Genomic DNA, 54089 nt, shown 5'->3' with positions numbered 1-54089 from the left:
GGAGGCCACCCCGCCAGTTTGGATCAGCCCGGCGGTTTGGGTCGACCAACCGAGTTGGGTCCACCCCCAATCAGTGTAGGGGCGGGCTGGCCCGCGAAGCCGGCAGTTCAGGCAATCACGATCACTCGTCGTCAGCAGTCCCGTTGGCCCGCCAGTAGGCTGCAGCCTTTAGCGCGTCTTCCGGCACCCCTTTCTCCAGCAAAAACGCCTTGGCCTGGCGAGTCAGGGCTTTTTCCAGCGCTACCCAGGCATACAGCCGGCCTTGCGGCAAGCTCAGGTTCCGCACCAGCTCCAACAAGTCTTCCCCTTGGCGACGTACCCAGATCACTTCCACCTGCGCCTTGCTTGGCAGCGGCTGGCGCTCATGCTCGTCTTCGATCTGGATCACTGCCAGCACCTGGCGGCCCGCCGGCAACTCCTCCAGCCGACGGCCAATGGCCGGGATGGCAGTTTCATCTCCGATCAGCAGGTAGCTGTCGAAAATATCCGGCACCACCAGCGAGGCCCGTGGCCCTGCGATGTCCAGGGTTTGCCCGGGCGCGGCTTGCGCGGCCCAGGTAGAGGCAGGGCCGTCGCCGTGCAGCACGAAGTCGATGTCCAGCTCATGTGCCACCAGGTCGATGCGCCGTGGTGTGTACTCGCGCATGGTGGGCCGCGCGCCACCGTCCTTGCCCAGATTACGGGCCTCGATGGCCTGTTGTTGCTCCGGCGTTTCGGCGAACAGCAGCTTGATATGGTCGTCGCTGCCCATGCTGGTAAAGCCTTGCAGCTCGGCACCCCCCAGGGTGATGCGGCGCATGCGCGGGGTCAGCTCGGTGACCCGCAGCACCTGCAGACGGCGCTGGCGGATCTCGTGGTTTACGCGGTGAATGGTGTCACTCATGGGGCGTCTCCCTGAAAGGTTCGGTGGGCCCGGAGGCGATGGCCTTGGCGGTATGGTTGAGCAGGTCACGGACCCGTTCGATTTCTTCCACTGTCCAGCGGCCGCTGTGCATGTGCAGTGCATGGCGCAGGTTGCCGACCGCTTCATGAATCTCTGGCGGGCGGTCGTGGCCGCGCAGGGCGCGTTTGCTGACCTCGATGCGCATGCGCACGCCATCCAGGGCTACTGCCTGATCCGCCAAGGCGCTGCGGCCGGCATCGGTGATGGCGTAGAGGCGTTTGCTGCCTTGTACCTGGCCGCTGATCAGTTCGGCCTCTTCGAGGAAGTTCAGCGTGGGGTAGATCACTCCAGGGCTTGGGCTGTAGCTGCCGTCGAACAGATTTTCGATCTGGCGGATCAGGTCGTAACCGTGGCCGGGCTGCTCGGCCAGCAAGTCCAGCATCAGCAGCTTGAGGTCACCCGGGGCGAAGACACGCGGGCCGCGCTCGCCACGGGCGGGGCGCCGCTCGAAGGGATCATGAGGGGGATGTTCGCGCATAAGGATAGGGCTCCGTCGTTTGCGATATATCTTAAGATATTACTCAAGATATATCTAAAGACAAGCCCTTCAATGCTGATGATTATCATCTACTGCGTCGATGTGTTCCCTGTCGGTGGTGGTGTGTGCAGGGCAACCTGTGGCGGCTTGCACTCATTCGGATTGCCAGGCTGCAGGTATGGCATGAGGATCGGTGCCATGCCCTTGAGCACCTGCACTGGCAGCGCCGAAGTAAATTTGAATGCTTCTGCCGTGCGACCCGGCACGAAGGCGGTCAGCGTGCCGAAATGGTTGTCGCCGAGGAAGAACACGAAGGTGGCGGTGCGGTTTAGCGAGCGCGAGCCGATCAGCCGGCCGCCGGCGCCAAAGCTCTCGATTCGGTTGTCGCCGGTACCGGTCTTGCCGCCCATCACCAGTGGGGTGCCGTCCTGCAGCTTGAAGCTGCCGGAAATACGCCGCGCGGTACCTGCATCGACCACTTGCGACATGGCGCCTTTGAGTGCACGCGCCACTTCGACTGGCAGAATTCGCACGCCCCGGTCCGGGTCTGTGATCAACTTGGTCTCGTAGGGTGTGTTGGCTGCGAAGTGCAGGGTGTCGATGCGCAGGGTCGGCAGGCGAACACCGTCGTTCTGGATGATCCCGACCAGTTCGGAGAGGGCAGCGGGGCGGTCGCCGGAGCTGCCGATGGCGGTGGCCAATGAGGGCACCAGGTGGTCGAATGGATAGCCCACGCGTTTCCAGCGTTGGTGGATGTCGAGGAAGGCTTCGATTTCGACCATGGTGCGGATGCGGCTGTCACGGGCGCCCTGGTAGCGGCTCTTGAACAGCCAGCCGTATACCTCCTGGCGTTCGAAACGACTGGCGTTGATCATCTCGGTCAGTGTCGAGCTTGGGTTCTTCAGCAGGTAGCCAAGCAGCCACAGGTCCAGCGGGTGGACCTTGGCGATGTAACCCTGATCAGGCAGGTCGTACTTGCCGGGGCCGTAAGCTGCGTACATCTCTGACAGACGGCCATCGGTCAGTTTGCCCAGCACGGCCTTGTCGCCCTTGAGGTGGGCACGCACGAAGGCGTTGAAGGTTTCCTGGCCTGCCTCGGGGAACAGGTAGCGGTGTACCGCCGCCAACCGCTGCGGGGTCACGCGCATGCTGTCGAGGAAGGTGTCCAGGCGTTGTTGCGAGGTTTTACGCTGGTACTTCTTCCAGAAGCGCATCAGGTAGTTGGTGCCTTCCTTGTCGGCAAAGCGCGCAAGGTACTCCTGGCGGCGCGGGTCGGTATCGTCCTTGAGCAGCGGCACGCGGTTGTACGGCTGCTGGTAAGTCACGTAGCGCACCAGGTCGCGCATCAGGCGGATGAACGGCAGGTTGATCGACTCGCGCAGTGCATCCTTGAGTGTCGGGTTGCGGTTGTTGTCTTCCTTGCGGAAGTTGTTGAACACATGCATCCCGCCACCGGTGAAAAACGCTTCGCCGGTGTTGGCCGAGTACTTGCGCTCGAGCGCGGCGTCGAGCATGGCGTCAAGGCTCTGGTTCTTGCTGTTCTGCGCCAGCCATTCCAGCGACCATTGCGTGATGCGGTCGAGTTCAGCCACTTCGACCTTCTTCAGCTCGGCGGCAGGTTTGCCGGCGTATTTGTCGTGCAGCTCGGCGATAATTTCAAGGTAGGTGGTCAGTACCCGCAGCTTGGCGGTTGAGCCCAGCTCCAGCTTGCTGCCTTCGTTGATGTCGAAGGGCTGGTTGGTGCTGTCGGTCTGCACCCGGACCCGCGAGCCATCGGCGGTGCGTTCGAACAAGGTGAAGCTGTAGCTCACCTGGTCGGTGGTCTTGGCAGTGAGCAGTCGCTCGCCGATCAGGCCGATCTGTGCGGCAAACTCCGGGTCGGCAAGGTTTTTCAGGTACTGGCTGATCTGCAACTGCAGGTCGGCCTGCAAGGTACTGGTGGCTGACAGGTCGAGGCGGTCGAGGTCGTACAGCGGGCGATTGAGCATGGCCGACAGGCGGTTGCGTGCCAGGCTGATGCCCTTGTTGGTAATGATCGGTACGATGGTCGGCTGCGCGACCCAGTCGCGGTACACCGCCTTGCTGGCCAGCGCGGCATCGGCCAGTGGCTGATCGATGACCTTGTTGGCGGCGAGCACGCGGATGTGCGCGTCGGTCAGTTCGGCCAGCTCGACCCGGCCCTTGGACAAGTAGTGTGAGGGGCGGCGTTGGGCAATCATCAGCGACAGCACCTGGCGCAGGGCCAGGCCGCGTGCGGCCATGCTCTCGGGGTCGGTGGCGGTGGCGTTCAGGGCCTGGTTGACCTGGTCGAAGTCGGCGCCGTACCACACCCGCAGGCCCTCGGCCATGCCATGTACCTCACCATGCCCAGGCACAGCCGACAGCGGTACGCTGTTGAGGTAGTCACGCACGATGCGCTGGCGTGCCTCGGTGGTGTCGGGGCCGCCCTGGTAGGCACGCACGCTGGCAGAAATCATCTGCCGGATTTTCTCTGCGCCCGACACCGTCAGGCCGTCGGGTGAGTGGCGATATTTCTCCAGCTGCGTGGCCAGGGTGCTGCCGCCGGCAGACTGGCCGGGCAGGGCCAGGTACTTGGCGACCTGGCTGTAGGCGGCCTTGGCAAAGCGTGGCCAGTCCACTGCCGGGTTGTTACGTGGGTCCTGGGTATCCAGCAGGTCGCGGTTTTCGATGAACAGCAAGCTGTTGACCATCACGGGAGGGATCGCTGCAAAGTCCGGGTACAGGTGCTGGGGGTAGTTGTACTGGTACAGCGTGTCGCCGCGGCAGTCGGTGATCGACAGGCCGGCCTGGATTTTCTCGATATAGGGCGCGAACAGCCCATGATCGACGTAGTTCATCAATGCGGGTGAGAACTTCACCTGTTCGCTGATGAGGTAGTCGCGCTTGAGCAGGCGTGGCAGGAATTCACCCAGGGCGCTATAGCCCAGGCGTTTGTCGAACGGCCCATCACCGGGGTAGATGATGGCATCGCTGGGACCGGGTTGCAGTGAATAGGTCAGTGTACCGGCCAGTTTGCTGAACTCGCGCGATTGCAGTTCGGAGGTACGGAATTCGTCATACGCGGCAACACCTATGGCGACCAGTGCCACCAGCAGGATGAGGATGATCAGCCGCCACCATAGCCGACGCTGACGGGGGGACTTGGGTTGTGGCGTCTCGGCCGGAGGTATCTCGGGTGCTTCCGTTCTGCTTGGTTCCGATTGCCACAGTGCGCCCATAGTCTTCTATCCGGCCAAGTATTTTCGTCTTGCTTGTCTGAAGCTTAGACGTTGAGTGGATAGGGTGAAAAATTTGTAAGAAGAAGGAAAGTGGTGAGGGGCTATGCGGCTTTGGTGTGGGTTCCTTCAACGGACGATGTTGCTATGGTGCCTTGGCGATTTTTGGGGCGTGTAGCCGCCCCAGAGTTCTAGCCAAATTTCTGCATATATACAGTGAAAACTCCTACAACGGTCTTCCTATACTGCTCGCCCCCTTCGCCTTGCCGGGCGCTCTACTCCGGCACACGGGCCGGTCCACAAGGCCAGCCTGGCAAGCCAATGCCACGCCTATCGGCTTGGTCGCGGCGGCACGAAGGTCAAATCCAATAACAAAATGAGGTTGTATTGCTATGCCAGTCGGCAACCACTCTGCCCACGGCCAGGCCACAGAAGGCGGCCCGCTCAAGCGTGAACTGGGCGAACGGCACATCCGCCTGATGGCGCTGGGCGCCTGTATCGGTGTCGGTCTTTTCCTCGGTTCGGCCAAGGCGATCGAAATGGCCGGTCCGGCCATCATGTTGTCCTACATCATCGGCGGCCTGGCCATCCTGGTGATCATGCGCGCCCTTGGTGAAATGGCCGTGCACAACCCCGTCGCCGGCTCGTTCAGCCGTTATGCCCAGGATTATCTCGGCCCATTGGCGGGCTTCCTGACCGGCTGGAACTACTGGTTCCTGTGGCTGGTGACCTGTGTTGCCGAAATCACGGCAGTGGCCATCTACATGGGCATCTGGTTCCCCGACGTTCCGCGCTGGATCTGGGCCCTGGCGGCGCTGGGCAGCATGGGCGCGGTCAACCTGGTGGCGGTGAAGGCTTTTGGTGAGTTCGAGTTCTGGTTCGCGCTGATCAAGATCGTCACCATCATCGCCATGGTGCTTGGCGGCATCGGCATCATTGCCTTCGGCTTTGGCAATGACGGTGTGGCAGTGGGGATCTCCAACCTGTGGAGCAACGGCGGCTTCATGCCCAATGGCGTGACCGGCGTGCTGATGTCGCTGCAGATGGTGATGTTCGCCTATCTGGGTGTGGAAATGATCGGCCTCACCGCCGGTGAAGCACGCAACCCGCAAAAGACCATTCCCCAGGCCATCGGCTCGGTGTTCTGGCGCATCCTGCTGTTCTACGTCGGCGCGTTGTTCGTGATCCTGTCGATTTACCCGTGGAACGAAATCGGCAGCCAGGGCAGCCCGTTCGTCATGACCTTCGAGCGCCTCGGCATCAAGACCGCTGCCGGCATCATCAATTTCGTGGTCATCACGGCGGCGCTTTCGTCGTGCAACGGCGGCATCTTCAGCACCGGGCGCATGCTCTATAGCCTGGCGCAGAACGGCCAGGCGCCGGCGGCCTTTGCCCGCACCTCGAAGAACGGCGTGCCACGCAATGCGCTGCTGCTGTCGATCGGCGCGTTGCTGCTGGGCGTGCTGGCCAACTACCTGGTGCCAGAAAAGGTCTTCGTCTGGGTGACCTCGATCGCCACCTTCGGTGCGATCTGGACCTGGGTGATGATCTTGCTGGCACAGCTGAAGTTCCGTGCCGGCCTTACCACGGCCGAGCGCAAGGCACTGAAGTACCGCATGTGGCTGTGGCCGCTGAGCTCGTATCTGGCACTGGCCTTCCTGGTGCTGGTGGTCGGGCTGATGGCGTACTTCGAGGATACGCGTGTGGCCCTGTACATCGGCCCGGCGTTCCTGGTGTTGCTGACAGTGCTGTATTACACGTTCCGCCTGGCGCCGAAAGACGCACAAGGTGTGACGAGTACCGCCTCCTGACCTGACGTGGGGCCGCTTTGCGGCCCCAGCGTTCTCTCAGGCCGCCACTTCGCTGTGCGGCTCGAAACTGTCCGCCCGGGCCAGTTGCCACATCCGCGAATAGAACTGCCCGTTCACCTCGCCGGTCAGCAGCTCACCTGGCTTCAAAAACACATGCATCTGCGAGAACAGCTTGATCTCGGTGGCTGAAATGCGCCGCACCAGGTGCTTGGCCTCCAGTTGTGCCGGATGCTCCAGGCCGGCCGCCGCCAGCATTTCTGCCAAGGCACGCAACGTGTTGTGATGGAAGTTCAGCACCCGCTGGGCTTTGTCGGGCACCACCAGCGCACGCTGGCGTAGTGGATCTTGCGTGGCCACACCGGTCGGGCACTTGTTGGTATGGCAGCTTTGCGACTGGATGCAGCCGATGGCGAACATGAAGCCCCGTGCCGAGTTGGCCCAGTCGGCGCCAATGGCCAGCACGCTGGCGATGTCGAAGGCGCTGACAATCTTGCCGCTGGCGCCCAGCTTGATCTTGTCGCGCAGGTTCAGGCCGACCAGGGTGTTGTGCACGAACAGCAGGCCTTCACGCAGTGGCACGCCGATATGGTCGGTGAACTCCACGGGCGCTGCGCCGGTGCCGCCTTCCTTGCCATCGACGACGATGAAGTCGGGCAGGATGCCGGTTTCCAGCATGGCCTTGGCGATGCCCATGAATTCCCACGGGTGGCCCAGGCAGAACTTGAACCCCACTGGCTTGCCGCCGGACAGTTCACGCAACTGGGCGATGAACTGCATCATTTCGATCGGTGTCGAGAAGGCGCTGTGGCGCGACGGTGAGATGCAATCCTCGCCCATCAGCACGCCACGGGTTTCGGCAATTTCCTGGGTGACCTTGTGTTTGGGCAGTATGCCGCCATGGCCAGGCTTGGCACCCTGGCTCATCTTGATCTCGATCATGCGCACCTGAGGGCTGCGCGCCTGGGCGGCGAAACGTTCGGGATCGAAGCGCCCATCTGGCGTGCGGCACCCGAAGTAGCCGCTGCCCAGTTCCCACACCAGGTCACCACCGTGCTCGCGATGGTAGGGGCTGATGCTGCCCTCGCCGGTGTCATGGTGGAAATTGCCCAGTTTGGCGCCCTGGTTGAGCGCACGGATGGCATTGGCGCTGAGTGAGCCGAAACTCATGGCCGAAATGTTGAAGATCGACGCGGAGTAAGGCTGGCTGCACTGCGGCCCACCGACGATGACGCGGAAGCTGGCCGGGTCGGCCAGCGGTGCCGGGCGCATGGAGTGGCCGATGAACTCGAAACCGGATTCATATACGTCGATCAGGGTGCCGAAAGGTTTGTCCGAGGCTTCGTTCTTCGCCCGGGCATACACCAGCGAGCGCTGGGCGCGGGAGAAGGGCAGGGCATCGCTGTCGGACTCCAGCAGGTATTGGCGGATTTCCGGGCGAATGGCCTCGACCAGATAGCGGATGTTGCCAAGAACCGGGTAGTTGCGGCGGACGGCGTGGCGCTGCTGCAGCAGGTCGAACAGGCCGACCAGGCTGAGAATGCCTGTGGTCAGGGTGAACGGCCACAACCATTCGTGGCGGCTGAAGGGGAGGCTCGCCAGGGTGAACAGCACACAGGCGGCGAAGAAGGCATAACGACTGAGAAGTGACAGGCTCATACAGGGTCCTTGCGATGGCGCGGTCAGGCTCAGGGCCTGGGGGCAAACCCCGACCATAGCCAAGTTGCCGGGCACTGCAAAATAAAATTGGGGTAGCGAAAATCATTCTCGACCCAAGCCAAATTGCCTGGTCCCAACGCAGATCGGTGGTGGACACACATTGATGATTGGGCGCAGGCCGTCGTAGGCGCGGGTTTACCCGCGAAAGGGCCGGGCCTGCTGGCCAATTTCCACCCGCCGGTCAGCGTTGCTGCCGGTACCGTATTCGCGGGTAAACCCGCTCCTACACCAGATCAGGGGGAGACACACATTGATGATTGGGCGTAGGCCGTCGTAGGCGCGGGTTTACCCGCGAAAGGGCCGGGCCTGCTGGCCAATTTCCACCCGCCGGTCAGCGTTGCTGCCGGTACCGTATTCGCGGGTAAACCCGCTCCTACACCAGATCAGGGTTGGACACACAGTGGTGATTGGGCGCAGGCCGTCGTGTAGGAGCGGGTTTACCCGCGAAAGGGCCGGGCCTGCTGGCCAATTTCCACCCGCCGGTCAGCGTTGCTGCCGGTACCGTATTCGCGGGTAAACCCGCTCCTACAGGGGGGCGCGCAGCAGTTTTTGCCGCCAGCTTTCCTGCTCCTGTGCGGACGCCTCGACCAGATACGCGTAACGCCCGGCCATCCGCACCGCCACCGGTATCCCGTCGCGATACAGAATCCGGTTGCCAATCACTGCCGGCACTTTCGCCCCAGGCAGCAACGAGCCGATCAGGTTCAGCGGGTCACCGGCGCTCACCACCTGCAGCGTTCCGTCCGGTTCACGTCGTCTCACTTGCCGCAGCAATACTACCGCCTCAGGCAAGGCGAACTGTTCACCGGCCAGCCCGGCAATGAAGCGCCCGCCCCGGATCTCGCCACGCGCTTCCAATCGGTGATAGCAGCGCAGCAGCTCACGCCAGGGCGGCAGTACATCACTCTCGCGCGCCAACAGCCGCCAGCAGATCACGCCATAGCGGCGCAGCAGCGTGCGGGCAATGTGCTCCAGGCGCTGGTCGTGATCCGGGGGGGCATCGCTGCGGCGCAGCAGGGCCCAACGTCCGGCATGCGCCATGCTGCTGGAAAGCGGCGGGTGGCCTCGGCGGCTGTTACGTGAGCTGCGCTTGGTTGCAGGCGTGATCAGGCTGCGCAAGCCAGTGAAACTGTCCGCCCCGGCCAGGCCCGAGCCCACCAGCTCCTGCAGTGCAGTTTCCAGTTCACTGGGCAGCAGGTGTGCCTCATGTGCCAGTTCATCGAAGAACAGCGCACCCTGGGTTTTCAGCGCTTCGTGCACACGTTGCGCACGTAGGCCAAGAGCGTCGACAGCAGGTGCGGGCGCCAGGCTGCGCCACGTGTTCAACTGGTCCCGCGGCAGCAACACCAGTGGGGTACTGGTCAACGTGCTGCTCGCCACTGTTGCCGCCAGCCGGCTCCAGGCAAACTGGCCGCTTCGGCAGGCTTCGTCGAGCCAGTGCGGACTGTAGTCTTTGATACGCGCCGGCAGCAGCTCCGCCTCCCAGGCCGCTGCGGCGCTGGGGAACCCTTGTAACTGGCCCAGCACTTCGGCCACCGCCTGCGGACCACGCAGGCGCTCGTCAGGCGCCAGGTGCTGCCAATCGAACAGAAAGCGCATGAAGTCTTGCAGGCTGACCGGTTCGATCTCGCGGCGCAGGCGTTTGACCGTGTAGCGGTGGATGCGCGCCAGCAAGTGGCGTTCGCACCATTGCAGGTCAGTGGCACCTGGGCTGAAATGCCCGCGCAGCACATAGCCTTCGGCTTCCAGGCGGGCCAGCGCCTGTTCGATATCGGTTATCGGTTTGCCCAATGGCGCAGCGATTTGCGCCAGGGTCTGTGGGCCATGGCCGCTCAGGCGGGCGCGCAGCAGTTCGCTCAGTGCGTTGTCGGGCTCGATGGGCTGGTCGAAGCCAGCGAGCCGTTCGAGCGCTGGCTCCCTGTGCGCTGTGGGGTACAGTGCCAGCAGCAGGTTCAGGCGTTCGCGGGCCAACCAGAGCTTGTCATCGGGCAGGCGCAAGGCACGCCCGGCCTTGGCCAGTTGCCTTAGCAGCACATCCCAGCAGGGGTTGGCATCTACCTCGACCTGACCGATGGCCCCCAGGCTCATCAATGCTTCGTGCATTTCGTCGGGATTGGCCGGCTGTGGCCAGGCCTCGGCCGCTACGGCAGCAATGGCATCAGCGTCCAGCGCGCCCAGGTCGTCGCTACTGTGCACGTCGTTCCAGCGCCGGTTGAGTACCGCCTGGGTACGTCGTTCTTCCAGTGGCGCATCGTCCAGAAAGGCATAAGGCCGGGCATTGAGAATCGCTGAAGCCAGCGGCGAGGGGGCGGGCAAATCCCTGCACAGCAAGCGCACTGCACCGCTTTCCATGCGCCGCAGCAGGGCCAGCCAGCCTTCGCTGTCCATTGCCTCGTGCAGGCAATCGTCAAGGGTTTGCTCGACCAGCGGATGGTCGGGAATCTGCCGCTCGCCGACGATGTTTTCCAGGCAGGCGATCTGGTCGGGGAACACGGCGGCAACCAGGTCCTCACTCTTCATGCGCTGGATTTGTGGCGCCACCTTGCGTCCGCCCACAAAGCGCGGCAGTGCCATGGCCACGCCTGCATTCCAGCGCCAGCGCACGCCAAACAGCGGTGCATCGAGCAGGGCCTGGATGAGAATCGGCTCGGCGCTGCGGCTGTTCAGGTAACGCCACACTTCGTCCAGCTCGAAACTGTGGCTGGTCGACAGTGACAGCACGATGGCGTCCTCGCTGGCGGCAGCCTGCAGTTCGAAGTTGAAGGTGCGGCAGAAGCGCTTGCGCAGGGCCAGGCCCCAGGCGCGGTTGATGCGGCTACCGTAGGGTGAATGAATGATCAGTTGGGTCCCGCCGGACTCATCGAAAAAACGTTCCATCACCAGCGTATCCTGCGAGGGCAGGGCGCCAAGCACTTCACGGGTGCGGGCCAGGTAGTCGAGCAACTGGCCCGCACAAGCTTCGTCCAGTTCGAAGGTCGCCTGCAACCAGGCCAGTACCTCCACCGTGTCGCCGTCTGCCTGCGCCAGTTGCTGGTCGATTCGCGCCTGCAGCCGGGCCACGGCGGCAGACAGCTCGTCACTGCGCCCCGGCGCTTCACCCAGCCAGAACGGAATGGTCGGTGGCAGGCCATGAGCATCCTCTACCCGCACCCGGCCCGGCTCGACGCGCAGAATGCGATAGGAGGCGTTGCCCAGCTGGAAAATATCGCCCGCAATGCTTTCCACGGCAAAGTCTTCATTGACGCTGCCGATGTTCAGCGCCTGCGGTTCCAGCAACACGGCGTAGTCGGCGTTGTCGGGGATGGTGCCGCCGCTGGTCAGCGCGGTCAGTTGGCTGCCACGTCGGCCACGCAGCGTGCCGCTCACTGCGTCACGGTGCAAGTAGGCACTGCGCACACCCTGGCGGCCGTTGTAGCCCTCGGCGAGCATGCGCAGCAGGGCCTGGTAATGGTGCTGGTCAAGCTCGGCGTAAGGTGTGGCCTGGCGCAGGCAATCCAGCAGATCCTGTTCGTGCCAGGCCTGGTTGCTGGCTTCTGCGACGATCTGCTGGGCCAGCACATCCAGCGGTGCCCGGGGGATGTGCAGTGCGTCCAGTTCGCCCCGTCGAACGCAGTCAAGCAAGGCAACGCATTCGATCAGGTCATCGCGTGAGGTGGGGAACAGGCGCCCCTTCGGCACACCATCGACCTGGTGTCCAGCGCGGCCAACCCGTTGCAGGAAGCCGGCAATCGAGCCCGGCGAGGCGATCTGGCAGACCAGGTCGATATCGCCGATATCAATGCCAAGCTCCAGCGATGCGGTCGCGACCAGCACCTGGAGCTGGCCGCTCTTGAGCCGCTGCTCCGCATCCAGGCGCAGCGCTTTGGACAGGCTGCCATGGTGTGCGGCAACTGCCTCCTTGCCCAGCCGGTCGCTGAGGTGGCGGGTGATACGTTCGGCCAGGCGCCGGGTATTGACGAATACCAGCGTGGTGCGGTGTTCACGGGCAAGGGTGGCCAAGCGGTCATACACCAGGCCCCAGACATCAGTGGCCATCACCGCCCCCAACGGTACCGGCGGCACTTCGATGGCCAGGTCACGCTTGCGGGCATGGCCGATATCGACAATGGCGCAGGGGCGCCCGTTACCCACCAGGAACTGTGCCACCCGTTCGACCGGGCGTTGTGTAGCGGACAGGCCGATCCGCCGCAGTGGCTTTTTGCACAAGGCTTGCAGGCGTTCCAAGGTCAGTGCCAGATGGGCGCCACGCTTGTTACCGGCCAAGGCATGGATTTCGTCGACGATTACCGTGTGCACATGGGCCAGGCCTTCACGGCCAGACGCCGAGCCCATCAGCACGTAAAGCGATTCGGGGGTCGTCACCAGAATGTGCGGGGCCAGCTTGCGCATGGCGGCGCGTTCCTTCTGCGGAGTATCGCCGGTGCGTACCGCCGTGGTGATGCGTGGGGCGTTCAGGCCTTGCTCTGCAATGGCTTGGCTGATGCCTTCGAGCGGGGCCTGCAGGTTCAGACGAATGTCATTGGACAGGGCCTTCAGAGGTGAAACGTAGATCACCAGTGTCTGTGCGGGCAGTTCGCCCTGGTGCTTCATGCCTTCACGCAGCAGCTCATCTAGCACGGCCAGAAAAGCGCTCAGGGTCTTGCCTGAGCCGGTCGGCGCGGCCAGCAGCATGGATTGCCCGGCGTGGATCAACGGCCAGGCCTGTGCCTGGGCATCGGTGACCGTGGCGAAGCGGCGGCGGAACCAGGTGCTGACGGCAGGGTGGAACAGCTCGAGCACCGGGTGGTGTTTGGCGGGCAGGTTCATGTGTTGTTTATGGAGGGTGTGCAACAGGTTGGCAAGGGGCCGCTCGTCTGCCAGGCCGACACAGGAATGACCGGCCTTGTCAGGCCAATGACCCCATGGGATCCTCGCGGGTCATTTTATTCAGCGAGCCCACTTCATGCCCAACATCATCCGCATCGCCGCCGCCCTGCTGATCGACCCTCAGGGCCGCACGCTGCTGGTGCGCAAGCGTGGCACCGAGGCTTTCATGCAGCCAGGCGGCAAGATCGATGCCGGTGAAACGCCGGTACAGGCGCTGGTGCGCGAGTTGCAGGAGGAACTGGGCCTGCGCATCGACCCGGCTCAGGCCATGCACCTGGGCCAGTTCAGTGCCCCCGCCGCCAACGAACCAGGCTTCGAAGTGCAAGCTGAACTGTTCCGTGTCGATAGCGCCGCTGCCGTGGTGCCGGCCGCAGAGATCGAGGAGGTGGTCTGGCTGGCTGCAGATCAGGCGCCCGTCATGCCACTGGCTCCCCTGACCCGCGACTTGATCCTGCCGCTGTATCGCCAGGCGCTCAACGCACCGCGCTGACACCGTCGAGGGTGGCGAACGAGGTGTCCTTGGCCGTCAGCAAAAAGTCGCGCATGTACGGGGCATCGAGCATGTCGGTGCGTACGGCGGCATAAAGCGTGGCAAACAGGCCTTTCTCGCCCAGGCGTTTGCCCTTCACATAGCCGCGCGAGCTGTACTCGTGCAGCGCCCAATGCGGCATGCCGCATACGCCACGGCCGCTGGCCACCAGCTGCATCATCATCACCGTCAGCTCCGAGGTACGCACGGCGGCTGGCTCGATATCGGCCGGCTCCAGGAAGCGCGTGAAGATGTCCAGGCGATCGCGCTCCACCGGGTAGGTGATCAGCGTCTGGTCGAGCAAGTCTTGCGGCACGATGTAAGGCTTGCTGGCCAGCGGGTGCTGGTTGGCCACTGCCAGCATCGCCTCGTAGGTGAACAGCGGCACATAAGTGATGCCTGCCAGGTCCACCGGGTCGGAGGTCACCACCAGGTCAAGGTCGCCGCGGGCCAGGGCCGGTAGCGGGGCGAAGGCAAAGCCCGAGGCCAGGTCCAGTTCCACTTCCGGCCAGGCATCACGGAACTGGTCGATGGTCGGCATCAGCCACTGGAAGCAGCTGTGGCATTCGATAGCCATGTGCAGGCGTCCGGCAGTGCCTCCGGCCAGGCGTGCGATGTCACGTTCGGCACTGCGCAGCAACGGCAGGGTGGCATCAGCCAGTTGCAGCAGACGCAGCCCGGCGCTGGTGAAGCGGATCGGCTTGGTCTTGCGCACGAAAATCGGGAGGCCCAGGCGCTCTTCAAGCTCCTTGAACTGGTGCGACAACGCCGACTGGGTCAGGTGCAGGCGTTCGGCGGCCTCCACCAAGCTGTCGGCTTCGCGCAGGGCATGAAGGGTTTTCAGGTGACGGATCTCCAGCACAGATGACTCCGGGGTGTGGAATTGAAGAAACAGGGAATGAATTGAGTTTCTCTCATGATGCGGCATCTGTCGACTGGGCGATCGTCGCACCGCCTGGCGGGAGTCATGAAACTGTCACCGAACTGTGGCAGCGCGCCCGAACAGAATTCATCAGACTCGCGCTCTACTGGGGATCTGCATTCTGGTGTTTCTTTCATGCGGGCTTTTTGGCTTTTTCTTTTCTTCCTGTTCAGCGTTCCGGCGAGTTTCGCCGAACAGCGCTGTGACGCCCAGGTGCCGGTGCAGCGTGCCGAACTCGGTGCCGTCAGCCTGGTGTACCAGAGCGTCGGTGCGCCACGCGACCCGGCCTTGCTGCTGGTCATGGGCTTGGGCGGGCAGCTGATTCATTGGCCAGATGATGTGGTCGAGGCATTGTGCCGCCAAGGTTTTCGGGTGATCCGCTATGACAACCGCGATGTCGGCCTGTCACGCTGGAACCAGGTACCACCGCACGCCTACCTGACGCTCGAACTGTTGCGTTACAAGCTGGGCCTGCCCGTGTCGGCGCCCTATACGCTGACTGATATGGCCGATGACGGCTTGCGCCTGATGGACGCGTTGGGCGTGCGCCAGTTTCATGTATTGGGGGTGAGCATGGGCGGCATGATTGCCCAGCACCTGGCGGCGATGGCGCCTGAGCGTGTGCGCAGCCTGACGCTGGTCATGTCCAGTTCAGGGGCGGCGGGGCTGCCGGCGCCGGCCCCGGCGTTGGTGCAGTTGCTGGCCCGGCGCAGCGCGCCGAACCGTGAAGTGGCAATCGAGCAGCAGGCCGACCTGCTGGCGGCCTTGGGCAGCCCTGAGGTACGGGACGACCGCGAGGTGTTGCTGCACCAGGCGGCGCAGGCCTACGACCGGGCGTTCAACCCTGACGGGGCCAAGCGCCAGATCATGGCGATACTGGCCGAGCCGAGCCGCGTCGAGTTGCTCAACCAGTTGCGAGTGCCGACCCTGGTGGTACACGGCACGGCTGATCCGTTATTGCCGGTGATGCATGGCGTGCACCTGGCGGCGCATATCCAGGGCAGCCAGTTACGCTTGATCCCGGGGTTGGCGCACCGTTTTCAGGAGCCGTTCAAGGCGCCGTTACTGGGGGCGGTGTTGCCTTATTTGCAGGCGCACAGGCAAGCGGTCACGCACATCGCAGGGCTCTGAATCTGCGCTGGCTGCTTTCGATCAGTGCATCCGCACCCACACAGTCACCAGCACGGTCGCGGCGATCAGCCAGGCCAGCGTGGCCAGCGCCATCGATGCCTCGAGGCGCAAGCGGTCGACCAGTACATACAGGGTTGCCAGGTACACGAAATACGGAATGATCGACCACATGCCAAACAGGATGGTGGTCTTCAGGTCGGCAATGCTGCGCCCCTTGCCGACGATGTAGTGGGCAATCAGGGCGAAGGTGGGGAACAGCGGCACCAGCCCTGCGATGTAGTAGTTGCGCGTTTTCGACAGCACCGCCAGCAACAGCACCACGCCTGCGCCCAGGGCCGCTTTGAATACCAGGTCCACGTTGTTTTCCCGTTTGGGTTCAAGTCAGCCGAGGCCGTATTTTTTCACTTTGTCGAACAGCGTGGTCTTGGCCATGCCCAGCTCCTGGCTGGCCTGGCTCAGGTTGCCGCCCGTGCGTTGCAGGGCATCAGTGAGCAGGTTGCGTTCGAATGCTTCCACCGCCTCGGCAAAAAGCAGGCCTTGGTTGGCACCTCCGCTGGGGCCTTTCTTGAAGGCTGGCAGGCCGAGTGCATAGCGTTCGGCCACGTTGCGCAACTCGCGCACGTTACCCGGCCAGTCATGGGCCATCAGGCGCGACAGGGTCTGGCTGTCCAGTGTCGGTGTTTCGCGGTCGAAGCGCAGGGCCGACTGCTGCAGGAAATGTTCGAACAACTGCAGGATGTCTTCACGTCGCTCACGCAGCGGCGGCAGCTCCAGGGTGACCACGTTCAACCGGTAATACAGGTCGCTGCGGAACTGGCCGCTCTGGCCCAAGGCATCGAGGTCGGCCTTTGTCGCGGCGATCACCCGGCAATCCACCGGGATGCTCTGGTTCGAGCCCAATCGTTCCAAGGTGCGCTCTTGCAGCACGCGCAGCAGCTTGATCTGCAGGTTGATCGGCATGCTCTCCACTTCATCGAGGAACAGCGTGCCGCCATTGGCGTGTTCGATCTTGCCGATGCGGCGTTTGCCGGCTCCGGTGAAGGCGTTGGCCTCGTGGCCGAATATCTCGCTTTCAAACAGGTTTTCCGGCAGGCCGCCACAGTTCAGTGCCACGAACGGGTGGCTCTGGCGACGGCTGAAGTCGTGCAGGCAGCGCGCGACCAGCTCTTTGCCGGTGCCGGTTTCACCTTCGATCAGCACGTTGGCTGAGGTGTCGGCGACGTTGGCGATCAGTTCGCGCAAGTGCTCCATGGCCGGTGAGCGACCAATGATGCGTCCCTCCAGGCTGCTCTGCTCGGCCAGCTGGCGGCGCAGGGCCACCACTTCGCGTGACAGCCCGCGCTGTTCCAACGCGCGGCGCACCACATCGACCAGGCGCTCGGGGGAGAACGGTTTTTCCATGAAGTCGTAGGCGCCGTTACGCATGGCGCCAACGGCCATGTCGATATCGCCATGGCCAGTGATCAGCACCACCGGCAGGCTGCGGTCACGGGCCTTGAGGCGATTGAGCAGCTCCAGGCCATCAATACCCGGCAGGCGGATATCGCTGACGACAATGCCGGCGAAATCGTCGCCGATGCGTTCCAGTGCCTGTTCGGCGCTGCCCACGCCCTCGCAGGCGATATCCTCCAGGGCCAGCGCCTGCTGGCAGCCGAGCAGCACATGCGGGTCGTCTTCGACAATCAGGACGGTAAGAGGCGCTTGGTTCATGGATGCTCTGCCGATTCGCTAGGGGGGGAAACCAGGGGCAAGGCCAGGACGAAGGCTGTGCCGCCGGTGGCGGGATGCTCGACGTTGAGGCTTCCCTTGGCGGCGGCGGCAAGGGAAGCCGACAAGGTCAGGCCCAGGCCCAGGCCATGCTCGCCCGGTTTGGTGGTAAAGAAGGGTTCGAACAGGTGCTTGCGCGCTTCGGCGTCAATGCCGTGGCCGTTGTCGCGTACCTGCAAACGGTACTTGTCGCCCTGCAACTCGCCTTCCAGCCACAGCTCAGGCTGCGGTTGCGCGGCCATCGCGTCAAGGGCGTTGCCGATCAGGTTGACCAGAATCTGCTCCAGGCGGGTCTGGTCGATGGCCAGTTGCTGGTCCTCGAACTGATGGTGCAATTGCAAGTGACAGGCACTGACGCGGTTGGCCAACACCTGCAGGGTGGCCTCTACCGCCTTGGCCAGTGAAGCTTGGCCGCTGTCATCGCCGCGCCGGGCGAACGAGCGCAGGCTGGCGGTGATGCGGCCCATGCGGTCGATCAGGTCATTCATGGTGCGCAGGTTGGTGCTGGCGGTTTCCAGCGCCCCGCGCTCAAGGAAGCGCACCGTATTGCCAGACAAGGTGCGCAGCGCAGCCAAGGGTTGGTTCAGCTCGTGGGCAATGCTGGTAGACATTTGCCCGATGGCGGCCAGCTTACCTGCCTGCACCAGCTCATCCTGGGCGTGACGCAAGGTCTGCTCGGCATGCCGGCGCTCGCGAATCTGGCCCTTGAGGCGTTCGTTGCTGGCGCGCAGGTCGGCGGTGCGTTCGGCAATCCGCCGCTCCAGCTGGCTGTTGGCCTCTTCAAGGGCTTCACGGGCCGCCAGGCGTGTGGCGATCACTTTGCGCCGCTCGTTCCAGGCAATGCCGAGGATCGCCAGCAAGGCAAAGGCCACGCCCACCAGAATGCCCTGCACCATGGATTCGCGACGCAGGTCCTGCAGTGGGGTCAGCAGGGTGAAATGCCAGGGCGTGTCGACCAGGCGCCTGGTTTGCGCCAGGTAGGCCACTTCGTGCGGTTTGCCATGAGCGGTTTCGGTGTTGGCCGGGAAGGTCAGCTTCTCCACACCATCGGCCAGGGTTTCCCGGGCCAGAGGCTGCAATTCGTTCAGCGGCCACCAGTAGTACTGCAGGCTTCGCGCCAGGCGCTCCTTGATTTGCGGGGTCAGCGGGCGCACCGACTTAAGACGCCGGGCCGGGTCGCTGGAGAGAATGATGATGCCATTCTCGTCGCTGACGAACGCCTCCAGGCGGGCACGCTGCCAGCGCTCCTCGAGGGTGTCCAGGCGCACCTTGATCACCGCAACGCCTATGATCTTGCCGTGCTCCTCAAGGCCATGGGCCAGGTAATAGCCAGCCTCGCCAGTGGTACTGCCGATGCCGTAGAAACGCCCGGGCTCGCCGCGCACGGCAGTCTGGAAGTAGGCGCGGAACGACAGGTCTTCGCCCAGGAACGAGTCGGCATCGCGCCAGTTGCTGGTGGCCTGTACCCGGCCATTGGTGTCGAGGACGAAGATGGCCCGACTGCGACTGCGACGGTTCAGGCCTTCAAGGTATTCGTTGACCGTCTGGCGTGAAGCGCCGTCCGGGTCGGTGAGCAGGTGCGAGACGCTGTCTTCCAGCTCCAGCAGGCTCGGCAAGTAGGTGTACTTGCTGATTTCGCTTTCGACCGTGCGTGCGTGCAGCTCCAGCTGGCGTTCGCCGTTTTCGCTGAGGGCGCGGATACCATTGCTCTCGCTGAACAGGTAGCCAGCCATTCCCAGGCCGACCATCAGCAGGATGATCAGTGGTGGTAACAGCAATTGACGGATCAGGCGGGAATTCACGGCAGGCTTGGCAGGGCGAAGTAGCGAGGGATCGCATTTCATCACAGTGGCCTTGTTACGACCAGCTTCCGCTGCCTGGTGGGGCCGTGGCAGCGGAAGCTGTGGCCGGGTCAGTGCTGCAGGATCTTGCTGAGGAAGTGCTGGGTGCGCTGGTCGCGGGCGCTCTGGTCACCGAAGAACGCTTCCTTGGTGCAGTCTTCGATGATACTGCCCTTGTCCATGAAAATGACCCGGTTGGCGACTTTGCGGGCAAAGCCCATCTCGTGGGTTACGCACATCATGGTCATGCCTTCTTGGGCCAGTTGAACCATCACGTCCAGTACCTCGCTGACCATTTCCGGGTCCAGTGCCGAGGTGGGTTCGTCGAACAGCATGACGATCGGGTCCATCGCCAGGGCGCGGGCGATGGCCACGCGCTGCTGCTGGCCACCGGAGAGCTGGCCGGGGTGTTTCTTGGCATGGGCACTGAGGCCTACACGCTCTAGCAGCGCCAGGCCCTTCTTGGTGGCCTCCGCCTCGCTGCGGCCCAGCACCTTGCGCTGGGCAATGGTCAGGTTCTCGGTGATGGTCAGGTGCGGGAACAGCTCGAAGTGCTGGAACACCATGCCCACGCGCGAGCGCAGCTTGGGCAGGTTGGTCTTCGGGTCGGCAATCGAAGTGCCATCGACCACGATGTCGCCCTTCTGGAACGGCTCCAGCGCGTTGACGCACTTGATCAGGGTGGACTTGCCCGAGCCCGACGGGCCACAAACCACCACCACCTCACCTTTCTTGACCTCGGTGCTGCAGTCGGTCAGTACCTGGAAGTCGCCGTACCACTTGTTGACGTTCTTGATGGAAATCATACGGTGATCCTTTTTTGCAGGCGCTTGACCAGCCACGAAGCGGAGAAGCTGATGAGGAAGTAGACGACGCCGGCGAAGATCAGGAACTCATGGGAGCGTCCGATGATGTCGCCGTTGGAGCGTGCCGAGTTGAGGAAGTCGACCAGGCCCACGGTGTATACCAGCGAGGTGTCCTGGAACAGGATGATGCTCTGCTGCAGCAGCAGCGGGGTCATCTTGCGGAAGGCCTGGGGCAGGATGATCAGGCGCATGGTCTGTGCGTAGTTCATGCCCAGCGCTTGTGCGGCGCCCATCTGGCCCTTGGAGATCGACTGCACACCAGCGCGGACGATTTCGCAGAAATACGCGGCCTCGAACATCATGAAGGCGACCACGCAGGAGGTGAAGGCACCCACCGGGGTATCTTCGCCGGTGATCCAGCGCAGCACGAACGGCACCGCCAGGTAGAACCAGGTGATCACCAGCAGCAGCGGGATCGAGCGGAAGTAGTTGACGTAGGCACCGGCCAGGTTCGACAACAGTTTGCTCGACGACAGGCGCATCAGGGCCAGGATGGTGCCCAGCACGATACCGCCGATGACGCCCATGACCATCAGTTTGAGGGTCATGACCATGCCCTCCCAGAGGGCAGGCAGGGCAGGGATGATTTCGCTGAAATCCATTTCCATTTACTTGCCCCCCACGGAAATCAGGCCAGGCACGGCGACTTTCTTCTCGATCATGCGCATGAGCAGCATCAGGCCCATGTTCAGGGTGAAGTAGATCAGCGTGGCCAGGGTGAACGCCTCGAACAGGTTGGCGGAAAACTCTGCGGTCTGTTTGGTCTGCGCCAGCAGCTCCATCAGGCCGATCAGCGACGCCACCGAGGAGTTCTTGAACACGTTGAGGAACTCTGAGGTGAGCGGCGGAATGATGATCCGGTAGGCCTGCGGCAGCAGCACATTGTTGTAGATCTGCGGGAGGCTGAAGCCCATGGCGCGGGCGGCAGCTTCCTGGCCTTTGGGCAGCGCCTGGATACCGGTACGCACTTGCTCACAGACGCGTGCGGCGGTGAACAGGCCCAGGCAGACGACCACGCTGATCAGCGCCGAAGTGGTCGGGTTGAGGTCCTGCTTGAACCATTCCTGCAAGCCTTCTGGCAGAAGGTCCGGTACCAGGAAGTACCAGATGAACAGTTGCACCAGCAGTGGCACGTTGCGGAACAGTTCCACGTAGGCGGTGGCGATACCCGATACCAGGCGGTTCGGTACGGTGCGCATGACACCGAGGACTGACCCCAGCAGCAGCGCGATGATCCAGGCGGTGATGGCGATGGCGATGGTCCAGCCCAGGCCGGTGATGTACCAGTCCAGATAGGTTTCGCTGCCCACGCCGGTGGACTTGAAGAACACGCCCCAGTCCCAGTTGTAATTCATCGGGATTTCCCCTCAGACGGTTGTTTCACGGGCACCTTCGAGCATCCGGGGGCGCAAGGCGCCCTCGGATGAAAGGTTAGACACTAATGAGTGGCCTGCAGAATTGATTCGTGCTTGTGAGCACCAGGCCACTATTTGCTGAGGATCAGGACTTCTTCTCGTCCGCAGCCTTGTCGGTCGGCTCGGCGATCAGTTTTTTCAGCTCGTCGCTCATCGGGAACTGGAGGTTCAGGCCCTTTGGTGGAATCGGCTGCTGGAACCACTTGTCGTAGCTTTTGTTGACTTCGCCCGACTTGAAGTAGGCCACGATGGCGTCGTCGACCGCTTTCTTGAACGCAGCGTCTTCCTTGCGCACCATGCAGCCGTAGATTTCGTACGACTGTGGCGTACCGGTGATGACCCAGTCGGATGGCTTGCGCGCCTTGGCCATTTCACCGGCGAGCAGGGCGTCGTCCATCATGAAGGCCACGGCGCGGCCGCTTTCGAGCATGTTGAAGGCTTCACCGTGGTCCTTGGCGGAAATCACGTTCATCTTCATCTGCTTGTCGGCGTTCATCGCCTTGAGGATGCGCTCGGAGGTGGTACCAGCGGTGGTCACCACGTTCTTGCCGGCCAGGTCCGGGAAGTCTTTGTATGCAGGCTGACCGTCCTTGACCTTGGTCAACAGGCGGGTACCGACTTCGAAGATGCCGACCGAGAAGCCGACTTGCTGCTGGCGCTCGACGTTGTTGGTGGTGGAGCCGCACTCCAGGTCGACGGTGCCGTTCTGCACCAGCGGAATACGGGTTTGCGAGGTGACCAGGTTGTAACGGACCTTGATGTCCGTGCCCAGTTGCTTTTTCAGCGCGTCGACGACGGCCAGCTGGATGTCATGCGAGTAACCGACGGGCTCGGGTTTGCCGGCCAGGTAGGAAAATGGAATGGAGGAGTCGCGGTGCCCCAGTGTGATGGTGCCCGATTCCTTGATCTTCTTCAGGGTGCCGGTGAGCTCCTCGGCCATGGCCGGCGAAGCGATGACTGCAGCCGCGATGGCTGCGCCCAGCAATTGACGAACGATACGCATCAAATTTTCCTCGACGTGTTTGTTTTTTTTATGGAGCCGTTGGCGGACTCTTCGTTCAACGAATACAGCAAGAAGCGGGTGCATTCGGCTACCAAGTGTAGAGCATGACTCGTGCCAAGCCCTGCTGTCGACCTTAAACCGCTTGTATTGCTCGCGCTTGACAGTCTCGACATCTCTCCGGGGTTCGCTAGGCCGAATAAATGGCGTTTGCTCGTTCGGTTATCCGAACGCATGGGTCGCCGCACATCCAGATATCGCGTGTGGTAACTATGCAGTGCGCGGCAAGGGCGCAGACGTAGTGTGCTCTGCTCTTTGCCTGGAGAGCTCCACAGATGTCACCGCACCGGCCCCCGAACGATTCCATCGATAGCCTGATTGCCCAAAACTTGCCTGGATGGCTAGTCGACCACGCGCAACCGGAAAGGCTCGATGCGTTACGTAACGCCCTGCGGCGGCAGGCGAACTGCAATGCGCGGCTTGGCCCGATCCTCCAGGCCATCCCTTCTTTGCAGGCCTACGCAGCAGCGTTGCTCAAAACGAAACTGCGCAAGAGCGGCTTCAGCAACCCGGACGTGACGGGCTGGAGGGTACGGGTCTCGCAGCGGCTGTTGCTGCCCAGCGCTTCGCCTGTGCTGCTGCGGCCCACCTATGTTCGCCGCTCCAGGCGGTCATTGCTGGAGGCGGCGCTGCATAACTATCATCGCAGGGAGACACGCCCCGGGCTCACGCTCAAAGGTGAACTGGTCGATGGCAACGGTAACCGCCTGCCGATGAGCTTCCACGCGTTTGCCTCCGCATGTCGCGAGGTCGACGCAGGGGGCAAGTACCAGGCGTTGCTCACGCACCATCTACAGCCTGAAGATGGCCCGGAGGATGAGCCGGGCCAGGCCGTTTCCCGCTTGCACGGGCTGTTCGAGGCGAGTTTCAAGGCCCATTTCGAGGTGGCGATGCGGGTCGCTGCGTTGAAACAGGACATTGACGAGCGCACGTATTTTTTTCTGTTGCCACTTATTGCCGAAAAACCGGTGGTGCCTGCGCTGGTGGGCACTGTGGTGCCCCGGCAGTTGTACCTGCTGGGCCGCCCGGTTCAGGGCGTGCTGACGCTGGAAGTGCGTCCCTGCGCTGATGGCGCAGTGGAGTCGGTGGTGCTCTGGATACCCGATGACCCTCATCAGCCCGTCTCCCGTCATGCCAGCTGGGATGCACTCGACAACTACCTTGGAAAGCGCTTCCTTGCGCCGGCCTATCGGCGCTTTTTCGCGCGCTTCATTACCGAGCGTGAGCGCATCAATTTCTATCGGGTATTGAACGAACGGGTTGCGCAGGCATCGGCAGCCGGGGTGGAACTCGACGCCCGTTCTGCACCGATCACTGACGCACCGTTCGTACACCTGCGTCGGCAACACCTTGCCAAGATCAGGGATGACGCCAAGGTGCTCGCTGTGCCCACTGATGTCGAAGATGACGAAGACCGCGAAGCGCGCATGCAGGGCTACAAAGAGCTGGGTTTGAATGTGCTGAACGTGGCGGGGGCGTTCGTGCCTGTGCTTGGCGAAGTGCTGCTAGTGGCAAACGCGGTTCAGATTGCTGACGAAGTGTATGAAGGGTATGAAGATTGGCGCATGGGTGACCGCGAAGGGGCGTTGAACCACCTGTTCAACGTTGCCGAAAACGTCGTGGTCGGCGGGATGATCGCAGCCGGCAGCCAAGTGGCCGTGCGTGCCCTTGAGCGTCTGGCCTTCGTGGATGACTTGGCACCGGTGTGCACCTCCGCAGGCAAGGTCAGGCTCATGGCCACGGATCTGCCCGGTTACGATGCCCAACCATTGCGTGGTGCTGGCGCACAGGAATGGTTATGGCACCTCGATGAGGGGCGTTATCGGGTGATGGAGGATCCGCAGGATGGTCGCTCCAGGATCCTGCACCCTGGTCGCCCCAGGGCCTACCGGCCAGCGATAGAGCAGAATGGCGCCGGTGGCTGGCGCCATGAACTCGAAACTCCACAGTACTGGGAAGGGCGGGCCAACCTGGTGCGCCGCCTGAGTACGCCCCTGGCAGAGCTACCGGAACCGACATGCGACTACCTGCTCCAGGTGACAGGGCTGAGTGAAGCGCAGATTCGCCGTTTACACGTTGAGCACATGGGCGCACCTGCACGGTTGCTCGATGCCCTGGAGCTTTATCAGGCACATGAATTACACCCGGACTTCAGCGCGCCGCGACTGGCGCAGTACGTTGCTGATCGGCAAGTGCAGCCCAATGGCATCGAGCGGATATTGCGGCGCACTTTCCCCGGCCTGTCGGCTCGCTGTACTCGTGAGCTGCTTCAGCAATGCAGCGGTGCGCAGCTCGATACACTCAGCACCGCGCAGCGGATCCCTTTGGCAGTGGCCGAGCGTGCACGATGGTTGCTGCGCGAAAGCCGTCTGGACAGGGCCTGTGCCGGTTTGCGCCTGCCGCGTTGCGTCAATCCGGACACCGAACGCCTGGCTTTGGGCTTGCTCGAGCGTCAGCTGAAATGGCCGGACACCCTGCGCATCGAACTGCGCGAAGGTAGCCCGAGTGGCCGGTATCTGGCCGGTATCGGCGCAGAGTCTGCGCAGGATGTACGGTGTATCGTGCGCCGCGGCGACGGCTACCGCTACGCCGGTCAAGGCACATCCGGCCCCTACCTGGCGGCACTGTTGGCTGCGCTGGATGAGACGCAGACAGCCGATCTCGGCGATGCCGCTGTCAGTCCAGGCGCCCTTGGCTCGTTGCTGATCGAGGCGGCTGCCGGTGATCGCACCCAAGCGGCTGAGCTCTGCGGCATGCCGCGTCTGGGTGTTGGCCTGCGACCCCCGACCCGTTTCGGAGATGGGCGTATCGGGTATGCCTTGAGTGGGCGAGGCGAGAGCAGTCGGCGTGCCATAGGGCGTGGTATTCACCAAGTGTTTCCGACGATGACAGACGGGGAGCTACAAGCCTATCTGCTTGCCCTCATGGAGCGGCGAGTAGGGTTGTGGGAGCACTACAGCCAGCTCACGGGGCAGTTGACACGCCTGCGTCAGAGCCTGCGTCAGTGGCGCAGGGATGCCAGTAACCCACTGGACGCGCTGCGCCGCCGTCGGGTCGCTACTGCCATACGGCGAAGCTGGCGGCGCAAGATAACCGACGAGGCCGGGGACTACGCGCTGATCATCAGCGGAGAGCGTATCGGGAGTCTGCCCGAATTACCGGAGGGGGTTAGCTTTGATCATGTACGACGGCTGATCCTCAGTGACCTGCGCCTTGGTGAAATCAATGGAGACTTCCTTCGACGTTTTCCCAACCTGATTGAGCTCGACCTGTCCGGCAATCGCCTGACTGCGATCCCTCACGGCATTGAACATTTGCCCCGCCTGCGGCAGCTAAACCTGCGTCGCAACAGCGTGATAATGGATGAGGCCGGTGAATTGCGTCTTGCCGGGATGAGCGCGCTGCGGTACCTCGACCTCAGCCACAACCCGCTGGGAAGGGCGCCGGTACTGACGCGCCTGGGCAATTTGCGTGAAGTCAACTTGCGCTCTGCTGGCCTTGAGGCGTTGCCTGAGCGGATTTCATTTCGTGCCCACATAGACTTGCGAAACAACAACATTCGCACGCTGCGCCGAGAGTTGCAGCAGCTGCGCCTGCAGGTGCACCAGTTGTCCTTGCACGATAATCCACTTGGCGAAGCTGACGCATTACTGCTCGATGAGGCACGAGGTGTAACCCCAGGGCAGTGGGGGTCAGCGTCCGCACGCCATCGCGCCATTGACAGTGACCTGTTCAATACCTGGGCCAACAGCACAGCCGACGCTGAACGTGATCGCCAGCAGGCCATATGGACGGCGCTGCTTGAGGAACCGCACTCAGATGGAATGTTCCGCTTTCTGGCAGACTTCGTCCACGGCGAGGACTTTGAACAGCACCCTGGGCATTACCGCAGCCGAATCTGGCGGATTCTGGAAACGTGTGAGCAGCACGAGCAGTTGCGTCATCAATTGTTTCTTGAGGCATCTGGCCGGCGCAGTTGTGAGGACCGCCTGCTGCTGTTGCTGGAGCAGATGGAAATTGGGGTTTTGGTACTGCGTGCCGTCGAAGATGCTCATGGCAGCCGGATGGAAGCTCGTTTGCTGAGCCTGGCGCGTGGTTTGTTTCGCCTGGACGAGGTCGACCGCCACGCGACGTTGCACGTGCAACGCATGCATGCCGAGCACGCCCCACATATCGATGAAATCGAGACAAGGCTTTTTTACCGACAGCGGCTTGCGCGTCCGTTGGGCTTGCCGATCGAGCTCGACGAAATGCACTACCCAAGTTTTGCAAACGTAACCACCAGCGACCTGCTGCGGGTCCAGGACGCGGTTCTGCAAAATGAGTCGACGGATGCCCTGATTGCCTCGTTGGCACAGCGGCCTTTCTGGGAGCAATACGCGCGCGAGTTTCATGCGCAGCGATTTGAAGACCTGGTACAGCCACTGCACCAGCGCATGGAGGCCCTACAGGTTCAGGTAGATGAGCAAGTGATCAACGAAAGCGAGTTTCTGCAACGCTGTGAAGCACTGAAGGCTGATTTCGATCGCAGCGAGCGGGCATTGCTGGCGCGGTTGGCGCGTGAAGCCTACGAGCGCTGGGCGAATACGCCCCCTTGACGGATCAAGAGGGCTTCACCGTCGGTATCAGGCTGCGCGGCTATTCGCGCGCACCTTGCGGGCTTGCTGCAGATACGCCTCCAGTGCCATCTGCTCCTGTGCGGTCAACGACAGGCCCAGCTTGGTGCGACGCCAGATAATGTCAGCGGTTTGCTCTGCCCATTCCTCTTCCAGCAGGTAGTCCACCTCGCGGGTGAACAGCCCGGCCCCGATAGCCTGCCCGAGGTCTTCGGGGCCGTGAACGCCATCGAGCAGTCGCCACACACGGCTGCCATAGGTGAGCACCCAGCGTTTGGCCAGGTCTACAGGCAACCAGCCGCACCGTGCCAGTACGGCATCGATCAGCGCCTGTACCGTTGTCATGCCCTCTGCGCCCGGCAGTGGCGCACTGGCGGTCCAGGGGCCGCGCATCTGGGTGAAGAAGGGCTTGAGTTCAGCCATGGCCGATTCGGCCAGCTTGCGGTAGGTGGTGAGCTTGCCACCGAACACCGACAGCAGCGGTGCCTGGCCAGCTTCTGCCGAAAGGGCGAGTGTGTAGTCCCGGGTCACCGCCGAAGGGTTGTCCGACTCGTCGTTGCACAGCGGCCGAACGCCGGAGTAGGTATGCAGGATGTCGGCTTGGCTCAGTTGGTGGTTGAAGTGCTCGTTGACGACCTTCAACAGGTAATGTGTTTCCTGCTCGGTAATGGCGACCGCGGCAGGGTCGCCGCTGTATTCCCGGTCAGTGGTGCCGATCAGGGTAAACCGGTCCAGGTAAGGGATGCAGAAGACGATGCGCTGGTCTTCATTCTGCAGAATATAGGCATGTTCACCTTCATACAGGCGCGGCACGATAATGTGGCTGCCCTGGATCAGGCGGATGCCGTAAGGCGCATCGAGCTTGAGGTCGTCCTTGATGAAGCTGGCCACCCACGGGCCGGCGGCGTTGACCAGCGCGCGGGTATGGATCGTCTGGAGGCTGCCGTCGGCGTGCTGCAGTTCTACCTGCCACAAGCCCTCTACACGTTCGGCGCGCAAGCAGCGGGTGCGGGTGTGGATGTGTGCGCCCAGCTCACGGGCCGCCATGGCGTTGAGTACTACCAGGCGGGCGTCATCGACAGCGCAGTCGGCGTATTCGAAGCCGCGGGTGATTGCCGGCTTCAGCGGGTAGCCCGGGCCGAAGCGCAGGCTACGCGAGGCGCCCAGGCGCTTGCGCTTGCCCAGGTGGTCGTAGAGGAACAGGCCGGCGCGGATCATCCATGCAGGGCGCAGGTGCGGGCGGTGCGGAAGCACGAAGCGCATAGGTTTGACGATGTGCGGGGCCTTGGCCAGCAGCACTTCGCGTTCAGCCAAGGCCTCGCGTACGAGGCGAAACTCGTAGTGCTCCAGGTAGCGCAGGCCACCGTGAATCAGTTTGCTGCTGGCTGACGACGTGTGTTGGGCCAGGTCGTCTTTTTCGCAAAGGAAGACCTTCAAGCCGCGACCAGCGGCGTCGGCAGCGATGCCCACGCCATTGATGCCACCGCCGATCACGACAAGGTCATAGCAGTCGGCTGTTGGGGGCTGGGACGAAACTGGCTGGGACACGGGCAAGGCCTCCTGGGGCTGTTCACATCGAATATGAACATTGATGTTCGTTTGCGAAAATATTAGCGCAACAGAAAGCCGGTCGCCAGTCAGTCGCTATAGAAAAAACTGATCAAATGACAACGAAGTGAACATTTCCGAAAATTTAGGGGGTGACTTTGGTTCTTGGGGAGGCGCTGTCTCAGGCATAACTGGCCCGAAACCGATGCAGGCGCGAGCCACGCTCGCGATGCGCCGCGCGGGCCGCACTTGATCTCACGGCCGCCACACATCTGGCGGCATGCACCCACCAGCCCTCAAACCACCTCAAGCCTGATCTTGTTCTGGTTCAACAATTGGGTAAGGGTCGGGGTTGGTGTCTGGTCGGTCACCAGGCAGTCGACCAGGTCGATCGAGCCCAGACGCACCATGGCATTGCGCCCGAACTTGCTGGAATCGGCCGCGAGGATCACTTGCCGGGCATTGGCGATGATGGCTTGCGACACCCGCACTTCCTGATAGTCGAAATCGAGCAGGCTGCCATCCTCGTCGATACCGCTGATGCCCACCAGGGCGAAGTCGACCTTGAACTGGTTGATGAAATCGACACTGGCCTGGCCGACTACACCACCATCACGGCGTACCGTGCCACCCGCCACCAGCACTTCGAAATCGTCCTTGGCGGCCAGGATCGCCGCCACGTGCAAGTTGTTGGTGATGACTTTCAGGTGGTTGTGGTTGAGCAGCGCCCGTGCGATCGATTCGGTGGTGGTGCCGATGTTGATGAACAGCGACGCATGGTCGGGAATCTGCCGGGCTACGGCGTCGGCAATGCGCTGCTTTTCGTCGCGCATCTGATCGGCACGCATGGCGTAGGCGGTGTTCTCGATGCTCGAATCGTAAGCTGCGCCGCCGTGATAACGACGCAGCAGGTTGAGCTCGGCAAGCTGGTTGATGTCGCGTCGGATGGTCTGGGGAGTGACAACGAACAGCTGCGCCATTTCCTCGATACTGACATAGCCGCGTTCGCGTACCAGTTCGAGGATTTGTTGTTGGCGAGGGGGCAGATTCATGGGCGGTCCTTTGGGGCTGCCGGACAAATTCTGCAATGATGCCGTAGGAAGGGGATGACGGCCAGTGGACGATTGGGGCCGCATGGCGGCCCCAACAGCTATCATGCCTCGTGATCTTCCCAGTCACGGGTACGCTCGACCGCCTTCTTCCAGCCGGCATACAGCTTTTCTTTCTGCGTTTCGTCCAACTGCGGGCTGAACTCACGCTCGATGATCGCCTTGTCGCGCAGCTCGTCCAGGCCACTCCAGAAGCCACAGGCCAGGCCTGCCAGATAGGCGGCGCCCAGCGCCGTGGTTTCGCGCATCTGCGGCCGCTCGACGCAGGTGCCGAGGATGTCGGCCTGGAACTGCATGAGGAAGTTGTTGGCCACTGCACCACCGTCCACGCGCAGCTCGGACAAGCGCTGGCCACAGTCCTGCTGCATGGCGTCGAGGACATCGCGGGTCTGGTAGGCGATGGACTCCAGTGCGGCGCGAATGATGTGGTCCACCTTTACACCACGTGTCAGGCCGAACAACGCACCGCGGGCATACGGGTCCCAGTACGGGGCACCCAGGCCGGTAAAGGCGGGCACCAGGTACACGCCGTTGCTGTCCTTGACCTTGCTGGCGAAATACTCGGTATCCAGGGCGTCGTTGACGATCTTCAGTTCGTCACGCAGCCATTGCACGGTAGAGCCACCATTGAATACCGCACCTTCCAGTGCATAGGCCACCTCACCACGCGGGCCGCAAGCAATGGTCGTGAGCAGGCCGTGGGACGACTTCACCGCCTGGTCGCCCGTGTTCATCAACAGGAAGCAGCCGGTGCCGTAGGTATTCTTGGCTTGGCCCGGCTCAACGCACATCTGGCCGAACAGTGCCGACTGCTGGTCGCCGGCGATACCGGCAATGGCAATGCCGCTCTTGGTGTGGCCGTACACTTCCGAAGATGGGCGCACCTCAGGCAGCATTTGCCGCGGGATGCCCAGGATTTGCAGCAGCTTGTCGTCCCACTGCAGGCTGTGGATGTTGAACATCAGCGTGCGCGAGGCGTTGGTGTAGTCGGTGACGTGAACCTTGCCACCCGTAAACTTCCAGATCAGCCAGGTGTCGATGGTGCCGAACAGCAGTTCGCCACGCTCGGCGCGTTCACGGGCGCCGTCGACATTGTCGAGGATCCACTTCAGCTTGGTGCCGGAGAAATACGGGTCGGTGACCAGGCCGGTGGTTTCACGAATGTAGCCTTCGTGGCCGTCACGCTTGAGCTGGGCACAAATCTCGGTGCTGCGGCGGCACTGCCAGACAATGGCGTTGTACACCGGGCGTCCGGTTTCCTTGTCCCACACCACCGTGGTTTCGCGTTGGTTGGTGATGCCCAGCGCAGCGACCTGGGCGTGGCTGATACCCGCCTGGGCAAGGGCCTCGACCATGGTGGCGCTTTGTGTGGCGAAAATCTCCATCGGGTCATGCTCGACCCAGCCCGCCTGCGGGTAATGCTGTGCGAACTCGCGCTGGGAGGTACCTACAACATTGGCGTCACGGTCGAAAATGATCGCCCGTGAGCTGGTGGTACCCTGGTCCAGGGCGATGATGTAGTTCTTATCCTGGGTGTCTGTCATGGTCGTAGGCCTTGCAAGAATAGGGGGTCAGGGCTGTGCGTGATGGCGGCATCAATTGGCTTGAGTATCGCCCTGGCGAATGTCATTTGTCTCAGGGGTCGCGGCAGGCGCCATTGGCAGGTTGCGTGCAATCAGGCCGCGATAGCTCGCTGCACCCAAGCAGGCGCCGAGGATCGGTGCAAATACCGGAACCAGGAAATAGGGAATATCCCGCCCGCCAGTGAAGGCGATTTCGCCCCAACCGGCCAGGAAGGTCATGAGTTTTGGCCCGAAATCGCGGGCCGGGTTCATCGCAAAGCCAGTCAATGGGCCCATGGCGCTGCCAATCACTGCAATCAGCAGGCCGATCAGCAGCGGGGCCATGGCGCCGCGCGGCAGGCCGTTGTTGTCGTCGGTCAGGGCCATGATCACGGCCATCAGAATGGCAGTGATCACCACTTCGACCAGAAACGCCTGGCTGGTGGACAGCGACGGGTGCGGGTAGGTGGAGAACACCGAGGCCAGCTCCAGGCTGCCTTCGCTACCGCGCAGCATGGCGTGGGCTTGTTCGAAATCGAAGAACAGATTGCTGTACAACGTGTAGACCAGTGCTGCGCCACAGAATGCGCCGCATACCTGGGCCAGCATGTAGAAGGGCAGCTTGCGCTTGTCGAACCCTGCGAACAGTGTGAGGGCGATACTCACGGCTGGGTTCAGGTGCGCACCGGAAATACCGGCGGTGAGGTAGATGGCCATGCTGACGCCCACACCCCAGATGATACTGATTTCCCAAAGCCCGAAGCTGGCGCCGGCCACCTTGAGCGCGGCGACGCAGCCGGTACCGAAGAAGATGAGCAGGGCGGTGCCGAGAAACTCGGCCAGGCATTGGCTGGACAGTGTGGGTTGGCGCAGAGCAGTCGTCATGTATGACCTCGTTTTTTTTGTTGTGAGGCGCGTGGCGCTCGACAGCAAAACCCGGTGTCTATCCCCATTGACCCCGGGTGATGTAGGAAATGCACCTTATAAGTGCACCGCTTATTCAGAAACGAAAAAATATAGACAAGAAACGCTGATGTCAAAGGTCGAAAGTGAACGGTCAGTCACGATATGGTCGCTAGAATCAGCTGCTGATCCCTGTACTAGACGCGCGCGATTGCGGTGCGGTGGCTGGGATGTGGGAATTGTCCTAAAGTAGCCGCCGAGTCGTCCCTGACTGGAGCCCTTGCATGACCCCCGCCCTAGACTTGTTGAAGAAGCACCGTGCCGAGCATCGTGTGCACAGTTATGAACATGACCCGAAGTCGGCGTCGTATGGCCTGGAGGCGGCAGAAAAGCTCGGGCTCGACCCGCAACAGGTGTTCAAGACGTTGCTGGCAAGCAGCGAGAAAGGGGAATTGCTGGTAGCGGTTGTGCCTGTGGTGGGTACCCTGGACCTCAAGGCCCTGGCCCATGCTGCCGGCGTGAAGAAGTGCGAGATGGCCGACCCGGCGGCGGCGCAGCGGGCGACCGGTTACCTGGTGGGTGGCATCAGCCCGCTGGGGCAGAAGAAGCGCCTGCGGACCTTCATTGATGACTCGGCGCAGAATTTTGCAACTATCCATGTCAGCGCTGGCAGGCGTGGCCTGGAAGTGGAGCTGGCAGCGGCGGTGCTGGCGGAGTATACGCAGGGCACGTTTGCCGGGATTGGTCGAGGCTGAGAACAGGGGGCCGCCAAGCGGCCCCCTGGCGCTGAAGTCAAGTCGCCGAACTGTATCGACGCACGCCATTCTCCTGGCGTGGCAACTGTGCTGCAACGCTACCCGGTACCGGGAATAGCACGAGGTGATCGGCCTTCACTGCAATCTCCACATTCTCACCGATCTCGTGGTCGTTGTGGCTAGGGAAGATCGCTTCGAGCTGGCTGCCGGTGGGTAACTGCAGGCGGTAGAGCGTGGATGCCCCAAGGAAACTCTTGCCCACGATGTTCGCCAGGAGCGCGCTGCCAGGTGCATGCACGATATCATCCGGGCGCAGCAGTACATCCACCGAACTGCCCGGCGCCATGATGTAGGCGCGGTTACCGCGCAGCTCACCCACTTCGGTATTGACTGCCTCGTGGCTGCTCATTTGCCCACGGATGAAGTATCCCTGGCCGATGAAACTCGCCACGAATGGCGTCTGCGGTTCGTGGTAAAGGTTATACGGCGTATCCCACTGTTCCAGGCGGCCTTCCTTGAAGACGCCAACCTGGTCGCTGACGGCAAAGGCTTCCTCCTGGTCATGGGTGACCAGAATGGCGCTGGTACCGCGGCTTTTGAGAATATCGCGAACCTCATGGCTCAGGCGCCGGCGCAGCTCCACGTCGAGGTTGGAGAATGGCTCGTCAAGCAGCAACAGTTGCGGCTCGGGCGCCAGCGCCCGGGCCAGGGCGACACGTTGCTGCTGGCCGCCAGACAGCTCATGCGGGTAACGCCCGCCCAGCCCGCCGAGTTTGACCAGCTCCAGCATCTCTTCGATGACGGCGGCCTGGCGTGGGTGTTTGGCGATACCAAAGGCAATGTTCTGCGCCACGGTCAGGTGCGGGAACAGCGCGTAGTCCTGAAATACCATGCCGATGCGGCGCTTTTCCGGAGCCAGGGTGAAGCCAGCCCGGGAAATGACCTCACCGGCCAGGTGGATTTCACCTTCGTGCACCGGCTCGAAACCGGCGATGGCACGCAGGGTGGTGGTCTTGCCACAACCGGATGAACCCAGCAGGCAACCGATGTCGCCTGCGTTCAGGTGCAGGTTGAGGTTCTGGACGATGCGCTGGTCGCCATAGCCGCAGGCGAGGTTGCGCAGGTTGAGCAGTAGGGGTTGACTCATGCGTGGTGGTAAGCCGGTTCTACAAGGAATTCGAGAAGCGCCTTCTGTGCATGCAGGCGGTTTTCAGCCTCGTCCCAGGCGACCGAACGTGGGTCGTCGAGCAGGTCCTGGCTGATTTCCTCGCCACGGTGGGCGGGCAGGCAGTGCATGAAGAGGACATCGGGTGCAGCCAGGTCGAGCAGTTCGCGGGTGACCTGGTAAGGCGCGAAATGCGCCAGGCGCCGTGCAGTTTCCTCCTCCTGACCCATGGAAGTCCAGACATCGGTGACCACCAGGTGTGCATCACGCACAGCTTCCCTGGCATCCCGGATGATCTGCACGCGGTCACCGCCCAGTGCCATGAAGCGTTGATCCGGCTCATAGCCTTCGGGGCAGGCGATGCGCAGCTGGAAATCGAACTGCCTGGCGGCTTCGATATAGGAGTTGCACATGTTGAAGCCATCGCCGATCCAGGTCACGGTCTTGCCCTGAATCGAGCCGCGGTGTTCAACGAAGGTCTGCATGTCGGCCAGCAGTTGGCACGGGTGCGATTCGTCGGACAGGCCGTTGATCACGGGCACACGCGACTTGGCGGCGAACTCGGTCAGGGTGCTGTGGGCGTGGGTCCGGATCATCACCACATCAACCATGCTCGACAGCACGATGGCGCTGTCACCAATCGGCTCGCCGCGGCCCAGCTGGGTGTCGCGGGGCGACAGGAAGATGGCCTGGCCGCCGAGCTGGATCATGCCGGCCTCGAACGACACGCGGGTACGGGTCGAGGACTTTTCGAAGATCATGCCCAGCACACGGTTCTTCAGCGGTTCGAACAGCACGCCTCGCTTGCGCAGGTCCTTCAGCTCGATGCCGCGGCGGATCACCCCGAGCAATTCGTCGGTGGTGAAGTCCAGCAGGGAGAGAAAGTGCCTAGCGCTCATGAGTGACTACCTTATCTGCAACGGTATGCAGGTCGACCGTATGGTTTTTTTGACAACGGGGGTGACCTGCGGCGTAAGCCGCACGGGGCGGACGAAATAGGGAAAGGCGCAATACTATAAGTAAATGTCGCCTGAAGCCAAGGGGGGAAAAGCGGGGTGATCGCAAAGGGTATTGCAAAGGGTGTCTTTACCCGTTGGCCCGTGCTGTTCTTTATTTGCTACAGACGGTTGTACACGGCTTGCTGGCAATTTGGCAAATGGCTGTCGTAAATCGTGCGCCTGATGTCGGTGGATTCACGCGGCGAAGCGCACTGGCCGCGGGGCGGGGGCGGGCGCATAGTCACTGTTCGACAACAACAAGGCAGAGGCGGCCATGACCAAGACCCTGCATCACCGTGCCTGTCACCTGTGCGAAGCGATCTGCGGGCTCAACATCGAAGTCAGCCATGAGGAAGACGGGCGGGCCCTGATCAGCTCGATCAAGGGCGACCCCATGGACCCGTTCAGCCGTGGCCATGTCTGCCCCAAGGCCGTGGCGTTGCAGGACATCCAGAACGACCCGGATCGCCTGCGCCAGCCCCACAAGCGGGTCGGCGAGCATTGGCAGGCCATTGGCTGGGATGAGGCTTTCGCACTGGCAGCCGAAAAATTGTGGGCGGTCCAGCAAGCCCATGGGCGCAATGCCGTGGCGGTCTACCAAGGCAACCCGAGCGTGCACAATTACGGCTTGATGACCCACAGCAACTACTTTCTGGGCCTGCTCAAGACCCGTAACCGTTTCTCAGCCACTTCAGTGGACCAGTTGCCCCAACACCTGGTCAGCCACTTGATGTATGGGCATGGGCTGCTGCTGCCGATTCCGGACATCGACCACACGGGGTTCATGCTGATTCTTGGCGGCAACCCGCTGGCCTCCAATGGCAGCATCATGACTGTTCCGGACGTGGAGAAGCGCCTGAAGGCCCTGCGGGCGCGTGGTGGGCGCCTGGTGGTGGTTGACCCGCGGCGTAGCGAAACGGCGGCAATGGCTGACAGCCATTTGTTCATACGCCCCGGTGGTGATGCAGCCCTGTTGTGCGGCTTGCTCAACACATTGTTCGAAGAAGGCCTGGCACGGGGCTCGCACTTGCCGGTCAACGGCCTGCAGCAGGTGCGCGAGGCCATTGCGCCGTTCAGTGCCGAGGCCGTGAGCGCCCAATGTGGTATTGCTGCAGCGGATATTCGCCAGCTGGCACGCGACTTCGCCGCTGCCGGGCAGGCCGTGTGCTACGGCCGCATGGGCGTCTCGACCCAAGCATTCGGTACCCTTTGCCACTGGCTGGTGCAACTTGTGAACCTGGTGACCGGCAACCTCGACCGCACAGGCGGCGCGTTGTGCACGGAGCCTGCCGTCGACCTGGTGGCAACCACCTCGGGCGGCCATTTCAACGCCTGGCAGAGCCGTGTGTCGGGTTTGCCCGAGTACGGCGGCGAGCTGCCGGTGGCTGCCCTGGCCGAGGAAATGCAAACACCGGGCGAAGGGCAGGTGCGCGCCCTGGTGACCGTTGCCGGTAACCCTGTGTTGTCCACGCCTAACGGCCGCCAGCTGGATACGGCGCTGGAGGGTCTGGAGTTCATGCTCAGTATCGATCTCTACATCAACGAAACCACCCGCCATGCCGACTTGATCCTGCCCTCCACCTCAGCGCTGGAGAACGACCATTACGACAGCACCTTCAACTTGCTGGCAGTGCGCAATGTCACGCGCTTCAACCGGGCGATCCTGACCAAGCCGGAGGGGGCACTGCATGACTGGGAGATCTTCGTCGGCCTGGCCCAGGCGTTTGCCAAGCGTGCCGAGTTGGCGTTGAAGCCGACCTGGTCGCCTGCGCAGATGATTGATCAAGCCCTGCGCAAAGGGCGCTATGGTGAAGCAACGCCTTGGCAGCTCTCCCTGGCAACACTGGACGATCACCCGCACGGGCTTGACCTGGGGCCTTTACGCAGCAACCTCGCTGGGCGCTTGACGACCGTCAGCAAGGCTGTCGAAGCAGCCCCTCAGGTCTTGCTGGACGACTTGCACCGCCTGGCGCAAATGACGCCCCCAGTGCCGGGCGAGCTGCTGCTGATCGGGCGCCGCCATGTGCGCAGCAACAACTCGTGGATGCACAACTTCCATCGCCTGGTGAAAGGCAAGCCACGGCATCAGTTGTTGATGCACCCGCAAGATTTACAGCGGCGGCAACTGCAGGATGGCCAGCGCGTGCGCATCCGTTCGCGTACTGGCTCACTGGAGGTCGAGGTGCAGGCCTGCGAGGACATGATGCCCGGTGTGGTCAGCTTGCCCCATGGCTATGGTCATGGTCGTCAGGGCGTGCACCTGCAGATCGCCCAGGCGCAACCCGGCGTGAGTGCCAATGACCTGACCGATGAGCGCTTTCGGGACCAGGTTTCCGGAAACGCTGCGCTCAATGGCGTACCCGTGCAGGTCGAGGCCGCTTGAGGAACGGCAAGGCCGAGCACGGCGCTCGGCTTTCCGATACAATGCGACACCGTGCCGACGACTGTGTCGGATAGTTCAGCCGAGGTGCTACATGGATATCATCGAAACGATCAAAGAGCAGATTGCCAACAACACCATTCTGCTTTACATGAAAGGCTCGCCGAATGCCCCGCAGTGCGGCTTCTCTGCGCGTGCATCGCAGGCCGTGATGGGTTGTGGCGAAAAGTTCGCCTACGTCGACATCCTGCAGAACCCGGAAATTCGCGCCAACCTGCCAAAATACGCCAACTGGCCGACCTTCCCGCAACTGTGGGTAGCCGGTGAGCTGGTTGGCGGCAGCGACATCATGCTGGAAATGTTCGAGAAGGGTGAGCTGCAAACCCTGATCAAGGAAGCGGCTGCCAAGGCCAAGGCTTCTGAAGCCTGATCTTCCGGCAAACATAAAAAAACCCGCGATCAGCGGGTTTTTTTATGGGGCGAATAGTTACTCTTCGCCCATCTGCGACTGCAGGTAGTTCTCGATACCGATCTTGTCGATCAGCCCCAGTTGGGTTTCCAACCAGTCGATGTGTTCTTCCTCGGACTCGAGGATATCTTCGAGCACGTCACGCGAGCCGAAGTCGCCAGCGGTTTCACAATGGGCGATGGCGGCCTTCAGGTCGACCAGGCCTTGCTGTTCAATCTTCAGGTCACACTCGAGCATTTCCTTGGTGTGCTCGCCGATCAGCAGTTTGCCCAGGTCCTGAACGTTAGGAATACCTTCGAGGAACAAAATACGCTTGATCAGTTTGTCAGCGTGCTTCATTTCATCGATGGATTCTTTGTACTCGTGCTTGCCGAGTTTGTTCAGCCCCCAATCTTCGTACATGCGTGCGTGCAGGAAGTACTGGTTGATCGCGACCAGCTCGTTTCCGAGGATCTTGTTGAGATGCTGGATGACGCTTACGTCGCCTTTCATGTCGGGTTCCTGCCCTGTAGAAGTGTGTCAATCCACTGAAGTTTGAGCCCGATACTTAGGTGTGTCAAACCTAAGTTCTTGAATACTAAGTGAAAATTAATAGGAATAAGAATGTTTGTGAACCGCGTTGCAACGCTAACTTGTTGAATTGCGGGCATAAAAAAACCGGACACCAGGTCCGGTTCTTGAAATTCTGCGTTCAGGCAGCGGTAAATTCGACGGGGTAGGGCAAGGCCGCCTGGCTGACCTGAAGCTCGGTCAGGGTCTCGCGGACCACCTGCTTGGCCACGCAGGCGCATTTCCCACACTGGCTGGCGACATTGGTGGCGGCTCGCACTTCCTTGTAACTGCAGCATCCTTCATAGATCGCATCGCGGATCTGTCCGTCGGTAACGCCGACACAAAGACACACATACATAAGGGCTGACCATCGCTGGTTGGGTCGATGGGTTGGAGCTTAATGTTAATGAGAATGCTTGTCAAAGATCTTTCTGAGGGTGCTGTGCTTGAGCGACCGGTGGTCGCTTTGTCGACGGAGTCGGCCTGTCATGAGAAGCCGTGTATGATGGTCGGCCTTTGTTGGATGTCGGGCAAGCCCGTCTGGCCCGGCAAACGGTTTTTCACCCTCATCAGGAGATTACAATGAGCGTACTCGTTGGTAAGAAAGCCCCCGATTTCACCGTTCCGGCCGTGCTGGGCAATGGCGAGATCGTCGATAGCTTCAACCTGGCCTCGGCCATCAAGGGCAAGTACGGCCTGGTGTTCTTCTACCCGCTGGACTTCACCTTCGTCTGCCCGTCCGAGCTGATCGCCCTGGACAACCGCATCCCTGACTTCCAGGCGCGCAACGTGGAAGTGATCGGCGTGTCGATCGACTCGCACTTCACCCACAACGCCTGGCGTAACACCCCGGTCAACAACGGCGGCATCGGTCAGGTGAAGTACACCCTGGCTGCCGACATGACCCACGAAATCTGCAAAGCCTACGACGTCGAGTCCGAAGGCGGCGTGGCCTTCCGTGGTGCCTTCCTGATCGATACCAACGGTGTTGTCCGTTCGCAGATCGTCAACGACCTGCCACTGGGCCGTAACATGGACGAGCTGCTGCGTCTGGTCGACGCTCTGCAGTTCCACGAAGAGCACGGCGAAGTGTGCCCTGCCAACTGGAAAAAAGGCGACAAGGGCATGAACGCTTCGCCTGAAGGCGTTGCTGCCTACCTGAGCGAGAACGCTGGCAAGCTGTAATTGCTGCGTGCATGAAAAAACCGGCCTTCGTGGCCGGTTTTTTTATGCCTCACTGTGCAGGTCTCTTACGGACGCGCTCGCGAATGCTTTTGGCAGATCAATCGTTGAAATCGCGCCAGCCGCCCATTTCTTTCCAGCGGTTGACGATGCCGCAGAACAGCTCAGCCGTTTTCTCGGTGTCATAACGTGCCGAGTGCGCCTCACGCCCGTCGAAATCGATGTCAGCGCTCTGGCAGGCTCGTGCCAGCACGGTCTGGCCATACGCCAGGCCCGCCAGGGTGGCGGTGTCGAAGCTGGAGAACGGGTGGAACGGGTTGCGCTTCAGGTCATTGCGCGCCACTGCTGCATTGAGGAAACCCAGGTCGAAGCTGCTGTTGTGGCCGACCAGAATCGCCCGCTTGCAGCCGTTGGCCTTGAGTGCCTTGCGCACGCCGCGGAAGATGTCGGTCATCGCGCTTTCCTCGCTGACCGCCATGCGCAGCGGGTGGTCCAGCTTGATCCCGGTGAACTCAAGTGCGGCCGGCTCGATGTTGGCGCCCTCGAACGGCTCCACGCGGTGGAAGTAGGTATGTTCGGGGAACAGGAAGCCTTTCTCGTCCATGCCGATGGTGACGGCGGCAATTTCCAGCAATGCATCGGTAGCGCTGTTGAAACCACCGGTTTCAACATCCACCACGACCGGCAGATAGCCGCGGAAGCGCTCGGCCATCGGATGGCGAGGACCGCTGCTGCCTTGGGTGTCCAGGTCGTCTTCGTAAAGGTCTTCGCTCACGCGCTTTTCTCCAGCAGGCGCCAGCGCAGTTTTTCGCCAGCGCGCAGCGGGACTACGGTTTGCTCGCCAAATGGCAGGCTTTCCGGAGCGGTCCATTCTTCGCGGACCAGGGTAATGGTGTCGGTGTTCGCCGGCAGGCCATAGAAGGCCGGGCCGTGCAGGCTGGCGAAGCCTTCCAGCTTGTCCAGCGCGTTACGCTGCTCGAACGCTTCGGCGTACATCTCGATGGCCGCATAGGCGGTGTAGCAACCCGCGCAACCGCAGGCTGCTTCCTTGGCGTGACGGGCATGAGGTGCCGAGTCGGTGCCGAGGAAGAACTTCGGATTGCCGCTGGTGGCTGCGTCCAGCAAGGCCACCTGGTGGGTGTTGCGCTTGAGGATCGGCAGGCAGTAGAAGTGCGGGCGAATGCCGCCGACCAGCATGTGGTTGCGGTTGTACAGCAGGTGCTGGGCGGTGATGGTCGCACCCACGTTGGCCGGGGCCTCGGTGACGAACTGCGCGGCATCGCTGGTGGTGATGTGTTCGAACACCACTTTCAGCGTCGGGAAGCGCTCGACCACACGGCGCATGTGCTCGTCGATGAAGCGCTTCTCGCGGTCGAACACGTCGATCTCGCTGCGGGTCACTTCGCCATGCACCAGCAGCGGCATGCCCACTTCCGCCATTGCCTCTATGGCCGGGAAGATGTTGTCGATGCTGGTCACGCCGGAATCGGAGTTGGTGGTGGCGCCGGCCGGGTACAACTTGGCGGCGTACACGAAACCGCTGGCCTTGGCCGCGCGGATGTCCTCGGGGCTGATGTTGTCGGTGAGGTACAGCACCATCAGCGGCTCGAAGCGGCTGCCGGCCGGGCGGGCAGCCAGAATGCGCTCACGGTAGGCGCCGGCCTCGGTGGCATTACGCACCGGCGGAACCAGGTTGGGCATGATGATGGCACGGGCGAAGGTACGCGCCACGTCGCCAACGGTGTGGGGCAGGACGGCACCATCGCGCAGATGGATGTGCCAGTCGTCGGGGCGCAGGAGGGTCAGGCGATCGGACATTGGGGATTCCAGGCGGGTCGAACTCAAGCCCCAATCCTACCGGAAAACCCCGGGGCGAGCACGGCTATCAAGTTTTCCGGACAGCGTCCGATAGCCTGCAGGTAAGCCGTCAGAATTTGTGGAGCCGCCCGTGCGCCAGCGTTACCTAGCCCTGTTGACCCTGTTCGCCAGCCTGCCGGCCGGCGCACTGACTTTCCAGACGCGCATGGAGAACATTGCCTGGAAGGTCGAGGGTGACCAGTTCGAGTGCCGTCTGAGCCAGCCGATCGAAGGTTTCGGCAGCGGTACGTTCGTGCGTCGGGCAGGCGAGCAGCCGGTGTTCCAGCTGCGGTCGGACAGCAACGCACTGGGTGCCGGCACCGCCAGCCTGCTGGCTGCGGCAGCGCCGTGGCAACCTGGGCGTGGCGATATCAACCTGGGCAATGTGCGTATGGCCCGCAGTGGCGTGCTGTTCAGCTCCTCCCAAGGGCAGGCCAGCCGGCTGATCAACGGCTTGCTCGACGGGCGTAGCACCGTCGTGCGCAACTACACCGGTGAGGCGGGCAGGCCGATGGAGGTGCGTGTGCTGCCGGTCAGCTTCGCCAAAGCCTACAATGACTATCAGGTCTGTGCTGGCAAGCTGTTGCCGATGAACTACGACCAGGTGCGCCAGACCCAGGTGGGTTTCCCCGGGGGCGGTATCGAGCTGGATGCAGCAGCCAAGGCGCGGCTGGACGTGATCCTCGATTACATGAAAGCCGACCCGACGGTGAATCATGTCGAGCTCAATGGGCATTCCGACAACAGTGGCAACCGCCTGGCCAACCGCGACCTGTCACGCCGCCGCGCATTGGCCGTTGCCGATTATTTCAAGGCTAATGGTGTGCCGGACGAGCAGATCACTGTGCGCTTCCATGGCGAACGTTATCCGCTCGCGAAGAACAACAGTGCGTCGAATCGGGCGCGTAATCGGCGGGTGAATATCGAGCTGGATCGGGTGGCGGTGGTTGAGAAACCGGTGGAAAAGCCGGTTGAGCAAGCGGCGCCGGCTGTTGCACCGGTATCAGGGCCTGTTCCAGCGGGTCCGGTTGCTGCACCTGCCTCGGGCGTCCCAGGGGCGAAGGTGCCCTGAGATCTGGTCGGTGCATGTCATGGGCTCGCATCAAGGCCGCCAGGGGTTCGTCACAACATTTTCAGCGCCTGTGAGATCGAGCGCCGCCAGGTGTCCGCCTCGACACATTCTGCGCCTGTGAGACCGAGCGCCGCCCGCGCGGCGCTTCGCGGGTAAACCCGCTCCTACGTTTGTTTCGGGCCAATTATGCCTGTGGGATTCGCGCGCGAACGCCTTGGTGCCTATCTCGATATCGCGTCGTACCAACAAGGCGGTCGCGCGCGCCTGGTACAGGATGGACTGGCCCGAAACAAACGTAGGAGCGGGTTTACCCGCGAAGCGCCGCGCGGGCGGCGCTCGATCTCGCAGGCGCAGAATGTGTCGAGGCGGACACCTGGCGGCGCTCGGTCTCACAGGCGCAGAATGTGTCGAGGCGGACACCTGGCGGCGCTCGGTCTCACAGGCGCAGAATGTGTCGAGGCGGACACCTGGCGGCGCTCGATCTCGCAGGCGCAGAATGTGTCGAGGCGGACACCTGGCGGCGCTCGGTCTCACAGGCGCAGAATGTGTCGAGGCGGACACCTGGCGGCGCTCGGTCTCACAGGCGCAGGATGTGTCGGGGCGGACACCTGGCGGCGCTCGATCTCACAGGCGCTGAACTCCTCAAGGCATGCACGCTGCGGCTCGACGCCCCTCCATGGTCCTCATGCCACATCCCGCAACCGACCGCCCGTCGCCCCTACGAAAGTTCCTGTCGCTTTGTCGTCAGAAGCTGTCGCCCCACTGTAAATTTATCCGCAACGCCGGTAGAATCGGTCCCTTTCCGTACAACCCCGTGGAGTGATGGCATGGCGGACGTAAAAAAGGTCGTACTGGCGTATTCCGGCGGCCTTGATACTTCGGTGATTCTCAAGTGGCTGCAGGATACCTACAACTGCGAAGTGGTGACCTTCACCGCTGACCTGGGGCAGGGCGAAGAGGTCGAACCGGCCCGTGCCAAGGCCCAGGCAATGGGCGTTAAAGAGATCTACATCGACGACCTGCGCGAAGAATTCGTGCGTGATTTCGTGTTCCCGATGTTCCGCGCCAACACCGTCTACGAAGGCGAGTACCTGCTGGGTACTTCCATCGCCCGTCCGCTGATCGCCAAGCGTCTGATCGAAATCGCCAACGAAACCGGCGCTGACGCCATTTCCCATGGCGCCACCGGTAAGGGTAACGACCAGGTGCGCTTCGAGCTGGGTGCCTATGCCCTGAAGCCAGGCGTCAAGGTCATCGCCCCATGGCGTGAGTGGGACCTGCTGTCCCGCGAAAAGCTGATGGACTACGCCGAGAAGCACGGCATCCCGATCGAGCGCCACGGCAAGAAGAAGTCGCCGTACTCGATGGACGCCAACCTGCTGCACATCTCCTACGAGGGCGGTGTCCTGGAAGATACCTGGACCGAGCACGAAGAAGACATGTGGCGCTGGAGTGTCTCGCCTGAGAACGCCCCGGACCAGGCTACCTACATCGAGCTGACCTACCGCAATGGTGACATCGTTGCCATCGACGGCGTCGAGAAATCCCCGGCCACCGTCCTGGCAGACCTGAACCGTATCGGTGGTGCCAACGGCATCGGCCGTCTGGACATCGTCGAAAACCGTTACGTCGGCATGAAGTCGCGCGGTTGCTACGAAACGCCTGGCGGTACCATCATGCTCAAGGCACACCGTGCCATCGAGTCGATCACCCTGGACCGCGAAGTCGCTCACCTGAAAGATGAGCTGATGCCAAAGTATGCCAGCCTGATCTACACCGGCTACTGGTGGAGCCCGGAGCGTCTGATGCTGCAGCAGATGATCGATGCTTCGCAGGTCAACGTGAATGGTGTGGTGCGCCTGAAACTGTACAAGGGCAATGTGACCGTGGTTGGCCGCAAGTCGGACGATTCGCTGTTCGATGCCAACATCGCCACCTTTGAAGAAGATGGTGGTGCCTACAACCAGGCAGATGCTGCTGGCTTCATCAAGCTCAATGCTCTGCGTATGCGCATTGCCGCCAACAAGGGCCGTTCGCTGCTCTGATTGCTGGTGTGTGCGAAAACCCCGGCTCAGTCCGGGGTTTTTTTATGCCCGCGCAAAGGCGGGTCGTTCAACTTCGATGGCTCACATCATCGCCCTCAAGTGCGCTGATCGAAAGCTGCGCACATTGACGTCTCTCCAGATTGCAAAAGCGCCAGACTCGGGTTGGCTCGGGCGGTTGGGCAAGTGCGTGCAAGAGTTGCTGCTCCATCATGCGATAGGCGTCGGGGCCGGAGAACATGAACGTGACAGGCTCGCCCTGTACCGCCTCACGGGCATCATTGGAAATCGCGGGTGTGGCCACACTGTTCAGTGCTGGCGTGTTGGGCTGTGCTGTGCTGTCGGGTTGCGGGTTGTAGAACGACTTGTAATTGAAGTTGAGCGTCAGAAAGAACAGTGCCGTCAGAAAGAATGGAAAGCCTACCAGGAACCAGGTGTAGAGCTTTTGGCTGGACTCGCCGAGAAATGGCAGTGTGGCAAGGGCGGAGGCTTCGATGATCCCCGCGAAGATGGCAATGATCGTCAGCGGGGCGACAGGTTGTGCTTGGGTCATATGGGCCGTCTCCAGCGGTTTTGTCCATCTTTACCTTACTGCTGTACTCAACTAAAGGCTGGATTGTTTCCCGGGGGAGGAATGATCGTCAGAGAGCCTCGTTGTATGGCTTTTTCAACGTGTTTGAATCGGAAGTTTTCCTCTGTTGAAGATCAGTATTCAACTGGTACGTTTATGTCTGCGGGTGGTACCGTTTCTTTCGGTAATAAGTAATTTGTTTGTTACAACCATAGTCATTATGTGTAGGAAGTTTCTGTAAGTTCTGTAGGCTTTTTCTGTCCATCGCTTTCGCTGGTAAATCGCCGCGCCAGCAAGCGTCCTGTCGGTTATCGTGGCGTGCCAAAGCAACAACAATGTATGGATATCGCATGAATAAAGTGCTTATCGTGGATGATCATCCGGTCATACGCCTGGCCGTACGCATGCTGATGGAGCGGCATGGGTATGACGTTGTGGCGGAGACTGACAATGGGGTAGCTGCGCTGCAGCTGACGCGGCAACACCTGCCGGATATTGTGGTGCTGGATATCGGTATCCCGAAGCTGGATGGCCTGGAGGTGATCGCCCGCATGGCGACATTCAGCCCGGGTAGCAAGGTACTGGTGCTGACGTCGCAGGCCCCCGGCAACTTTTCGATGCGCTGCATGCAGGCAGGGGCGGCGGGTTACGTGTGCAAGCAGCAGGAGCTTACCGAACTGCTCAGCGCTATCAAGGCTGTGTTGTCGGGTTACAGCTACTTCCCCAACCAGGCCTTGCATGCGTCACGTGGCAGGGGGGCGGGCAGCGAGACGGATATGGTGAATCGCCTGTCTGCGCGAGAAATGACGGTGCTGCAACAACTGGCGCGAGGGCGTTCGAACAAGGAGATTGCCGACAGCATGTACCTCAGTAACAAGACGGTCAGTACCTACAAGTCACGGCTGCTGCTCAAGCTCAATGCACGGTCATTGGTTGACCTGATCGAGCTGGCGCAACGGCAAGGTCTGAACTGATCGCCAAGCCTTGAAGCCTCCAGCCAGGAGGCTTTGCCAGGGCTATCGGTCCTTGACTACGGGACCCGCACTACAGGTCGTAATCGAAATCGGCCAACTGCTTTTGCAGGCGCCGTTCTTCCAGCATGTTGTCGATGGTGCGGCGTTTGCTCAGGTTGGTTTTTGCTGTTTCAACCTGTGGCTCCGCGTCATCGTCTGCGGCAACAAAATCATCATCGATCGACAGGTCGTCTTTATCGGTACTCATGAGTCGCTCCAAGCCAAGGGGCCATTGGCCGTCCTTATAACCAGAAAGCAGACGCTGGTAAAAAAGATTTTTTCAATCGACGTGAGTGGTTTTTGGCAATCGGCTCAATCGTCGGAGGTTTTGTGCTTGTACTCGCACAAATCTTCGATCCTGCAGCTGCCGCACCTTGGCTTGCGCGCCTGGCATACGTAGCGCCCGTGCAGGATCAGCCAGTGGTGGGCGTCGAGCAGATAGTCCTTGGGTACAAACTTGACCAATTTCTTTTCCACTTCCAGCACCGTTTTGCCTGGCGCGATGCCCGTGCGGTTACTCACCCGGAAAATATGAGTATCCACGGCCATGGCCGGTTGGCGAAACGCCGTGTTAAGCACCACATTGGCGGTTTTGCGTCCGACGCCGGGTAGCGCCTCCAACGCTTCGCGGGTTTGCGGTACCTGGCTGTCGTGGCGCTCGATCAGCAGCCGGCACGCTTCTATGACATTCTTGGCCTTGCTGTTGTAAAGCCCGATGGTCTTGATGTATTCGCTGAGGCCTTCAACGCCCAGGGCATAGATGGCCTCGGGGGTGTTGGCGACGGGGAACAGGCGGGCAGTGGCCTTGTTGACGCCGACGTCGGTGGATTGCGCGGACAGTGTCACGGCGACCAGCAGTTCAAACGGGGTCGTGTAGGCCAGTTCGGTCTTGGGGTCGGGGTTGTCTTCGTGCAGCCTGCGAAAAATCTCCAGGCGTTTGGCGGCATTCATGAAATCAGGGCTTTCCTTGACGATGTGGGTGGGCAGGGCCCGGAAGCAGGCGATTGTACAAGGCCAACAGCAGTCCCAGCAGCAGTAGCGCACCGGGGGCGAGGCTGGCCAGGTGCAGCTCGGCATGGTCAGCCAGCCATTGGCGGCTGGCGCCCAGCAGCAGGCAACTGGCAAAGACAGCGCCGAGGTGCGTTGCGAGCAGGCGCCAGCGGTGTTGGTCAGGCAACAGGTGGTCACTGGCCAGGCATTGCAGGCACAACAATGCGGGATAGTGGCCCAGGGCAATGGCCAGCGGTAGCAGCCAGGCCCGCATGGCCAACTGCAGGCAACTGGCCAAGGCTGCCAGCAGCAGCAGGCTAGCCAGTACATAGGCCCAGCTGGCCATGTGTTTACGCAGTGGCGCCAGCAACAGTTGGTGCAGGCACCCCATCACTACTGCGCACAGGCCGATGGCCGCGCCTTCAGCCAGCGTTCGGGTGGCACCCAGCAGTGGCGCCAGGCTCATGGCCAGCAGGCAGAACCTATTCATGGGTGGTGCCCTCCAGCAATACACTACGCTGCTCGTCGAAATAGCTCAGCGCATCCTGCAATGCGGCGATCACCGCTCGCGAGGTCACGGTTGCGCCGGCCAATTGGTCAAAGTCACCCTGGTCCCGCTTCAGTGCCCAGTGATCGCCCTGATCGCGGTTGTTGAACTGACTCAGCCAGTGCAATCGCGGATCTCCCAGGCGGTCGCCCAGCCCGGGGCTTTCCTGTTGTTCGACAACCTGGCTGCCGATCAGCCGGCCGTCCGTGGTGATGGCGACGCTCAGTACGATCGGCCCGGCATACCCCTGGGTCTGTGTGATCAGGATAATGGCGCTTGGCTTACCTGCCAAAGTGGCACGGTAAGCCGCCAGGATACGGCTGTTGGGCCGCTGTGCGGCGGGCCTTGGCAGCGGGCTTTCCAGCGGCTGGTTGTCATAGCTACCGTCGGGCAGCACGGCCAGCCGCTGGCGGCTTTGCAGCTGCTTTTCAGCGCCTGCGATGGCCGGACCGGTCCACTGCCGCCAGGCCAGGGTGGCAGACACTGCCAATACTCCAGTCAGCAGCAGCAGGCCCACATCCCGAACCCCGCGCTTCATCGGGCTGCCTGCTGACGCCGCACAGCCATACGATCGAGCGTCGGTGCCAAAAGGTTCATCAGCAGGACGGCGAACGCGGTGCCATCCGGGTAGCTGCCCCATGTACGAATCAGGTAGATGAGCACCCCTGTCCCCACGCCGAAGCACAGCTTGGCCCAGTCGTCTCTGGGGCCGGACACTGGCTCGGTCGCAATGAAGAAGGCTGCCAGCATGGTCGAGCCGGAAAACAGGTGCAGCAAAGGCGAGCCATTGGAGTCCGACCCCGAACCGTTCCAGCCCAACAAGCTGAATACCACTAGCCCTGCCAGCAAACCTGCCGGCGCATGCCAACTGATCACCTTGCGCTGCAGCAAGAACAGGCCGCCAAGCAGGAATGCCAGGTTGACCCATTCGCTGCCTGCCCCGCCAATGTTGCCAAAGCCTGGATGGCTGGCAAACAGCTCGTCGATGGTCAGGCTACGGTTGTGACGCAAGCCGTCGAGCAATGTCGGACGGGCCCAGGCATCGATCTGTTCGCCCCCAGCGAACACCTGCTGCACGCTGTCGAGCAGGCCTGGGGCCTGCCCAGGCCAATGGTTCATCTGCAACGGGAAGCTGAGCAGCACGAAGGCATAACCCACCATGGCCGGATTGAACAGATTTCGCCCGACCCCACCGTAGGCCTGCTTGCCGATACCGATCGCGACACTTGCCGCGATGACCGGCAGCCACCATGGCGCCAAGGTGGGCAGGGCGGCCGCCAGCAGCACGGCGGTCACCAGTGCGCTGCCGTCGTTTAGCGCCTGGCTAAGTGATTGGCTGCGCAGTGCCAGCAGCAATGCCTCGCACAGCAGCGCGGCGCTGGCGCACAGCAACAGGTTCAGCATCATGCCCCAGCCATGCAGCCAAAACAGCGCCAGCAGTCCAGGCGTGCAGGCGAGCAAGACCAGGCGCATGCTGGTGCGTAGGCGCGGATCGGGACTGCTCATTGGCCAAACATTCCGTTGAAACCGGAAAGCGCCATGGCCATCACCCCGGCACCAATCAATTCGATGGGCAGGCCGCGCAGCGCGTCGGGAATATCCGCGTGGGCGCTGCGCTGGCGCAGGTCGGCGAACACCATCAGCGCCAGCCAGAAGCCGCCCCCGGTCAGCAAGCCTTGGAGCAGCATGGTTGGCCAGGTGCCGTCGTCGCTTGTCTGTTGCAGGGCCAGCCCAAGCACTGCTGCATTGCTCAACAGCAACGCTGGCAACCCCACTACAGGCCAGGCCGGGCGCCACTTGGCCAATAGCCACGGCAGGCCCCAGGCGAGCAAAGCCAGCCAGGGCAATAGCAGAAACAGGGCAAGATCGTGGATGTGCAACGGGGCAAGTACCGCGTGCACCAGCAACTGCGCGCCGATTACGCCCAGGGCGATGCACAGGGCGCAGGCCAGGCCGTGCACCTGCAGTTGCAGCCCGGAGAGTGGCTGTCGGAGCAGGCACAGGTGATTGATCAGTGCGGCGCTGATCAGGACCAGGATGTAGTCATTCATGAGATGACGATAGCCGGGAATCGGGCCGATTGTCCGGGTTTGGCATGAAGGGGCCTGCGTAATTGTGGGAGCGGGCAGGCCGCTCCCACAATGGCCCGCAGGGCGGTTACTTGATGCGCTGGCCTGGCTTGGCGCCGCTGTCCGGGCTCAGCAGGTAGATTTCTTCACCGCCAGGGCCGGCAGCCATGACCATGCCTTCGGACACGCCAAAGCGCATCTTCCGGGGTTTGAGGTTGGCTACCATCATGGTCAGGCGGCCTTCCAGCTTGGACGGGTCTGGGTAGGCTGACTTGATGCCGGAGAACACGTTGCGGCGCTCGTCACCAATGTCCAGGGTCAGTTGCAGCAACTTGTCGGCACCCGCCACGGCTTCAGCCTTGACGATCAGCGCCACACGCAGGTCGACGGCATTAAAGGTATCGAACTCGATCTCTGCCGACAGCGGGTCCTTGGCCAGCTCGCCATTGCCCGCCGGGGCCTTGGCTTCGGCAGCCAGCAGGTCTTCCTTGCTGGCAGCGACCATGGCTTCGACCTTGGCCGGCTCGATACGGCTCATCAAGGCCTTGAACGGGTTAAGCGCGTGGTTTTCCAGGCGTGTCAGGTGGTCGTTCCAGGTCAGCGGGGCCACGTTGAGGAAAGCCTCGGCGTCAGCGGCCAGCACCGGCAGTACCGGTTTGAGGAAGATCACCAGCTGGCGGAACAGGTTGATGCCTTGGGCGCAGATGGCCTGGACTTCATCCTGCTTGCCTTCCTGCTTGGCCAGTGACCACGGTGCCTTGTCGGCGATCCAGGCGTTGGCGCGGTCGGCCAGTGCCATGATTTCGCGCATGGCGCGGCCAAAATCACGGGCTTCATAGGCTTCGGCGATGGAGGGGGCGGCAGCCAGGAAGGCTTCGGTCAGCTCAGGCGCGGCATCACCGCTGACCATCACACCTTCGTTGCCCTTGTGGATGAAACCGGCGCAGCGGCTGGCAATGTTGACGACCTTACCGACCAGGTCGGAGTTGACCTTCTGCACGAAGTCTTCCAGGTTCAGGTCCAGGTCGTCGACGCCACGGCCCAGCTTGGCCGCATAGTAGTAACGCAGGTATTCCGGCTGCAGGTGATCCAGGTAGGTGCGGGCCTTGATGAAGGTGCCGCGCGACTTGGACATCTTGGCGCCGTTGACCGTCAGGTAGCCGTGCACGTTGACTGCGGTCGGCTTGCGGAAGCCGGCGCCTTCGAGCATGGCAGGCCAGAACAGGGCGTGGAAGTTGACGATGTCCTTGCCGATGAAGTGGTACAGCTCGGCCTTGGAGCCTTCGTTCCAGAAGGCGTCGAAGTCCAGCTCCGGGCGGCGTGCGCAGAGGTTCTTGAAGCTGGCCATGTAGCCGATTGGCGCATCCAGCCATACGTAGAAGTATTTGCCAGGCTCACCCGGGATCTCGAAGCCGAAGTACGGCGCGTCGCGGGAGATGTCCCACTCCTGCAGGCCGGAGTCCAGCCATTCAGCCAGCTTGTTGGCTACCGCGTCCTGCAGGGTGCCGCTTCGGGTCCACTGCTGCAGCATGGCCTGGAAGTCTGGCAGCTTGAAGAAGAAGTGCTGGGAATCACGCAGTACCGGGGTGGCACCGGAGATCGCTGACTTGGGGTTCTTCAGCTCGGTGGGTGCGTAGGTGGCGCCGCATTTTTCGCAGTTGTCGCCGTACTGGTCTTCGGCCGCGCACTTCGGGCAGGTGCCCTTGATGAAGCGGTCGGCAAGGAACATGCCTTTTTCCGGGTCGAAGTACTGGGTCACCGAACGGGTGGCGATGTGCCCGGCTTCACGCAGGCGCGAGTAGATCAGGCTCGACAGCTCGCGGTTCTCTTCGCTGTGGGTGGAGTGGAAATTGTCGAAGTCCACCAGGAAGTCGGCGAAATCGCTGCTGTGCTCGGCCTGGACGTTGGCGATCAGCTGTTCCGGGGTGATGCCTTCCTTTTCGGCGCGCAGCATGATGGCCGAACCGTGGGCGTCGTCGGCGCAGACATAGATGCACTGGTTGCCGCGCAGCTTCTGGAAGCGCACCCACATGTCCGTCTGGATGTACTCCAGCATATGGCCGAGATGGATCGATCCATTGGCATAGGGCAGGGCGCTGGTGACGAGAATCTGGCGTGGCTCGGACATGGTGGCTCGGCTACTTATCTGGCTACGGGGTAAAAATGAGGGTGATCGGCCACTATAAAGGGCTGGCGAAGATATTTCACCCCGCAAGCGCATCTGCTGACGATTGACGGGTTAGGATAGGCGGCTGTTTTACATTCAGTTTGCCAATGGGAGTCTCCATGAGTGCCGTCACCCGTGCCGCCGTTGAAGGCGTGCTTCGCCAGTACACCGACCCCTACCTGAACCAGGACCCGGTCAGCGCCGGCTGCGTGCGCGCCATCGATATCCAGGGCGGGCAGGTCAGCGTGCAGTTGCAGTTGGGTTATGCCGCAGGGCTGTTCAAGAACGGCTGGGCCCAGGTGCTGCAGACCGCCATTGGCAGCCTTGAGGGGGTCACTGGCGCCCAGGTTTCGATCGATTGCGTGGTGGCCGCGCACAAGGCCCAGGCCCAGGTGCCAGCCATGGCCAACGTCAAGAACATCATCGCCGTGGCCTCGGGCAAGGGCGGTGTGGGCAAGTCGACCACCGCTGCCAACCTGGCCTTGGCCCTCGCCCGTGAAGGTGCGCGGGTAGGTATTCTCGATGCCGATATCTACGGCCCCAGTCAGGGGGTGATGTTCGGCATTGCCGAGGGTACCCGTCCACAGATTCGTGAGCAGAAGTGGTTCGTGCCGATCAAGGCCCACGGCGTGGAAGTCATGTCCATGGCCTTCCTCACCGACGACAACACGCCGATGGTATGGCGTGGCCCGATGGTGTCTGGCGCGCTGCTGCAACTGGTCACCCAGACCGCCTGGGATGACCTGGATTACCTGGTGATCGATATGCCGCCGGGTACCGGTGACATCCAGCTGACCCTGGCACAAAAGGTGCCGGTGGTCGGCTCGGTGATCGTCACCACGCCACAGGACCTGGCGCTGCTGGATGCCAAGAAGGGCGTGGAAATGTTCCGCAAGGTCAACATTCCGGTGCTGGGTGTGGTAGAGAACATGGCCGTGCATATCTGCTCGAATTGCGGCCATGCCGAACACCTGTTCGGTGAAGGTGGCGGCGAGAAGCTGGCCAGCCAGTATGGCGTCGACCTGCTGGCGTCGCTGCCGTTGTCGATGCTGATACGTGAGCAGGCCGACAGCGGCAAGCCGACGGCGATCGCCGAGCCGGAAAGCCAGATTGCCATGGTTTACCAGGAGCTGGCCCGCCAGGTGGGCGCGCGGATCGTGCTGCAGGAAGCTGCGGCGCCGGCAATGCCCAGCATTACCATCAGCGAAGACTGACGCATTCCCTGTGGGGCAACTGTCTTGCTCAATTTCTAAAAGCTGGCGCGATCCCTGTGGGAGCGGCCTGGCGTCGCGAAAGGGCCGCGCAGCGGCCCCAGGATCTCGGCATAATGCATAGATTGCTGGGGCCGCTTTGCGGCCCTTTCGCGACACAAGGCTCCACACACTTGCAATGCATGGCCTTCAGACAGGCATAAAAAAACCCGCCATAAGGCGGGTTTTTTTGAAAGCTAGGAAGCTAGATCGACTTAGGCGATCTGAACTTCTTCAGCCTGCATGCCTTTCTGGCCGCGGGTAGCGACGAAAGTAACAGCCTGGCCTTCTTTCAGGGTTTTGAAGCCGTCAGCTTGGATGGCTTTGAAGTGCACGAACAGGTCATCGCCCGACTGAGGGGTGATGAAGCCGTAGCCTTTCTCATCGTTGAACCACTTAACAACACCGGATTGACGGTTGGACATTTTTCTGTCTCCTTGGACAATTTGATAACGGTCAGGAAAAACCCTGCCCGGGACTGAGCGCAAAGAGAGCAGAAAATTCAGCGATGGGCCGATCAGGATCGTGCATCAAACTAGAGATTCTCGGTGTCACGTGCAGCACAGTGGCAACACCTTACCCCACTTTCCGCAACCTGCCAATGGTCAGAAGACGCTTTAGGCAAATTCGGATCGGCGGCGGCTGCAGCCCCCACCCGGCGCGGGATGTGGGATGGAACTTTAACCTGGGC

Annotated in this window: 44 protein-coding genes; 12 read left to right on the top strand and 32 right to left on the bottom strand. The window is 61.9% G+C overall.

Features of this window, described 5'->3' with window-relative positions; translation table 11 throughout:
- Nucleotides 1–121: 121 nt before the first annotated feature.
- The 3 genes from ACK59Z_RS12200 to ACK59Z_RS12190 form a co-directional block, all read right to left on the bottom strand.
- Nucleotides 122–883: a siderophore-interacting protein gene (locus tag ACK59Z_RS12200; RefSeq protein WP_409293082.1), complete on the bottom strand. Its 762-nt coding sequence runs from the start codon at nucleotides 881–883 to the stop codon at nucleotides 122–124.
- On the bottom strand, nucleotides 876–1421 hold the full coding sequence (locus ACK59Z_RS12195; RefSeq protein WP_003254989.1) for a PadR family transcriptional regulator: 546 nt from the start codon (nucleotides 1419–1421) through the stop codon (nucleotides 876–878). Before ACK59Z_RS12195 ends, ACK59Z_RS12200 begins: the two co-directional genes overlap by 8 nt.
- Before the next feature lie 89 nt (nucleotides 1422–1510).
- Complete coding sequence (locus ACK59Z_RS12190) at nucleotides 1511–4660, bottom strand: transglycosylase domain-containing protein (RefSeq protein WP_108191769.1); 3150 nt, start codon at nucleotides 4658–4660, stop codon at nucleotides 1511–1513.
- Nucleotides 4661–5049: 389 nt separating this feature from the next.
- On the opposite strand from ACK59Z_RS12190, the gene ACK59Z_RS12185 reads away from it, so the two are divergent.
- Entirely contained in the window at nucleotides 5050–6468 is a 1419-nt protein-coding gene (locus ACK59Z_RS12185) for an amino acid permease (protein ID WP_003254987.1), read from the top strand.
- A 36-nt stretch (nucleotides 6469–6504) separates the two neighbouring features.
- On the opposite strand, the gene ACK59Z_RS12180 is transcribed toward ACK59Z_RS12185, so the two are convergent.
- Nucleotides 6505–8124, bottom strand: a complete 1620-nt coding sequence (locus tag ACK59Z_RS12180) for an FMN-binding glutamate synthase family protein (RefSeq protein ID WP_108191768.1) — start codon at nucleotides 8122–8124, stop codon at nucleotides 6505–6507.
- Nucleotides 8125–8709: 585 nt separating this feature from the next.
- Nucleotides 8710–12990, bottom strand: coding sequence for a DEAD/DEAH box helicase (locus tag ACK59Z_RS12175; protein WP_108191767.1), 4281 nt, complete (start codon nucleotides 12988–12990; stop codon nucleotides 8710–8712).
- Nucleotides 12991–13126: 136 nt separating this feature from the next.
- Here ACK59Z_RS12175 and ACK59Z_RS12170 point away from each other — a divergent pair, with 136 nt between their 5' ends.
- Nucleotides 13127–13540 carry an NUDIX domain-containing protein gene (locus ACK59Z_RS12170; RefSeq protein ID WP_003254983.1) on the top strand — a complete coding sequence of 138 codons (414 nt, stop codon included), beginning with the start codon at nucleotides 13127–13129 and terminating at the stop codon, nucleotides 13538–13540.
- Here ACK59Z_RS12170 and metR read toward each other — a convergent pair.
- The gene (gene metR, locus ACK59Z_RS12165) at nucleotides 13524–14441 is read right to left on the bottom strand and encodes a transcriptional regulator MetR (protein ID WP_003254981.1); all 918 of its coding nucleotides are present in this window, start codon (nucleotides 14439–14441) and stop codon (nucleotides 13524–13526) included. The genes ACK59Z_RS12170 and metR overlap by 17 nt on opposite strands.
- Before the next feature lie 195 nt (nucleotides 14442–14636).
- On the opposite strand from metR, the gene ACK59Z_RS12160 reads away from it, so the two are divergent.
- Nucleotides 14637–15632: an alpha/beta fold hydrolase gene (locus ACK59Z_RS12160; RefSeq protein WP_108191766.1), complete on the top strand. Its 996-nt coding sequence runs from the start codon at nucleotides 14637–14639 to the stop codon at nucleotides 15630–15632.
- A gap of 21 nt (nucleotides 15633–15653) precedes the next feature.
- Here ACK59Z_RS12160 and ACK59Z_RS12155 read toward each other — a convergent pair whose 3' ends face one another.
- The 7 genes from ACK59Z_RS12155 to ACK59Z_RS12125 all read right to left on the bottom strand — a co-directional run bounded on the left by ACK59Z_RS12155 (nucleotide 15654) and on the right by ACK59Z_RS12125 (nucleotide 22524).
- The gene (locus tag ACK59Z_RS12155) at nucleotides 15654–15989 is read right to left on the bottom strand and encodes a GlpM family protein (RefSeq protein WP_003254977.1); all 336 of its coding nucleotides are present in this window, start codon (nucleotides 15987–15989) and stop codon (nucleotides 15654–15656) included.
- A 24-nt stretch (nucleotides 15990–16013) separates the two neighbouring features.
- A complete protein-coding gene (locus ACK59Z_RS12150) occupies nucleotides 16014–17342 on the bottom strand; it encodes a sigma-54 dependent transcriptional regulator (protein WP_003254975.1) in 1329 nt (442 codons plus the stop codon).
- Nucleotides 17339–19243: an ATP-binding protein gene (locus ACK59Z_RS12145; protein ID WP_003254973.1), complete on the bottom strand. Its 1905-nt coding sequence runs from the start codon at nucleotides 19241–19243 to the stop codon at nucleotides 17339–17341. Before ACK59Z_RS12145 ends, ACK59Z_RS12150 begins: the two co-directional genes overlap by 4 nt.
- Before the next feature lie 68 nt (nucleotides 19244–19311).
- A complete protein-coding gene (locus ACK59Z_RS12140; protein ID WP_003254971.1) occupies nucleotides 19312–20046 on the bottom strand; it encodes an amino acid ABC transporter ATP-binding protein in 735 nt (244 codons plus the stop codon).
- Nucleotides 20043–20714 carry an amino acid ABC transporter permease gene (locus ACK59Z_RS12135; protein WP_012051387.1) on the bottom strand — a complete coding sequence of 224 codons (672 nt, stop codon included), beginning with the start codon at nucleotides 20712–20714 and terminating at the stop codon, nucleotides 20043–20045. Before ACK59Z_RS12135 ends, ACK59Z_RS12140 begins: the two co-directional genes overlap by 4 nt.
- Entirely contained in the window at nucleotides 20715–21461 is a 747-nt protein-coding gene (locus ACK59Z_RS12130; protein WP_003254968.1) for an amino acid ABC transporter permease, read from the bottom strand. It lies immediately after the preceding gene.
- 145 nt (nucleotides 21462–21606) lie between these two features.
- On the bottom strand, nucleotides 21607–22524 hold the full coding sequence (locus ACK59Z_RS12125) for a glutamate/aspartate ABC transporter substrate-binding protein (protein ID WP_047605032.1): 918 nt from the start codon (nucleotides 22522–22524) through the stop codon (nucleotides 21607–21609).
- Nucleotides 22525–22856: 332 nt separating this feature from the next.
- On the opposite strand from ACK59Z_RS12125, the gene ACK59Z_RS12120 reads away from it, so the two are divergent.
- On the top strand, nucleotides 22857–27179 hold the full coding sequence (locus ACK59Z_RS12120) for an NEL-type E3 ubiquitin ligase domain-containing protein (RefSeq protein WP_108191765.1): 4323 nt from the start codon (nucleotides 22857–22859) through the stop codon (nucleotides 27177–27179).
- Nucleotides 27180–27206: 27 nt separating this feature from the next.
- On the opposite strand, the gene glpD is transcribed toward ACK59Z_RS12120, so the two are convergent.
- The 4 genes from glpD to ACK59Z_RS12100 all read right to left on the bottom strand — a co-directional run bounded on the left by glpD (nucleotide 27207) and on the right by ACK59Z_RS12100 (nucleotide 32301).
- Nucleotides 27207–28745, bottom strand: coding sequence for a glycerol-3-phosphate dehydrogenase (gene glpD / locus ACK59Z_RS12115; RefSeq protein WP_003254964.1), 1539 nt, complete (start codon nucleotides 28743–28745; stop codon nucleotides 27207–27209).
- 296 nt (nucleotides 28746–29041) lie between these two features.
- Nucleotides 29042–29797, bottom strand: a complete 756-nt coding sequence (gene glpR / locus ACK59Z_RS12110; protein ID WP_003254962.1) for a DNA-binding transcriptional repressor GlpR — start codon at nucleotides 29795–29797, stop codon at nucleotides 29042–29044.
- Nucleotides 29798–29898: 101 nt separating this feature from the next.
- Nucleotides 29899–31398: a glycerol kinase GlpK gene (gene glpK, locus ACK59Z_RS12105; RefSeq protein WP_004575666.1), complete on the bottom strand. Its 1500-nt coding sequence runs from the start codon at nucleotides 31396–31398 to the stop codon at nucleotides 29899–29901.
- Between the two features lie 51 nt (nucleotides 31399–31449).
- Nucleotides 31450–32301: an MIP/aquaporin family protein gene (locus ACK59Z_RS12100; protein WP_003254959.1), complete on the bottom strand. Its 852-nt coding sequence runs from the start codon at nucleotides 32299–32301 to the stop codon at nucleotides 31450–31452.
- Nucleotides 32302–32603: 302 nt separating this feature from the next.
- Here ACK59Z_RS12100 and ybaK point away from each other — a divergent pair, with 302 nt between their 5' ends.
- The gene (gene ybaK, locus ACK59Z_RS12095) at nucleotides 32604–33074 is read left to right on the top strand and encodes a Cys-tRNA(Pro) deacylase (protein WP_003254957.1); all 471 of its coding nucleotides are present in this window, start codon (nucleotides 32604–32606) and stop codon (nucleotides 33072–33074) included.
- 37 nt (nucleotides 33075–33111) lie between these two features.
- Here the strand turns inward: ybaK and ACK59Z_RS12090 are convergent, their stop codons facing one another.
- Both ACK59Z_RS12090 and argF read right to left on the bottom strand, forming a co-directional pair.
- The gene (locus ACK59Z_RS12090) at nucleotides 33112–34221 is read right to left on the bottom strand and encodes an ABC transporter ATP-binding protein (RefSeq protein ID WP_014589910.1); all 1110 of its coding nucleotides are present in this window, start codon (nucleotides 34219–34221) and stop codon (nucleotides 33112–33114) included.
- Entirely contained in the window at nucleotides 34218–35138 is a 921-nt protein-coding gene (gene argF / locus ACK59Z_RS12085) for an ornithine carbamoyltransferase (protein WP_003254953.1), read from the bottom strand. The genes ACK59Z_RS12090 and argF overlap by 4 nt, the downstream gene beginning before the upstream one ends.
- A 373-nt stretch (nucleotides 35139–35511) precedes the next feature.
- On the opposite strand from argF, the gene ACK59Z_RS12080 reads away from it, so the two are divergent.
- Together ACK59Z_RS12080 and grxD are read left to right on the top strand one after the other, a co-directional pair.
- Nucleotides 35512–37620 (top strand): molybdopterin oxidoreductase family protein, encoded by a 2109-nt coding sequence (locus ACK59Z_RS12080; protein ID WP_108191763.1) that lies wholly within the window; start codon nucleotides 35512–35514, stop codon nucleotides 37618–37620.
- Between the two features lie 91 nt (nucleotides 37621–37711).
- The gene (grxD, locus tag ACK59Z_RS12075; protein ID WP_003254949.1) at nucleotides 37712–38047 is read left to right on the top strand and encodes a Grx4 family monothiol glutaredoxin; all 336 of its coding nucleotides are present in this window, start codon (nucleotides 37712–37714) and stop codon (nucleotides 38045–38047) included.
- A gap of 57 nt (nucleotides 38048–38104) precedes the next feature.
- On the opposite strand, the gene bfr is transcribed toward grxD, so the two are convergent.
- Nucleotides 38105–38578, bottom strand: a complete 474-nt coding sequence (gene bfr / locus ACK59Z_RS12070) for a bacterioferritin (RefSeq protein WP_003254948.1) — start codon at nucleotides 38576–38578, stop codon at nucleotides 38105–38107.
- 199 nt (nucleotides 38579–38777) lie between these two features.
- Nucleotides 38778–38996, bottom strand: a complete 219-nt coding sequence (locus ACK59Z_RS12065) for a bacterioferritin-associated ferredoxin (protein ID WP_003254947.1) — start codon at nucleotides 38994–38996, stop codon at nucleotides 38778–38780.
- Between the two features lie 224 nt (nucleotides 38997–39220).
- On the opposite strand from ACK59Z_RS12065, the gene ACK59Z_RS12060 reads away from it, so the two are divergent.
- Complete coding sequence (locus tag ACK59Z_RS12060) at nucleotides 39221–39823, top strand: peroxiredoxin (protein WP_003254945.1); 603 nt, start codon at nucleotides 39221–39223, stop codon at nucleotides 39821–39823.
- 97 nt (nucleotides 39824–39920) lie between these two features.
- On the opposite strand, the gene rnt is transcribed toward ACK59Z_RS12060, so the two are convergent.
- Entirely contained in the window at nucleotides 39921–40532 is a 612-nt protein-coding gene (gene rnt / locus ACK59Z_RS12055) for a ribonuclease T (RefSeq protein WP_010952252.1), read from the bottom strand.
- A 59-nt stretch (nucleotides 40533–40591) separates the two neighbouring features.
- On the bottom strand, nucleotides 40592–41638 hold the full coding sequence (pyrC, locus tag ACK59Z_RS12050; protein ID WP_108191762.1) for a dihydroorotase: 1047 nt from the start codon (nucleotides 41636–41638) through the stop codon (nucleotides 40592–40594).
- A 130-nt stretch (nucleotides 41639–41768) separates the two neighbouring features.
- Here pyrC and ACK59Z_RS12045 point away from each other — a divergent pair, with 130 nt between their 5' ends.
- Both ACK59Z_RS12045 and ACK59Z_RS12040 read left to right on the top strand, forming a co-directional pair.
- The gene (locus tag ACK59Z_RS12045) at nucleotides 41769–42749 is read left to right on the top strand and encodes a flagellar protein MotY (protein ID WP_409293075.1); all 981 of its coding nucleotides are present in this window, start codon (nucleotides 41769–41771) and stop codon (nucleotides 42747–42749) included.
- 827 nt (nucleotides 42750–43576) lie between these two features.
- The gene (locus ACK59Z_RS12040) at nucleotides 43577–44794 is read left to right on the top strand and encodes an argininosuccinate synthase (RefSeq protein ID WP_003254941.1); all 1218 of its coding nucleotides are present in this window, start codon (nucleotides 43577–43579) and stop codon (nucleotides 44792–44794) included.
- 67 nt (nucleotides 44795–44861) lie between these two features.
- On the opposite strand, the gene ACK59Z_RS12035 is transcribed toward ACK59Z_RS12040, so the two are convergent.
- On the bottom strand, nucleotides 44862–45344 hold the full coding sequence (locus ACK59Z_RS12035; RefSeq protein ID WP_019750604.1) for a hypothetical protein: 483 nt from the start codon (nucleotides 45342–45344) through the stop codon (nucleotides 44862–44864).
- A 368-nt stretch (nucleotides 45345–45712) separates the two neighbouring features.
- On the opposite strand from ACK59Z_RS12035, the gene ACK59Z_RS12030 reads away from it, so the two are divergent.
- Nucleotides 45713–46336, top strand: a complete 624-nt coding sequence (locus ACK59Z_RS12030) for a response regulator transcription factor (protein WP_003254939.1) — start codon at nucleotides 45713–45715, stop codon at nucleotides 46334–46336.
- Nucleotides 46337–46406: 70 nt separating this feature from the next.
- On the opposite strand, the gene ACK59Z_RS12025 is transcribed toward ACK59Z_RS12030, so the two are convergent.
- The 7 genes from ACK59Z_RS12025 to metG all read right to left on the bottom strand — a co-directional run bounded on the left by ACK59Z_RS12025 (nucleotide 46407) and on the right by metG (nucleotide 52109).
- Complete coding sequence (locus ACK59Z_RS12025; protein WP_003254937.1) at nucleotides 46407–46583, bottom strand: PA3496 family putative envelope integrity protein; 177 nt, start codon at nucleotides 46581–46583, stop codon at nucleotides 46407–46409.
- Between the two features lie 104 nt (nucleotides 46584–46687).
- A complete protein-coding gene (nth, locus tag ACK59Z_RS12020) occupies nucleotides 46688–47326 on the bottom strand; it encodes an endonuclease III (protein WP_003254935.1) in 639 nt (212 codons plus the stop codon).
- 4 nt (nucleotides 47327–47330) lie between these two features.
- Complete coding sequence (locus ACK59Z_RS12015) at nucleotides 47331–47855, bottom strand: Rnf-Nqr domain containing protein (protein WP_003254934.1); 525 nt, start codon at nucleotides 47853–47855, stop codon at nucleotides 47331–47333.
- Entirely contained in the window at nucleotides 47848–48450 is a 603-nt protein-coding gene (locus tag ACK59Z_RS12010) for an RnfABCDGE type electron transport complex subunit G (RefSeq protein ID WP_003254931.1), read from the bottom strand. The genes ACK59Z_RS12015 and ACK59Z_RS12010 overlap by 8 nt, the downstream gene beginning before the upstream one ends.
- Entirely contained in the window at nucleotides 48447–49418 is a 972-nt protein-coding gene (locus ACK59Z_RS12005) for an RnfABCDGE type electron transport complex subunit D (protein ID WP_108191760.1), read from the bottom strand. The genes ACK59Z_RS12010 and ACK59Z_RS12005 overlap by 4 nt, the downstream gene beginning before the upstream one ends.
- Nucleotides 49415–49963, bottom strand: coding sequence for an Rnf-Nqr domain containing protein (locus tag ACK59Z_RS12000; protein WP_108191759.1), 549 nt, complete (start codon nucleotides 49961–49963; stop codon nucleotides 49415–49417). The genes ACK59Z_RS12005 and ACK59Z_RS12000 overlap by 4 nt, the downstream gene beginning before the upstream one ends.
- A gap of 106 nt (nucleotides 49964–50069) precedes the next feature.
- Complete coding sequence (gene metG, locus ACK59Z_RS11995; protein ID WP_070095980.1) at nucleotides 50070–52109, bottom strand: methionine--tRNA ligase; 2040 nt, start codon at nucleotides 52107–52109, stop codon at nucleotides 50070–50072.
- Nucleotides 52110–52267: 158 nt separating this feature from the next.
- On the opposite strand from metG, the gene apbC reads away from it, so the two are divergent.
- Entirely contained in the window at nucleotides 52268–53362 is a 1095-nt protein-coding gene (apbC, locus tag ACK59Z_RS11990) for an iron-sulfur cluster carrier protein ApbC (protein WP_003254924.1), read from the top strand.
- Nucleotides 53363–53613: 251 nt separating this feature from the next.
- Here the strand turns inward: apbC and ACK59Z_RS11985 are convergent, their stop codons facing one another.
- Nucleotides 53614–53823, bottom strand: coding sequence for a cold-shock protein (locus ACK59Z_RS11985; protein WP_003254922.1), 210 nt, complete (start codon nucleotides 53821–53823; stop codon nucleotides 53614–53616).
- Nucleotides 53824–54089 lie beyond the last annotated feature (266 nt).

It is taken from the genome of Pseudomonas sp. KCJK9058 (genome assembly GCF_046230975.1).
Classification (GTDB): domain Bacteria; phylum Pseudomonadota; class Gammaproteobacteria; order Pseudomonadales; family Pseudomonadaceae; genus Aquipseudomonas; species Aquipseudomonas alloputida.
Note: the sequence above shows the minus strand (reverse complement) of the source record. Positions and strands in the feature narration are given on the sequence as shown.

Bases quoted from the DNA above. Each gene is read 5' to 3' on its own strand.
- ACK59Z_RS12090 (WP_014589910.1), bottom strand. From the start codon at position 34,221: ATGAGTCAACCCCTACTGCTCAACCTGCGCAACCTCGCCTGCGGCTAT.
- ACK59Z_RS12065 (WP_003254947.1), bottom strand. From the start codon at position 38,996: ATGTATGTGTGTCTTTGTGTCGGCGTTACCGACGGACAGATCCGCGAT.
- ACK59Z_RS12150 (WP_003254975.1), bottom strand. From the start codon at position 17,342: ATGAACCAAGCGCCTCTTACCGTCCTGATTGTCGAAGACGACCCGCAT.
- glpK (WP_004575666.1), bottom strand. From the start codon at position 31,398: ATGACAGACACCCAGGATAAGAACTACATCATCGCCCTGGACCAGGGT.
- apbC (WP_003254924.1), top strand. From the start codon at position 52,268: ATGAGTGCCGTCACCCGTGCCGCCGTTGAAGGCGTGCTTCGCCAGTAC.
- ACK59Z_RS12035 (WP_019750604.1), bottom strand. From the start codon at position 45,344: ATGACCCAAGCACAACCTGTCGCCCCGCTGACGATCATTGCCATCTTC.
- ybaK (WP_003254957.1), top strand. From the start codon at position 32,604: ATGACCCCCGCCCTAGACTTGTTGAAGAAGCACCGTGCCGAGCATCGT.
- grxD (WP_003254949.1), top strand. From the start codon at position 37,712: ATGGATATCATCGAAACGATCAAAGAGCAGATTGCCAACAACACCATT.
- ACK59Z_RS12010 (WP_003254931.1), bottom strand. From the start codon at position 48,450: ATGAAGCGCGGGGTTCGGGATGTGGGCCTGCTGCTGCTGACTGGAGTA.
- glpR (WP_003254962.1), bottom strand. From the start codon at position 29,797: ATGAATCTGCCCCCTCGCCAACAACAAATCCTCGAACTGGTACGCGAA.
- ACK59Z_RS12145 (WP_003254973.1), bottom strand. From the start codon at position 19,243: ATGAAATGCGATCCCTCGCTACTTCGCCCTGCCAAGCCTGCCGTGAAT.
- ACK59Z_RS12060 (WP_003254945.1), top strand. From the start codon at position 39,221: ATGAGCGTACTCGTTGGTAAGAAAGCCCCCGATTTCACCGTTCCGGCC.
- ACK59Z_RS12100 (WP_003254959.1), bottom strand. From the start codon at position 32,301: ATGACGACTGCTCTGCGCCAACCCACACTGTCCAGCCAATGCCTGGCC.
- ACK59Z_RS12170 (WP_003254983.1), top strand. From the start codon at position 13,127: ATGCCCAACATCATCCGCATCGCCGCCGCCCTGCTGATCGACCCTCAG.
- ACK59Z_RS12080 (WP_108191763.1), top strand. From the start codon at position 35,512: ATGACCAAGACCCTGCATCACCGTGCCTGTCACCTGTGCGAAGCGATC.
- ACK59Z_RS12000 (WP_108191759.1), bottom strand. From the start codon at position 49,963: ATGAATGACTACATCCTGGTCCTGATCAGCGCCGCACTGATCAATCAC.
- ACK59Z_RS12195 (WP_003254989.1), bottom strand. From the start codon at position 1,421: ATGCGCGAACATCCCCCTCATGATCCCTTCGAGCGGCGCCCCGCCCGT.
- ACK59Z_RS12025 (WP_003254937.1), bottom strand. From the start codon at position 46,583: ATGAGTACCGATAAAGACGACCTGTCGATCGATGATGATTTTGTTGCC.
- ACK59Z_RS11985 (WP_003254922.1), bottom strand. From the start codon at position 53,823: ATGTCCAACCGTCAATCCGGTGTTGTTAAGTGGTTCAACGATGAGAAA.
- ACK59Z_RS12125 (WP_047605032.1), bottom strand. From the start codon at position 22,524: ATGCGTATCGTTCGTCAATTGCTGGGCGCAGCCATCGCGGCTGCAGTC.
- rnt (WP_010952252.1), bottom strand. From the start codon at position 40,532: ATGGCCGAGCGCTTCCGCGGCTATCTGCCGGTCGTGGTGGATGTTGAA.
- bfr (WP_003254948.1), bottom strand. From the start codon at position 38,578: ATGAAAGGCGACGTAAGCGTCATCCAGCATCTCAACAAGATCCTCGGA.
- ACK59Z_RS12015 (WP_003254934.1), bottom strand. From the start codon at position 47,855: ATGAATAGGTTCTGCCTGCTGGCCATGAGCCTGGCGCCACTGCTGGGT.
- ACK59Z_RS12120 (WP_108191765.1), top strand. From the start codon at position 22,857: ATGTCACCGCACCGGCCCCCGAACGATTCCATCGATAGCCTGATTGCC.
- nth (WP_003254935.1), bottom strand. From the start codon at position 47,326: ATGAATGCCGCCAAACGCCTGGAGATTTTTCGCAGGCTGCACGAAGAC.
- ACK59Z_RS12005 (WP_108191760.1), bottom strand. From the start codon at position 49,418: ATGAGCAGTCCCGATCCGCGCCTACGCACCAGCATGCGCCTGGTCTTG.
- ACK59Z_RS12040 (WP_003254941.1), top strand. From the start codon at position 43,577: ATGGCGGACGTAAAAAAGGTCGTACTGGCGTATTCCGGCGGCCTTGAT.
- ACK59Z_RS12185 (WP_003254987.1), top strand. From the start codon at position 5,050: ATGCCAGTCGGCAACCACTCTGCCCACGGCCAGGCCACAGAAGGCGGC.
- ACK59Z_RS12135 (WP_012051387.1), bottom strand. From the start codon at position 20,714: ATGGAAATGGATTTCAGCGAAATCATCCCTGCCCTGCCTGCCCTCTGG.
- ACK59Z_RS12175 (WP_108191767.1), bottom strand. From the start codon at position 12,990: ATGAACCTGCCCGCCAAACACCACCCGGTGCTCGAGCTGTTCCACCCT.
- ACK59Z_RS12030 (WP_003254939.1), top strand. From the start codon at position 45,713: ATGAATAAAGTGCTTATCGTGGATGATCATCCGGTCATACGCCTGGCC.
- ACK59Z_RS12130 (WP_003254968.1), bottom strand. From the start codon at position 21,461: ATGAATTACAACTGGGACTGGGGCGTGTTCTTCAAGTCCACCGGCGTG.
- ACK59Z_RS12140 (WP_003254971.1), bottom strand. From the start codon at position 20,046: ATGATTTCCATCAAGAACGTCAACAAGTGGTACGGCGACTTCCAGGTA.
- ACK59Z_RS12190 (WP_108191769.1), bottom strand. From the start codon at position 4,660: ATGGGCGCACTGTGGCAATCGGAACCAAGCAGAACGGAAGCACCCGAG.
- metG (WP_070095980.1), bottom strand. From the start codon at position 52,109: ATGTCCGAGCCACGCCAGATTCTCGTCACCAGCGCCCTGCCCTATGCC.
- ACK59Z_RS12180 (WP_108191768.1), bottom strand. From the start codon at position 8,124: ATGAGCCTGTCACTTCTCAGTCGTTATGCCTTCTTCGCCGCCTGTGTG.
- pyrC (WP_108191762.1), bottom strand. From the start codon at position 41,638: ATGTCCGATCGCCTGACCCTCCTGCGCCCCGACGACTGGCACATCCAT.
- ACK59Z_RS12200 (WP_409293082.1), bottom strand. From the start codon at position 883: ATGAGTGACACCATTCACCGCGTAAACCACGAGATCCGCCAGCGCCGT.
- ACK59Z_RS12160 (WP_108191766.1), top strand. From the start codon at position 14,637: ATGCGGGCTTTTTGGCTTTTTCTTTTCTTCCTGTTCAGCGTTCCGGCG.
- argF (WP_003254953.1), bottom strand. From the start codon at position 35,138: ATGAGCGCTAGGCACTTTCTCTCCCTGCTGGACTTCACCACCGACGAA.